General features: G+C 63.3%; 53 protein-coding genes (1 of these 53 cut by a window edge). 26 read left to right on the top strand and 27 right to left on the bottom strand.

The window, feature by feature from the left end; genetic code table 11:
- The 3 genes in view from ACR65N_RS20010 to dnaQ are tightly spaced (each overlapping or abutting the next) and all read left to right on the top strand, a layout consistent with a single transcriptional unit that may run on beyond the window.
- A protein-coding gene (locus ACR65N_RS20010) for a shikimate dehydrogenase (RefSeq protein WP_440458562.1) crosses the window boundary here: on the top strand, positions 1-643 show its 3' portion. 209 nt of this gene lie to the left of the window's left edge; only the last 643 of its 852 coding nucleotides appear in the window; its start codon lies off the left edge, out of view; its stop codon occupies positions 641-643.
- The gene (gene coaE, locus ACR65N_RS20005; RefSeq protein ID WP_440458433.1) at positions 640-1248 is read left to right on the top strand and encodes a dephospho-CoA kinase; all 609 of its coding nucleotides are present in this window, start codon (positions 640-642) and stop codon (positions 1246-1248) included. Before ACR65N_RS20010 ends, coaE begins: the two co-directional genes overlap by 4 nt.
- Positions 1241-1936: a DNA polymerase III subunit epsilon gene (gene dnaQ / locus ACR65N_RS20000; protein WP_440458432.1), complete on the top strand. Its 696-nt coding sequence runs from the start codon at positions 1241-1243 to the stop codon at positions 1934-1936. The genes coaE and dnaQ overlap by 8 nt, the downstream gene beginning before the upstream one ends.
- A gap of 54 nt (positions 1937-1990) precedes the next feature.
- On the opposite strand, the gene secB is transcribed toward dnaQ, so the two are convergent.
- On the bottom strand, positions 1991-2458 hold the full coding sequence (gene secB / locus ACR65N_RS19995) for a protein-export chaperone SecB (protein ID WP_430307813.1): 468 nt from the start codon (positions 2456-2458) through the stop codon (positions 1991-1993).
- A 118-nt stretch (positions 2459-2576) separates the two neighbouring features.
- Complete coding sequence (locus ACR65N_RS19990) at positions 2577-3110, bottom strand: FxsA family protein (protein WP_440458431.1); 534 nt, start codon at positions 3108-3110, stop codon at positions 2577-2579.
- Here ACR65N_RS19990 and ACR65N_RS19985 point away from each other — a divergent pair.
- From ACR65N_RS19985 to ACR65N_RS19920, 14 genes are all read left to right on the top strand, one after another.
- Complete coding sequence (locus ACR65N_RS19985; RefSeq protein ID WP_440458575.1) at positions 3109-3327, top strand: hypothetical protein; 219 nt, start codon at positions 3109-3111, stop codon at positions 3325-3327. The genes ACR65N_RS19990 and ACR65N_RS19985 overlap by 2 nt on opposite strands.
- On the top strand, positions 3230-3928 hold the full coding sequence (locus ACR65N_RS19980; RefSeq protein WP_430307945.1) for a Tim44/TimA family putative adaptor protein: 699 nt from the start codon (positions 3230-3232) through the stop codon (positions 3926-3928). The genes ACR65N_RS19985 and ACR65N_RS19980 overlap by 98 nt, the downstream gene beginning before the upstream one ends.
- A complete protein-coding gene (gene mltA, locus ACR65N_RS19975; protein ID WP_440458430.1) occupies positions 3925-5040 on the top strand; it encodes a murein transglycosylase A in 1116 nt (371 codons plus the stop codon). The genes ACR65N_RS19980 and mltA overlap by 4 nt, the downstream gene beginning before the upstream one ends.
- Positions 5040-5600, top strand: a complete 561-nt coding sequence (locus ACR65N_RS19970) for a Smr/MutS family protein (RefSeq protein ID WP_440458429.1) — start codon at positions 5040-5042, stop codon at positions 5598-5600. Before mltA ends, ACR65N_RS19970 begins: the two co-directional genes overlap by 1 nt.
- Positions 5597-5962, top strand: coding sequence for a helix-turn-helix domain-containing protein (locus ACR65N_RS19965; RefSeq protein WP_430307809.1), 366 nt, complete (start codon positions 5597-5599; stop codon positions 5960-5962). The genes ACR65N_RS19970 and ACR65N_RS19965 overlap by 4 nt, the downstream gene beginning before the upstream one ends.
- A 130-nt stretch (positions 5963-6092) precedes the next feature.
- A complete protein-coding gene (gene gyrB / locus ACR65N_RS19960; protein WP_430307808.1) occupies positions 6093-8525 on the top strand; it encodes a DNA topoisomerase (ATP-hydrolyzing) subunit B in 2433 nt (810 codons plus the stop codon).
- A 254-nt stretch (positions 8526-8779) separates the two neighbouring features.
- Complete coding sequence (locus ACR65N_RS19955) at positions 8780-10060, top strand: polyhydroxyalkanoate depolymerase (protein WP_440458428.1); 1281 nt, start codon at positions 8780-8782, stop codon at positions 10058-10060.
- Between the two features lie 149 nt (positions 10061-10209).
- Positions 10210-10629, top strand: coding sequence for a DUF2852 domain-containing protein (locus ACR65N_RS19950; RefSeq protein ID WP_440458427.1), 420 nt, complete (start codon positions 10210-10212; stop codon positions 10627-10629).
- Between the two features lie 91 nt (positions 10630-10720).
- Complete coding sequence (locus ACR65N_RS19945) at positions 10721-11479, top strand: M48 family metallopeptidase (protein ID WP_440458426.1); 759 nt, start codon at positions 10721-10723, stop codon at positions 11477-11479.
- A 66-nt stretch (positions 11480-11545) separates the two neighbouring features.
- Positions 11546-12208, top strand: coding sequence for a phosphoribosylanthranilate isomerase (locus tag ACR65N_RS19940; protein WP_440458425.1), 663 nt, complete (start codon positions 11546-11548; stop codon positions 12206-12208).
- A 4-nt stretch (positions 12209-12212) separates the two neighbouring features.
- The gene (trpB, locus tag ACR65N_RS19935; RefSeq protein WP_440458424.1) at positions 12213-13433 is read left to right on the top strand and encodes a tryptophan synthase subunit beta; all 1221 of its coding nucleotides are present in this window, start codon (positions 12213-12215) and stop codon (positions 13431-13433) included.
- A 2-nt stretch (positions 13434-13435) separates the two neighbouring features.
- Positions 13436-14275, top strand: coding sequence for a tryptophan synthase subunit alpha (gene trpA, locus ACR65N_RS19930; RefSeq protein WP_440458423.1), 840 nt, complete (start codon positions 13436-13438; stop codon positions 14273-14275).
- 39 nt (positions 14276-14314) lie between these two features.
- Positions 14315-15199, top strand: a complete 885-nt coding sequence (gene accD, locus ACR65N_RS19925) for an acetyl-CoA carboxylase, carboxyltransferase subunit beta (protein ID WP_430307801.1) — start codon at positions 14315-14317, stop codon at positions 15197-15199.
- Positions 15200-15265: 66 nt separating this feature from the next.
- Entirely contained in the window at positions 15266-16609 is a 1344-nt protein-coding gene (locus ACR65N_RS19920; protein ID WP_440458422.1) for a bifunctional folylpolyglutamate synthase/dihydrofolate synthase, read from the top strand.
- Positions 16610-16689: 80 nt separating this feature from the next.
- On the opposite strand, the gene trxA is transcribed toward ACR65N_RS19920, so the two are convergent.
- The 12 genes from trxA to ACR65N_RS19860 all read right to left on the bottom strand — a co-directional run bounded on the left by trxA (position 16690) and on the right by ACR65N_RS19860 (position 34313).
- On the bottom strand, positions 16690-17010 hold the full coding sequence (gene trxA / locus ACR65N_RS19915; RefSeq protein WP_430307799.1) for a thioredoxin: 321 nt from the start codon (positions 17008-17010) through the stop codon (positions 16690-16692).
- A gap of 72 nt (positions 17011-17082) precedes the next feature.
- The gene (gene addA, locus ACR65N_RS19910; protein WP_440458421.1) at positions 17083-20637 is read right to left on the bottom strand and encodes a double-strand break repair helicase AddA; all 3555 of its coding nucleotides are present in this window, start codon (positions 20635-20637) and stop codon (positions 17083-17085) included.
- The gene (gene addB, locus ACR65N_RS19905; RefSeq protein WP_440458420.1) at positions 20630-23836 is read right to left on the bottom strand and encodes a double-strand break repair protein AddB; all 3207 of its coding nucleotides are present in this window, start codon (positions 23834-23836) and stop codon (positions 20630-20632) included. The genes addA and addB overlap by 8 nt, the downstream gene beginning before the upstream one ends.
- A gap of 4 nt (positions 23837-23840) precedes the next feature.
- Positions 23841-24584, bottom strand: a complete 744-nt coding sequence (locus tag ACR65N_RS19900; protein ID WP_430307796.1) for a nucleotidyltransferase family protein — start codon at positions 24582-24584, stop codon at positions 23841-23843.
- 13 nt (positions 24585-24597) lie between these two features.
- Complete coding sequence (gene tsaE, locus ACR65N_RS19895) at positions 24598-26115, bottom strand: tRNA (adenosine(37)-N6)-threonylcarbamoyltransferase complex ATPase subunit type 1 TsaE (RefSeq protein WP_440458419.1); 1518 nt, start codon at positions 26113-26115, stop codon at positions 24598-24600.
- The gene (locus tag ACR65N_RS19890) at positions 26112-28697 is read right to left on the bottom strand and encodes a sensor histidine kinase (protein ID WP_440458418.1); all 2586 of its coding nucleotides are present in this window, start codon (positions 28695-28697) and stop codon (positions 26112-26114) included. The genes tsaE and ACR65N_RS19890 overlap by 4 nt, the downstream gene beginning before the upstream one ends.
- A gap of 195 nt (positions 28698-28892) precedes the next feature.
- Positions 28893-30293, bottom strand: a complete 1401-nt coding sequence (gene ahcY, locus ACR65N_RS19885) for an adenosylhomocysteinase (RefSeq protein ID WP_440458417.1) — start codon at positions 30291-30293, stop codon at positions 28893-28895.
- A gap of 140 nt (positions 30294-30433) precedes the next feature.
- Complete coding sequence (locus ACR65N_RS19880; RefSeq protein ID WP_440458416.1) at positions 30434-30709, bottom strand: HPr family phosphocarrier protein; 276 nt, start codon at positions 30707-30709, stop codon at positions 30434-30436.
- 8 nt (positions 30710-30717) lie between these two features.
- Complete coding sequence (locus tag ACR65N_RS19875) at positions 30718-31119, bottom strand: PTS sugar transporter subunit IIA (protein ID WP_430307792.1); 402 nt, start codon at positions 31117-31119, stop codon at positions 30718-30720.
- Positions 31116-31712: an HPr kinase/phosphorylase gene (locus tag ACR65N_RS19870; protein WP_440458415.1), complete on the bottom strand. Its 597-nt coding sequence runs from the start codon at positions 31710-31712 to the stop codon at positions 31116-31118. The genes ACR65N_RS19875 and ACR65N_RS19870 overlap by 4 nt, the downstream gene beginning before the upstream one ends.
- Positions 31709-33493, bottom strand: coding sequence for a sensor histidine kinase (locus ACR65N_RS19865; RefSeq protein WP_440458414.1), 1785 nt, complete (start codon positions 33491-33493; stop codon positions 31709-31711). Before ACR65N_RS19865 ends, ACR65N_RS19870 begins: the two co-directional genes overlap by 4 nt.
- Before the next feature lie 100 nt (positions 33494-33593).
- The gene (locus ACR65N_RS19860) at positions 33594-34313 is read right to left on the bottom strand and encodes a response regulator transcription factor (RefSeq protein WP_440458413.1); all 720 of its coding nucleotides are present in this window, start codon (positions 34311-34313) and stop codon (positions 33594-33596) included.
- A 324-nt stretch (positions 34314-34637) separates the two neighbouring features.
- Between ACR65N_RS19860 and ACR65N_RS19855 the strand changes: the two genes are divergently transcribed.
- The 3 genes from ACR65N_RS19855 to ACR65N_RS19845 all read left to right on the top strand — a co-directional run bounded on the left by ACR65N_RS19855 (position 34638) and on the right by ACR65N_RS19845 (position 37401).
- The gene (locus ACR65N_RS19855; RefSeq protein ID WP_440458412.1) at positions 34638-36248 is read left to right on the top strand and encodes a phosphoenolpyruvate carboxykinase; all 1611 of its coding nucleotides are present in this window, start codon (positions 34638-34640) and stop codon (positions 36246-36248) included.
- 93 nt (positions 36249-36341) lie between these two features.
- Positions 36342-36776 (top strand): alternative ribosome rescue aminoacyl-tRNA hydrolase ArfB, encoded by a 435-nt coding sequence (gene arfB / locus ACR65N_RS19850; RefSeq protein WP_430307787.1) that lies wholly within the window; start codon positions 36342-36344, stop codon positions 36774-36776.
- Positions 36777-36789: 13 nt separating this feature from the next.
- Complete coding sequence (locus ACR65N_RS19845) at positions 36790-37401, top strand: alpha-ketoglutarate-dependent dioxygenase AlkB (protein WP_440458411.1); 612 nt, start codon at positions 36790-36792, stop codon at positions 37399-37401.
- A 12-nt stretch (positions 37402-37413) separates the two neighbouring features.
- Here the strand turns inward: ACR65N_RS19845 and coaA are convergent, their stop codons facing one another.
- The 7 genes from coaA to hisB are packed head-to-tail and all read right to left on the bottom strand — an operon-like array spanning position 37414 to position 42009.
- Entirely contained in the window at positions 37414-38409 is a 996-nt protein-coding gene (gene coaA / locus ACR65N_RS19840) for a type I pantothenate kinase (protein WP_440458410.1), read from the bottom strand.
- Complete coding sequence (locus ACR65N_RS19835; protein WP_440458409.1) at positions 38406-38729, bottom strand: phosphoribosyl-ATP diphosphatase; 324 nt, start codon at positions 38727-38729, stop codon at positions 38406-38408. Before ACR65N_RS19835 ends, coaA begins: the two co-directional genes overlap by 4 nt.
- Positions 38730-38740: 11 nt before the next feature.
- The gene (gene hisF, locus ACR65N_RS19830) at positions 38741-39517 is read right to left on the bottom strand and encodes an imidazole glycerol phosphate synthase subunit HisF (protein ID WP_440458408.1); all 777 of its coding nucleotides are present in this window, start codon (positions 39515-39517) and stop codon (positions 38741-38743) included.
- Positions 39514-40257, bottom strand: coding sequence for a 1-(5-phosphoribosyl)-5-[(5-phosphoribosylamino)methylideneamino]imidazole-4-carboxamide isomerase (hisA, locus tag ACR65N_RS19825; protein WP_440458407.1), 744 nt, complete (start codon positions 40255-40257; stop codon positions 39514-39516). The genes hisF and hisA overlap by 4 nt, the downstream gene beginning before the upstream one ends.
- A 1-nt stretch (position 40258) precedes the next feature.
- Positions 40259-40909, bottom strand: coding sequence for an imidazole glycerol phosphate synthase subunit HisH (hisH, locus tag ACR65N_RS19820; protein ID WP_440458406.1), 651 nt, complete (start codon positions 40907-40909; stop codon positions 40259-40261).
- Entirely contained in the window at positions 40909-41394 is a 486-nt protein-coding gene (locus ACR65N_RS19815; RefSeq protein WP_440458405.1) for a DUF2628 domain-containing protein, read from the bottom strand. Before ACR65N_RS19815 ends, hisH begins: the two co-directional genes overlap by 1 nt.
- Before the next feature lie 18 nt (positions 41395-41412).
- Entirely contained in the window at positions 41413-42009 is a 597-nt protein-coding gene (gene hisB, locus ACR65N_RS19810; protein ID WP_440458404.1) for an imidazoleglycerol-phosphate dehydratase HisB, read from the bottom strand.
- Positions 42010-42211: 202 nt separating this feature from the next.
- Here hisB and hslV point away from each other — a divergent pair, with 202 nt between their 5' ends.
- The 5 genes from hslV to ACR65N_RS19785 all read left to right on the top strand — a co-directional run bounded on the left by hslV (position 42212) and on the right by ACR65N_RS19785 (position 48963).
- Positions 42212-42736 (top strand): ATP-dependent protease subunit HslV, encoded by a 525-nt coding sequence (hslV, locus tag ACR65N_RS19805; protein ID WP_440458403.1) that lies wholly within the window; start codon positions 42212-42214, stop codon positions 42734-42736.
- Between the two features lie 70 nt (positions 42737-42806).
- Entirely contained in the window at positions 42807-44114 is a 1308-nt protein-coding gene (gene hslU, locus ACR65N_RS19800; protein ID WP_430307777.1) for an ATP-dependent protease ATPase subunit HslU, read from the top strand.
- A 203-nt stretch (positions 44115-44317) separates the two neighbouring features.
- Positions 44318-45253: a DUF1402 family protein gene (locus ACR65N_RS19795; RefSeq protein ID WP_440458402.1), complete on the top strand. Its 936-nt coding sequence runs from the start codon at positions 44318-44320 to the stop codon at positions 45251-45253.
- Positions 45254-45299: 46 nt separating this feature from the next.
- Positions 45300-46697, top strand: coding sequence for a cytochrome P450 (locus ACR65N_RS19790; protein WP_430307775.1), 1398 nt, complete (start codon positions 45300-45302; stop codon positions 46695-46697).
- 94 nt (positions 46698-46791) lie between these two features.
- Positions 46792-48963, top strand: coding sequence for a malate synthase G (locus ACR65N_RS19785; protein WP_440458401.1), 2172 nt, complete (start codon positions 46792-46794; stop codon positions 48961-48963).
- 15 nt (positions 48964-48978) lie between these two features.
- Here the strand turns inward: ACR65N_RS19785 and ACR65N_RS19780 are convergent, their stop codons facing one another.
- Both ACR65N_RS19780 and ACR65N_RS19775 read right to left on the bottom strand, forming a co-directional pair.
- On the bottom strand, positions 48979-49905 hold the full coding sequence (locus ACR65N_RS19780) for a dihydrodipicolinate synthase family protein (protein WP_440458400.1): 927 nt from the start codon (positions 49903-49905) through the stop codon (positions 48979-48981).
- An 81-nt stretch (positions 49906-49986) separates the two neighbouring features.
- Positions 49987-50652, bottom strand: coding sequence for a L,D-transpeptidase (locus tag ACR65N_RS19775; protein ID WP_430307772.1), 666 nt, complete (start codon positions 50650-50652; stop codon positions 49987-49989).
- Between the two features lie 177 nt (positions 50653-50829).
- Between ACR65N_RS19775 and ACR65N_RS19770 the strand changes: the two genes are divergently transcribed.
- A complete protein-coding gene (locus ACR65N_RS19770; RefSeq protein ID WP_440458399.1) occupies positions 50830-51312 on the top strand; it encodes an MmcB family DNA repair protein in 483 nt (160 codons plus the stop codon).
- Between the two features lie 29 nt (positions 51313-51341).
- On the opposite strand, the gene ACR65N_RS19765 is transcribed toward ACR65N_RS19770, so the two are convergent.
- The 4 genes from ACR65N_RS19765 to lhpI form a co-directional block, all read right to left on the bottom strand.
- A complete protein-coding gene (locus ACR65N_RS19765) occupies positions 51342-51920 on the bottom strand; it encodes an ActR/PrrA/RegA family redox response regulator transcription factor (RefSeq protein ID WP_440458398.1) in 579 nt (192 codons plus the stop codon).
- A 66-nt stretch (positions 51921-51986) separates the two neighbouring features.
- Entirely contained in the window at positions 51987-53297 is a 1311-nt protein-coding gene (locus tag ACR65N_RS19760) for an ActS/PrrB/RegB family redox-sensitive histidine kinase (RefSeq protein WP_440458397.1), read from the bottom strand.
- Positions 53298-55775, bottom strand: a complete 2478-nt coding sequence (gene hrpB, locus ACR65N_RS19755) for an ATP-dependent helicase HrpB (RefSeq protein WP_440458396.1) — start codon at positions 55773-55775, stop codon at positions 53298-53300. It lies immediately after the preceding gene.
- A complete protein-coding gene (gene lhpI / locus ACR65N_RS19750; RefSeq protein WP_440458395.1) occupies positions 55775-56725 on the bottom strand; it encodes a bifunctional Delta(1)-pyrroline-2-carboxylate/Delta(1)-piperideine-2-carboxylate reductase in 951 nt (316 codons plus the stop codon). Before lhpI ends, hrpB begins: the two co-directional genes overlap by 1 nt.
- Positions 56726-56914: the final 189 nt, after the last annotated feature.

Genomic DNA, 56914 nt, shown 5'->3' with positions numbered 1-56914 from the left:
TCACAAGGAACACGCCTATCGGCTGGCAGACCAGCCGGATGATCTGGCGCATGAGCTTGGCGCCGCCAATACGCTTTGGTTGGAAGAGGGGCTGTTGAAGGCGACCAACACCGATGGCTTCGGCTTCACTGCCAATCTCGACGAGCGATCGCCCGGCTGGGACAAAGCCACACGCGCCGTCATCCTCGGTGCCGGCGGTGCCAGCCGCGCGATCATCCAGGCGGTGCGCAACAGGGGGATTGCGGAAATCCACGTCGTCAACCGGACCCTGTCCAGAGCCAAGGAGCTCGCCGACCGGTTTGGTGATAGGATCCATGCACATCCCATGGAAGCGCTCGATGAAGTCACGCAAGGCGCTAGCCTGTTCATCAATACGACGTCGCTTGGCATGGACGGCGAAACCGCGATGGACATCGATTTTCGCGGCTTGGCGAGGGATGCAGTGGTGACGGACATTGTCTATGTGCCGCTGGAAACCCCGATCCTGGCGCAGGCCCGTGCTCAGGGATTGAAAACCGTCGACGGTTTAGGGATGCTTCTTCACCAGGCTGCACCGGGTTTTGAAAAATGGTTCTACCAGCGGCCTGCCGTTGACGAAGAGCTCCGGGACCTGGTCATCCGCGACATGGAGCGCCACGGATGATCAAGATCGGCCTCACTGGATCGATCGGCATGGGGAAATCCACGACGGCCGGGCTTTTTGTAGCAGAGGGTATCCCGGTCAACGACGCCGACGCGGTGGTGCACGATCTTTATCGAAGCGACGCGGTTGCCCCGGTCGAGGCGGCGTTCCCGGGAGTGGCATCAACCGGTGTCGTGGATCGTGCCGAACTTGCCAGGCGCCTGTCAGACGATCCTGCAGGTTTCAAGAAGCTCGAAGCCATCGTCCATCCGCTGGTGCGAATGAGAGAAGAGCAGTTTCTTGACCAACAGGCGAGACTGGGCGCGGATATCGTCCTCCTCGATATCCCGCTCCTCTTTGAAGCGGGCGCCGCGCATCGGGTGGATACGGTGGTCGTCGTCACCTGTGATCCACAGGTCCAACGCCAGCGGGTGCTTGCGCGCCCGGGCATGACGGAGGAGAAGTTCGAGATGATCCTGTCGCGTCAGATCCCTGATTCGCAGAAGCGCCGGCAGGCGGATTTCATCATCGATACCGGTCACGGCATCGATGCGGCGACACAGCGGGTTCGGCAGATCCTCAAAGCCGTGCGCGCCGGGACCTTGAGCGAGAAGAACCATGCGTGAAATCATCTTCGATACGGAAACCACAGGTCTCGAAAACAGGCTCGATCGGGTGATCGAAATTGGTGGCGTGGAACTCTTCAATCACTTCCCCACCGGCCGCACGTTTCACGTCTACATCAATCCCGGCGATCGCAAGGTTCATCCGGATGCACTGGCGGTGCACGGCATCACCGACGACTTCCTGAAGGACAAGCCGCCATTCTCCGCCGTCGTTCAGGAACTGCTGGAGTTCTTCGACGGCGCAAAATGGATTGCCCATAACGCGACGTTCGACATGGGCTTCATCAATGCCGAGCTCGATCGGCTCGGCCTGCCGCCGGTGCCGAACGATCAGGTTGTCGATACGCTGTCGCTGGCGCGGCGCAAGCATCCGATGGGCCCGAATTCGCTCGACGCGCTCTGCCGGCGCTACGGCATCGACAACTCCCACCGCACCAAGCACGGCGCACTGCTCGACTCCGAACTCTTGGCGGAAGTCTACATCGAGATGATCGGCGGCCGTCAGGCAGCACTCGGTCTCGTCGGCGCCGAACAGGTCACGACGGTTATCGAAGTCGAAGACGTCGACGTCATCACGCTGCAACGACCGCGGCCGCTTCCGCCGCGGATGACCGAAGCGGAAATCGCGGCGCATGCGGCGCTGGTCAATTCTCTTGGCGAGAAGGCACTCTGGGCTCGCTACCAGTAGAACATAAAAAACCCGGCGTGAGCCGGGTTCTTGTGGTGGGCGATCTTTGGAATATCAGCTGTTCAGCGGCTGAACCTGGGCGCGGGTCTGTTCTTCGGCGACGCGCTGCGCAAACATCTGACCGAAATCGATCGGATCGATCATCAGCGGCGGGAAGCCACCGTTGCGTGTGACGTCGGAGATGATCTGACGGGCGAACGGGAAGAGCAGGCGCGGGCACTCGATGAACAGGACCGGCAGCATGTGCTCCTGCGGGAAGCCGGTGATCTGGAAGACGCCGCCATACACGAGCTCGGCCGCGAACACGACCTTGTCGCCGTCCTTGGCTTCTGCGTTCAGCGACAGCACGACGTCGAAATCCGTGTCGGAGAGCGGGTTGGCATTGACGTTGACGTTGATGTTGATCGACGGAGCCTTGTCGCGAGCCTGAAGCGAACGCGGAGCGCCCGGATTTTCGAAGGACAGGTCCTTCGTGTACTGGGCGAGAATGGTAAGCGACGGAGATTGGGTTTCGGTGTCCATTGGCTGTTCCTCGGCTTCGATCTTTTGCGCCGTCTATCACTTCGATGTGAGGCTTACAACCCTGACGCCCATGACGTTGGGGCAGGTTCGGGTGTGGGTCGGCCCCGTTCCGGGTGCATCATTGATCATCCGCCGGCCGGTCGGACCAGGGAGACGAGGGGCCGGTTTTCCGTTGGTAGTCTGTGCTGTCGAGATCGATGGTCTGCGGGTTGGCAGCGGGAGGCTGGTTCGCGCTCGTCGAAGGGTTCGGGTTGGGCGAAGAGCCAGGATAGCCAGCAGTTGTGCGGCTTGTTCGGACGATCACGCGCTGGCCGATCTGCTGCCAGATCAGCCGGCGCACGCCGGGGATGAACAGCAGCAGGCCGATGATGTCTGTCAGAAAGCCGGGCAGGATCAGCAGGATTGACGCAACGACGATCATCGCGCCGCTGACGATTGCTTTCCCAGGGACGCGGCCCTGTCGGCCTTCCGTGTTGATCTGCCGCAGAACGCTCAGGCCTTGGCTGCGCAGGAGAAGGATGCCGATTACGCTCGACAGGATGACCAGCGCCAGCGTCGACCATAGCCCCAGCCACCGCCCGACGATCACGAAGCCGGCAATTTCCGCCAGAGGCAGACCGAACAGAACTAGCGGGACGAGGAGGAGGCGCATGGTGTCTTTCGATAAGGGTGTTTCGTTGAAAAGCGAACCATCCTTCCGCTATTTGAATGATGGCCGGATCAGACTATATGAGATGGAACCTTTCAATTCCAACGATACCACGGGTGAAAATGGGCGCGAACGACTTCATAACTCTGTTTTTCCTCGTGGCTGCCGTCCTGATATTCCTGCAACTGCGCAGCGTTCTCGGCCGGCGAACAGGAAATGAGAAACCTCCCGTCGATCCGTTCGGTGCTCGCGATGCGTCCCGTGGTCCTGGCGTCGATGATGGGAAGGTCGTGACCCTGCCGCGTCGGGACCAGGTAGACGACGAGCAGCGGTTTTCGGATATCGATGCGGTGGCCAAGCCCGGCACCGAACTGAATGGCGGCCTGCGCGAACTGGTGAAGGCCGATCCCTCCTTCCAACCGAAGGAATTTCTTGCCGGTGCCAAGATGGCCTACGAGATGATCGTCATGGCCTTCGCTGACGGCGACCGCAAGGCGCTCAAGGATCTTCTGTCGAAGGAAGTCTACGATGGCTTCAACGCGGCGATCACCGACCGCGAAGCGCGGGGCGAAACCGTCAAGTCGAGCTTCGTCGGCATCGACAAGGCAGACCTCACCCATGCCGGGGTGAAGGACAATGATGAGCAGATCACCGTTCGCATCGTCAGCCAGTTGATCTCCGCCACCTATGACAAGAGCGGTACGTTGATCGATGGCGATGCCGAAGCGGTGTCCGAAGTCATCGACATCTGGACCTTTGCCCGTGACATTCGCTCGCGCGATCCGAACTGGAAGCTCGTGGCGACCGAATCCGAGCAATGACCGTGTCCGGCGGATTTCAGCTTCGGGAAGTGGACTACTCGGATTTGAGGGGGTGGGGATCGGACGATCCCCGCCCCCTCTTTTCCGTGATGCGCGAGTGTCTGGAGTATCTCGATCAGGGAAAGGCCTACAGGGCTGGGACTCTGGGTCTGACTGCGGACGATCTGCGGCCGTTGCTGGCTGATGCCGCGTCGACCCAGTCAGCCGATCCTGCAGCGGCGCGGCTGTTCTTCGAGCAGCGTTGCATCCCGTTCCGCATTGAACTGGGAGACCAGGGCGCGGGCTTCGTCACCGCTTTCTATGAGCCGGAAGTCGAGGTCTCGGATAAGCTGGAATCCGGCTACCGTTACCCGTTCTACCGTCGCCCGCCCGACCTCGTCGACCTGGATGAAAGCAGCCGGCCGCCGGATCTGGATGCGTCCTACGCCTTTGGGCGGCTGGACGATGGGGCGATCGAAGCCTATCCGGATCGGCAGGCGATCGATCAGGGATGTCTTGAGGGACGCGGCTTGGAGATCGCCTGGGCGAAGTCCAAAGTCGACGTCTTTTTCGCGCATGTGCAAGGCGCGGCACGGCTCCATTACCCCGATGGCAGGTTGGGCAGGATCACCTATGCGGCGAAGGCGGGACACCCGTTCTCGCCGATCGGCAAGCTTCTGATCGACCGGGGAGAGATCGAGCGCGAGCAGATCTCCATGCAGTCGATCCGTCGCTGGCTGGCAGAGAATCCGGCTAAGGTCGATGAAGTGCTGTGGCACAATCGATCCTATATCTTCTTCCGGGAGGCTGAAGTCACGGATCTCGACCGCGGTCCGATCGCGGCGGCCAAGGTGCCGCTGTTGGCGGGGCGGTCGCTCGCGGTGGACAGGTCGATCCATACCTTCGGCTTCCCGTTTTTCATCCATTCGCAGACGCTCAGCCATCTTTCAGACGGGCAGCCATTTTCGAGACTGATGCTGGCGCTCGACACCGGGACCGCGATCGTCGGTCCTGCGCGCGGCGATATCTTCACCGGCAGCGGAGACGAGGCGGGCGACCTTGCAGGCACCGTGCGCAATGACGCAGACTTCTACATCCTGATTCCGATAGCGGCTGCGCAGAGGTTCCGGTGATGAAAAGCGGGCGGAAACTCAATTCGGATGAACGCATCCTCTGGGGCAAGGTGGCGAAGACCACCAAGCCGATGCCCGGTCGGCTGGAGGACCTGCTCAAGTTTGATGAAGAGGATATTGCCGCCAACATGCCAGTGACTGGCGCACCCTCGGCTCAGACGGTCGGCAAGGTTTCCGTCGAAGACAGGGCAGGAGTATCCAAGCAGCAGCCGAAGGGCCAGCACCACGCGCTGGAGCGGCCGGTGAAGCGTAAGCTGGCGCGCGGTCGTCTGCCGCTGGAGGCGCGGATCGACCTCCATGGGCTGATCCAGAGCGAAGCGCATGGTGTGCTGCTCGACTTCCTGCTGCGTGCGCACGACCGGGGTCTGCGGCATGTGCTCGTCATCACCGGCAAGGGAAGTTCTCTCGGCAGTGAGGGTGCCTTGAAGCGCTCGGTTCCACTGTGGTTCTCAAAACCGGAATTCCGCTTCCTGATCTCTTCGTACGAGCCCGCGGCACGCCAGCATGGTGGGGAGGGTGCCCTTTATGTGCGCCTCAGTCGCCGGGGAGACGCCCCGTGACACCGTTCGGCGAGGCGCTGCGGGCCCTTCGCAAGGAAAAGGGCGTTACGCAGCAGGAGATGGCAGCAGCGATAGGCGTTTCCTCGGCCTACCTGTCGGCTCTGGAGCATGGTCGGCGGGGCCGGCCGAGCTTCGATTTCCTGCAGCGGGTCGCGGGATATTTCAACGTCATCTGGGACGAGGCGGATGAGTTGTTCAGTTTGGCGGCCGGATCCAACCCGCGCGTCGTCGTCGACACGAGCGGCCTTTCACCGGAATACACAACGCTTGCCAATTTGCTGGCTCGGCAGATTCGCAACTTGCAGCCCGACGTGGTAGATGAACTGGTGAAGCTGCTGGAAAAAGCCCCAAATCGGGGCTAGAGCCGACGTCGTCCCCTGTTTTTCAGGCTGAGATCCTTTAAAAACGGGGTTGTAACTCCCTATAGTCCTGCCAAAGGACGACGGTGATTCGCCGCTCACCGTCCGCAGCAAGAAACTAGAAAGTTGATTGATGAGCGATACACCCGTCAGCGATAGCGCGAGTGCCGAATACGGAGCCGATTCCATCAAGGTCCTCAAGGGACTTGATGCGGTTCGCAAGCGCCCCGGCATGTACATCGGCGATACCGACGATGGCTCCGGCCTTCATCACATGGTCTACGAAGTCGTGGACAATGCGATCGACGAAGCTTTGGCCGGCCACGCCGACATCGTGACCGTGACCCTGAATGCCGACGGATCTGTGACGGTGACCGATAACGGCCGCGGCATCCCGACCGATATCCACACGGGCGAGGGCGTGTCTGCGGCAGAAGTCATCATGACCCAGCTGCACGCCGGCGGGAAGTTCGACCAGAACTCCTACAAGGTGTCCGGCGGTCTGCATGGCGTCGGCGTCTCCGTTGTCAACGCGCTCTCCGTCAAGCTCAGCCTGAAGATCCGTCGAAGCGGCAAGGTTCACGAGATGAGCTTTACCCACGGCGTGCCGGACGGACCTTTGAAGGTGATCGGCGATTATGAAGGCCGGTCGGGAACGGAAGTCACCTTCCTGCCGAGCACTGATACGTTCACCAAGGTGGATTTTGACTACGGGACGCTGGAGCATCGCCTGCGCGAGCTTGCATTCCTGAACTCCGGTGTGCGCATTCTGCTGACTGACAAGCGCAAGTCCGACATTCGCCAGGAAGAAATGCTGTATGACGGAGGCCTCGAAGCCTTCGTCCGCTACCTGGACCGTTCCAAGAAGCCGTTGGTCAACACGCCGGTCGCCATCCGCGGCGAGAAGGATGGGATCACCGTCGAAGTGGCGATGTGGTGGAACGACAGCTACCACGAGAATGTGCTGTGCTTCACCAACAACATTCCACAGCGCGATGGCGGCACGCATATGGCCGGCTTCCGTGGCGCGTTGACGCGCCAGATCACCTCCTATGCAGACACCTCCGGCATCACCAAGAAGGAAAAGGTGACGCTGCAGGGCGAGGACTGCCGCGAAGGTCTGACGGCGGTACTGTCTGTGAAGGTGCCGGACCCGAAGTTCTCGTCGCAGACGAAGGACAAGCTGGTTTCCTCCGAGGTTCGTCCCGTGGTCGAAAACCTCGTCAACGAGGCTCTCAGCACATGGTTCGAAGAGCACCCGACCGAAGCCAAGATCCTTGTCGGCAAGGTCGTCGAAGCGGCCGTTGCACGCGAAGCCGCCCGCAAGGCCCGCGAACTGACGCGCCGCAAGGGCGCTCTCGACATCGCCTCGCTTCCCGGTAAGCTTGCTGACTGCTCCGAGCGCGATCCGGCAAAGTCCGAACTGTTCCTCGTGGAAGGCGATTCCGCCGGTGGCTCCGCCAAGCAGGGCCGCTCGCGTGAAAACCAGGCGATCCTGCCGCTGCGTGGCAAGATCCTCAACGTCGAGCGTGCCCGCTTCGACAAGATGCTGGGCAGCCAGGAAATCGGTACGCTTATCACCGCGCTTGGTACGTCCATCGGCAAGGACGAGTTCAACCCCGACAAGCTGCGCTATCACAAGATCATCATCATGACGGACGCCGACGTCGACGGCGCCCACATCCGTACGCTGCTGCTGACCTTCTTCTTCCGCCAGATGCCTGAGTTGATCGAGCGCGGCCACCTCTATATTGCCCAGCCGCCGCTCTACAAGGTGACCCGCGGCAAGTCGGTCCAGTATCTGAAGGACGAGAAGGCACTGGAGGACTATCTGATCGGCCAGGGCCTCGACGATGCGACCCTGACGCTCGGCTCCGGCGAAGTGCGGGCCGGTGCAGATCTTCGCGAAATGATCCAGGATGCTCTGCGGATGCGCTCGCTGCTGGATGGCCTCCACTCGCGCTACAGCCGGGCGATCGTCGAGCAGGCTGCGATTGCCGGCGCGCTCAATCCGGAACTGACGGACAACCCGGAGAAGGCGCAGGAAACGGCGACTGAAGTTGCCCGCCGTCTCGATGTGATCGCCGAGGAAACCGAGCGCGGCTGGTCCGGTCATGTGACCAAGGAAGGCGGCCTGCGTTTCGAGCGGATGGTGCGCGGCGTCAAGGAGGCCGCCGCCCTCGACGTGGCACTGATCGGTTCTGCCGACGCCCGCCACATCGACCAGATGACGGCCCGTCTCAACGACATCTACGGCACGCCGCCGCGGCTGACACGAAAGGAAGGGACGACGGAAATTGCCGGTCCACGCGCGCTTCTTGATGCAATCTTCGCCTCTGGTCGCAAGGGCCTGTCGATGCAGCGCTACAAGGGGCTGGGCGAAATGAACGCCGAGCAGCTTTGGGAAACGACGCTGGATCCGAACGTGCGCTCGCTGCTGCAGGTCAAGGTCAACGACGCAACCGATGCGGACGGGCTGTTTGCACGTCTGATGGGTGATGAAGTTGAGCCCCGACGCGAGTTCATCCAGGAAAACGCGCTGAACGTCGCAAATCTCGACATCTGACGCATTCGGTTTCACGTGAATCTTTCCTGTGGACTGATTCACGTGAAACACCTTATGTTAGATTTTCCGCGATCATTGCCGCCGCCCGCTGTCGAAAAGACAGCACCGTCATGGAACCAAGCGCCTGTCGAGTTCTTGCCTTGGTACGTTAGCGCGCAAATGACTTTGTTGCGCCGCACAAGCGACGGGTCTAATCTCCCGGCGCAGTCGCCACCGGCCTCTTACCGGTGGAACCCTGGAAAGCAGGAACTCGCATGTTTTACCAGCTTTATGAGTTGAACCACGCGGCCATGGCACCCTTGCGCGCCTCGACCGAGGCGTTGCGGCTTTTCTACAGCAACCCGATGAATCCTTGGGCGCAGACCTCCTACGGGCGGACGGTTTCGGCAGGGCTGGAAGTCTTCGAGCGGGCTACGCGCCGTTACGCCAAGCCGGAGTTCGGGCTGCCGACGACGGTTGTCGATGGGCGGACCGTAGAGGTTGTCGAGGAGGTGGTCTGGTCTCGTCCTTTCTGCAAGCTGGTCCACTTCAGGCGCGCTCTTCAAGCTGATCAGACGGTAGGGCCGAAAATTCTCATCGTTGCGCCGATGTCCGGTCACTATGCCACCTTGCTCCGCGGCACCGTGGAAGCGCTGATGAAAGGCGCCGATGTTTACATCACGGATTGGCAGGACGCTCGCATCGTGCCGATGACGGATGGCCAGTTCGATCTCGACGATTACATCGATTACGTCATCGACATGCTGCACCACCTTGGCCCCAATACCCACGTGGTGGCGGTCTGCCAGCCGTCGGTTCCGGTGCTTGCCGCCGTGGCCCTAATGGAGGAAGCCGCCGATCCGTGTGCACCGGCATCGATGACCTTGATGGGCGGGCCAATCGACACGCGCATCAACCCGACGGCAGTCAACAAGCTGGCGCAGGATCGGCCGCTGGAATGGTTCCAGGACAACGTCGTGATGACGGTACCGTGGCCGCAGCCGGGCTTCATGCGCCCGGTCTATCCCGGGTTCCTGCAGCTTTCCGGCTTCATGTCGATGAACCTCGACAAGCACGTGGTCGCCCACAACGAGTTCTTCGAGCACCTGGTGAGGAATGACGGGGAACCGGCCGAGAAGCACCGGGAGTTCTATGACGAGTATCTGGCAGTCATGGATCTGACGGCGGAATTCTACCTGCAGACCGTCGATACGGTGTTCATCAAGCACGCGCTGCCGAAGGGCGAGATGACCCATCGTGGCGAAAGGGTCGACACCACGGCGATCCGCAACGTCGCGCTGCTGACCATTGAGGGCGAGAACGACGACATCTCCGGCATCGGCCAGACGAAGGCTGCCCAGACGATCTGCACAAACATTCCTGATGACAAGCGGATGCACTACGTGCAGCCGGACGTCGGCCATTACGGCGTCTTCAATGGCTCGCGCTTCCGCCGCGAGATTGCGCCGCGGATCCTTGCCTTTGCCACCGAGCATTCGATTGCACCGAAGAAGAAGGTGGCACCGCGCGTCATCAAAGGCGGCAAAAGCGGCTGACTGTTGGCCTCTTTGCGAATTCCAGGAGCTTAATCAGCATTTTCGCGGATTGCAGAACAGCCTGTCTTGAAGGCGGATCGGCCGCATCCCACATCGAGTTTCAGCCGCAGGCATGAGGCCTGCGCGTTGAGAACGAGGTAGTGCAACCGATGAACCAGTCTGCATTGATACGCCCGGATTGGACTCCGGCGACCATCGCCCTCATGGTCCTCGGCTTCGTGGTCTTCTGGCCACTGGGTCTTGCCATGCTCGCCTACATCATCTTCGGTGAACGGCTGCGCGACTTCAAGCGCAACGCCAACGACAGAGCGGACGGCTTCTTCAACGGCTTCCGTCGCTCCACCCGCCGATATGGCCCAACCGCCACCGGTAACATGGCCTTCGACGACTGGCGCAGAGCCGAAACCGACCGGATCGAGGAACAGCGCCGCAAGCTCGAAGAGATGCGCGAAGAATTCGACTCGTACCTTCGCGAGCTTCGTCGCGCCAAGGATCAGGAAGAATTCGACCGCTTCATGCGCGAGCGTGGCGGCCGGGGTCCGGAAGCCAATCAGTATCCGGCCGTCTGATCGCAGTTCAGCTTTGAAGACAACGGACCGGCACCTCGCGTGCCGGTCTTTTTCGTGGCTTAAGCTCCGCCGAATCGGCTAGATATCCTCGATGTTCTCCCGTCTCACAAGCACCAGGCGCCCGGCAAAACCGCTGCAGAAAAGCGAGCGGACATTGCAGGTTGGCGAGCGGCTGCTGCCTTTGACGGTTCGCGAGCATGCCCAGGCGACGCGCATCACGCTGCGCATCGAGCCGGGTGGCCGTGCTCTGCGCCTGACAATCCCGCGCGGCCTGAAGATGCGGGAAGTGGATGCTTTCCTCGCCCGCCACGACGAGTGGCTGCGCATGAAGCTCTCGAAGTTTTCGTCCGATGAAGGGGTTCAGCCCGGAGCCTCGATAGACTTGCGCGGCGCCGCCCACCGGATCGTCCATACTGGCTCGCTGCGGGGGCTGACCGAAGCGTCGGTGGAGAACGGTACCCCAGTCATCCGGGTGAGCGGGCTGGAGGATCATCTCGGGCGACGGCTGGAAGCCTTCCTGAAAAAGCAGGCGCGGATCGATCTGGAGGCGCGCGTTTCAGTGCATGCCGCGGCGGTCGGCAAGCCTGTGCGCTCCATCAGCATGAAGGATACCCGCAGCCGCTGGGGCTCCTGTTCCTCCGACGGCAATCTGAGCTTCTCCTGGAGGATCGTCATGGCGCCGCCCGTGGTCATCGACTATCTGGCGGCACACGAGGTGGCGCATCTGAAGGAGATGAACCATGGCCCCCGGTTCTGGGCGCTGTGTCTCTCTCTCTGCCCGCGCATGGAAGAGGCTCGGCGGTGGCTGAAACTCCACGGATCACAGCTTCACGCCATCGACTTTGGCTGAAACCGTCGCAGTGAAACCCCGCAATTTGCCTCGACTTGAGGCGCGATTCGTGCAAGTTCGCCTTTCATGACACCCGATATCAAAATCTGCGGATTGACGACGCCGGAGGCGATCGACCTGGCAGTGGCGCGCGGCGCGACACATGTCGGATTCATCTTCTTCGAGAAGAGCCCACGTCACATCGACCCGCTGACAGCCGGATCGCTTGCCGATCGGGTCCGGGGGCAGGCAAAGATCGTCGCCGTCACGGTGGATGCCGATAACGAGCAGCTGGAAGAGATTATCGCGTTCCTCAAGCCTGACATTCTTCAGTTGCATGGCCGCGAGACGGCGCAGCGCGTCCTCGACGTCAAGGCGATGTTCGGGCTGCCGGTGATGAAGGCCTTCTCCATTCGCACGGCCGAGGATCTTCGGCAGATCGAAAGCTACGATGGGCTGGCCGACCGCATGCTCTTCGATGCCAAGGCGCCAATCGGATCGGATCTTCCGGGCGGCAACGGCGTTGCCTTTGATTGGACGATCATGGCCGCGCTTGACGACGGCGTCGAATACATGCTTTCCGGTGGCCTCACCAAGGACAACGTGGCGCAGGCCCTGTCGATGACACGGGCGCCAGGTATCGATATATCGTCAGGCGTGGAAAGCACGCCGGGGGTCAAGGACAGCGCGAAGATGAACGCCTTCTTCGACGCAGTCGATGAATGGCGCCGCAGCAGAGCACAGGAGTGACACCGTGAACCAGCCTCTGAAGCCGAATTCGTTCCGGGCCGGTCCCGATGAGGAAGGCCGCTTCGGCATCTATGGCGGCCGTTTTGTCGCCGAGACGCTGATGCCGCTGATCCTCGACCTGCAGGCCGAGTGGAACAAGGCGAAGACAGATCCGGAATTCCAGGCGGAGCTGACCTATCTGAACACGCATTATATCGGCCGGCCGAGCCCGATGTATTTTGCCGAGCGGCTGACTGCGGAGCTTGGCGGCGCCAAGATCTACTTCAAGCGCGACGAGCTGAACCATACCGGCAGCCATAAGATCAACAACTGCATCGGCCAGATCCTGCTCGCCAAGCGCATGGGAAAGAAGCGCATCATTGCGGAAACCGGCGCCGGCCAGCACGGCGTCGCCTCGGCAACTGTCGCCGCGCGCTTCGGCCTGCCCTGCGTCGTCTATATGGGCGCGACCGATGTCGAGCGTCAGGCGCCGAACGTCTTCCGCATGAAGCTGCTCGGTGCGGAGGTGAGGCCTGTAACGTCCGGTCACGGGACCCTGAAGGACGCGATGAACGAGGCCCTGCGCGACTGGGTCACGAATGTTGACGACACCTATTACATCATCGGCACGGCGGCCGGTCCGCACCCGTATCCGGAGATGGTCCGCGAATTCCAGTCGGTGATAGGCAAGGAAGCTCGCGAGCAGATGATGGCGGCCGAAGGCCGCCTGCCGGATATGCTGGTTGCAGCGGTTGGCGGCGGCTCCAACGCGATTGGGCTTTTCCATCCCTTCCTGGACGATGAGAGCGTGGCGATCGTCGGCGTCGAAGCCGGCGGCAAGGGCCTCGAAGGCGAGGAACATTGTGCGTCGCTGACGGCTGGTCGGCCAGGCGTCCTGCACGGCAATCGCACCTACCTTCTGCAGGACGGCGACGGGCAGATCAAGGAAGGCCACTCGATCTCGGCTGGCCTCGACTATCCGGGCATCGGCCCCGAACACTCCTGGCTGAAGGATAGCGGCCGGGTCGAATACGTGCCGATCAAGGACGATGAGGCGCTCGCCGCCTTCCAGCTTCTGACCCGCACGGAGGGCATCATCCCGGCGCTCGAGCCCAGCCATGCGCTGGCGGAAGTCATGAAGCGGGCGCCGAAGATGGACAAGGACCAGATCATCCTGATGAACCTCTGTGGCCGTGGCGACAAGGACATCTTCACCGTCGGCAAGATTCTCGGAATGGACCTCTGATCATGACCGCACGCATGGACGCACGTTTCGCCGCCTTGAAGGCAGAGGGCCGTCCGGCTCTCATCACCTACATGATGGGCGGTGATCCGGACTACCAGACCTCGCTCGGCATCATGAAGGCATTGCCGGAAGCCGGTGCCGATGTGATCGAGCTTGGCATGCCATTCTCCGATCCCATGGCCGACGGCCCGGCGATCCAGATGGCAGGGCAGCGCGCGCTTGCCGCTGGCCAGACGCTGATCCGGACGCTCGATATCGCCCGGGAATTCCGTCAGACCGATCAGGACACGCCGATCGTGCTGATGGGCTACTACAATCCGATCTACAACATGGGCGTCGAGAGGTTTCTCGATGCAGCCCTGGAAGCCGGTATCGACGGTCTGATCGTCGTCGACCTGCCGCCGGAGATGGACGACGAACTGTGCATCCCGGCGCTGGCAAAAGGCGTCAACTTCATTCGCCTGGCCACGCCGACGACCGACGAGAAGCGCCTGCCGACGGTTCTGCGCAACACGTCCGGCTTCGTCTATTACGTCTCGATGAACGGCATTACCGGTTCGGCGCTGCCGGATCCCTCGCGGGTCGGTGCTGCCGTCCAGCGCATCAAGTCGCATACGGATCTGCCGGTCTGCGTCGGCTTCGGCGTCAAGACCGCCGACCATGCCAAGGCAATCGGTGCGGCAGCGGATGGCGTTGTCGTCGGGTCGGCCATCGTTGCCCAGGTGGCAGGTAGCCTGAGCGCTGACGGCAAGGCCACCGACCATACGGTCTCTGCAGTTGCGACGCTGGTGCGCGGTCTCGCCTCCGGCGTTCGCTCGGCACGCCTTGTTGCTGCCGAATAAAGTCATCACATTGACGCGCGTCAATCAGGAGTTCTGCCAGTGAACTGGATCACCAACTATGTGCGCCCCCGCATCAATTCCATGCTGGGCCGCCGGGAAGTGCCGGAAAACCTCTGGATCAAGTGCCCGGAAACGGGAGAGATGGTCTTCCACAAGGATCTTGAGGAAAACAAGTGGGTGATCCCCGCCTCTGGCTTCCACATGAAGATGCCGGCGAAGGCGCGGCTCGCCGACCTGTTCGACGGTGGCGTCTTCGAGAGCCTGCCGCAGCCCAAGGTGGCGCAGGATCCGCTGAAGTTCCGCGATTCGAAGAAATACAGCGACCGTCTCAAGGACAGCCGCCTGAAGACGGAACAGGAGGACACGATCCTCGCCGGTCTCGGTAATGTCCAGGGCATCAAGCTGGTCGCCGTGGTGCACGAGTTCAATTTCATCGGTGGCTCGCTCGGCCTGGCGGCTGGCGAGGCGATCGTCAAGGCGGCCGAGCGGGCGCTTGCCGAGCGTTGTGCACTGGTGATCTTCCCGGCATCCGGCGGCGCTCGCATGCAGGAAGGCATCCTGTCGCTGATGCAGCTGCCGCGCACCACCGTTGCCATCGACATGCTGAAGGAAGCCGGTTTCCCCTACATCGTTGTGCTGACCAACCCGACCACCGGCGGCGTCACCGCCTCCTACGCGATGCTTGGTGACGTACATATCGCCGAGCCGGGTGCCGAGATCGGCTTTGCCGGTAAGCGCGTCATCGAGCAGACGCTGCGCGAGAAGCTGCCGGAAGGCTTCCAGACCGCCGAATATCTGCTGGAGCACGGCATGGTCGACATGGTGGTGAAGCGCCATGATCTGGCTCGCACGCTTGCGACGCTCCTGAAGATCATGATGAAGCAGCCTGCTCAATCCAGCCAGCCGCTCGCGCTGTCGGCTTGATCCCCATCATGGCTGAGCCTTGGGATTTGCCTGCCGCAGGATCGGCATTCTGGCCGGGAGACTGGAATGAACGACGTGGTGCATAGCGAGGCGGAACAGGTCATCGACGAGCTGATGCAGCTCCACCCCAAGGGCTATGACATGACCCTGGGGCGGATGCGGCGTCTCCTTGACGTGCTGGGCAATCCGCAACTGCGCCTGCCGCCAATGATCCACGTCGCCGGAACGAACGGCAAGGGCTCGGTTTCTGCCTTCAGCCGTGCGCTGCTGGAGGCGGCAGGGCTCGCCGTCCATGTGCACACATCCCCGCATCTGGTGAACTGGCACGAGCGCTATCGCATCGGCCGGAAGGGCGAACCGGGCCGGCTCGTCGAGGATGCGGTGCTGGCGCAAGCGCTGCGCCGCGTCGCCAAGGCGAATGACGGGCAGGCAATCACGGTTTTCGAGATCCTGACGGCTGCCAGCTTCCTGCTGTTCTCGGAAATCCCTGCCGACGTGGTCATCATCGAGGTCGGCATGGGTGGCCGGCTCGACTGCACCAATGTCGTCGATACTCCCGCGGTCTCGGTGATCATGCCGATTTCCTTCGATCATCAAGCCTATCTCGGAGACAAGGTCGAGTTGATCGCCGCGGAAAAGGCCGGGATCATGAAGCCCGGCTGTCCGGTGGTCATTGGTCACCAGGAATTCGATGCCGCCGAGGAAACCCTGGTGGCGACCGCCGAACGCCTCGGCTGCCCGGTTTCGGTCTATGGACAGGACTATTGGGCGCACGAGGAATTCGGACGACTGGTGTACCAGGATGAGTTCGGGCTTGCCGACCTGCCGCTGCCGCGACTTCCGGGGCGCCACCAGTTCGCCAATGCGGCAGCCGCCATCCGGGCCGTCAAGGCAGCCGGTTTTGTGGTGACCGAAGCGATGATGGAAAAGGCCATGGGCAGCGTCGAATGGCCGGGTCGGCTGCAGAAGCTGACCACCGGCCTGTTGGTGCAGGCCGGCCCAAGCGGTGCTGAGATCTGGGTCGACGGCGGTCATAATCCGGGGGCCGGGGAAGTCATTGCCGAAGCCATGGCGGCTTTCGAGGAGCAGCAGCCTCGGCCGCTTTACCTCGTCACCGGCATGCTGAACACCAAGGATCCCGTCGGCTATTTCCGCGCCTTTGCCGATATCGCCGAAAACGTCTTCACGGTACCGATCCGCGGCAGCGATGCCGGGCTGGATCCCGTGGTGCTGGCAAATGCCGCCTACGACGCAGGCCTGGTGGCAGAACCGCAATCTTCCGTGGAAGAGGCGTTGCGGGAAATCGCGGCGCGGCAACTGCCCGACATGGCGCCGCCGCGGATTCTCATCGGCGGATCGCTTTATCTTGCCGGCAACGTCCTGGCGGACAACGGCACGCCTCCCACCTGATGTGGTGGAAATTTCAGGCCCAAAAAAACCGGCTGTTCGCACAGCCGGTTTTTTAATTGAACTCAGTTGAAGCTGCGAAGTTACGCGGCGCCGGCGATCCAGGCGGAAAGGGCGGTCTTTGGCGCAGCGCCAACCTTGATGTCGGCAACTTCGCCGCCCTTGAACATGGCGAGCGTCGGGATCGAGCGCACGCCGAACTTGGCAGCCAGTTCCGGGTTCTCGTCGATGTTCAGCTTGGCAACCTTGACCTTGCCGGCAAGCTCGGTCGAGATTTCTTCAAGGCTCGGCGCGATCATCTTGCACGGGCCGCACCATTCGGCCCAGAAATCGACGATGACGGGCTCGGCGGAATCCAGGACTTCGGCCTGGAAGTTGGACGTGTCGACTTTCACGGTAGCCATGGGGCTCTCCTTCGATGATGGTGTTGGCATCAATGTGATGCGCTGCAGCGGCAAATTCAATGCCTGCCTATCTCACTTTGTCACGAGTTCTTCAAGCGAGGCGGAGAGTGCCGCATCGGGAATCTCCAAGACGGTCGCGGTCTCCGTATAGACGAGGATGCAGCCGACGGAGTGTCCTGGATAGAGCGGCTTGAGGATCTCCCGATAGATCGCCAACTGCGCGCGGTGGGCCAGCGGCACCTGGTCCACCGTCCTCGGCGCAAACCTGTTGGTCTTGTAGTCGACGATGAGAACGCGCTTGTCCGGCGTCACCGCCAGTCGGTCGATGCGGCCGGACACGGCATGCTGACGCCCGCCAAGCGAGATCGTCCCCATGATCGACACTTCCGCCTGCGCATGGCCAGAAAACAGCGCTTGGAGGTCCGGTCGGCGGAGCACCGCCATGATCGAGGCCGCCAGCGACCGGCGTTCCGCCTCCGGCCAGAAGGCGGCGGTGCGCGACAGGTATCGCTCCGCTGCCGGTTCCTGCTCCTCTGGTGCAAGGCCGGGAAGCACCTGCAGCATGCGGTGTGTCAGCCGGCCCTTTTGCAGGCCGCGGCCTGCCTTCGGCGTCTCGCCGAACAGAGGTGAGATGAATGCGGCATCTCCGTCTTCCTCTTCCACCATGGCGCCGGCGCCGGATGGGCTCAACGGCCGCGGCAGCGGTCGGGAAGGGGGCAGAGGCTGCGACAGTGCCTGCGGAAGCTGCACTGCGGCTTGGTCGCTGTCGCTTCTGTCGTCACCAACAGCGACCGGTCGTCCGGCACTGGCGGGAAGTCGCCACCGGTGACCGCTCCATTCGCCATCCGGCCCTTTGAAGCTCGCCAGTTCGCAACGGTCGGCATCGGCACACAGCGCGCGCGCGATCATCGCCTGCCAGCTTTCGTCATTCTCCAGCTTGCCGCGATAGCCGCAGACGATCAGCCGGTCGGCGGCCCGGGTCATCCCGACATAGAGGAGGCGTCTGTATTCTTCCTCTGCGGACGTCTTCAGCCTGTCCTCGTCGGTCGAAGTAAGTTCGTTGGAAAGCGTCTTTCCCGGCACCCAGGCCGGTACGTCCACCGCGCCGATCTTGAGGAAGCGGAACTTCGGCACATGCGAATGGATGAAGGCTCTCGATCCGCTGTCGACCAGAAACACCACCTGTGCCTCCAGGCCCTTGGAGGCGTGGACGGTCATGATCCGCACTTCGTCGCGGCCGCTGTCCTGCTCTCGCTTGATTTCCGGCGTTTCCAGCTCCAGCGCCGAGATGAAGCTCTGCAGCCCGGGCAGTGCCTTGCCCTCATGGTCGAGCGCCAGGCTGAGGAACTCGTCGAGGATATCGCCGGCCTCGCTTCCGAGTCGGGCGAGAAACCGCTTGCGTCCGCCCTCTGCCCCCAGCACGCGGGCAAAGAAGTCGTGGACGCTGTAGCGGTCGGCCATCTCCGCAAGCCGTACGATCAGGTTGCGGGGGCCGATCAGTTGTTCATCACCGTCATCGGCCAGCGCGCAAAGCCGGCTCCAAGCGCTCGTCGCATCCGGACGAAGGGCGGCGATCCGAAAGATGTCGTCCTCGGTAAGGTCGAAGAGCGGGCTCTTCAGAACCGCCGCCAGCGACAGATCGTCCTGCCGCTGCAACAGGAACTTGGCGAGCGCCATCAGGTCCTGCACGGCGATATGGCTGGTGAGCCTCAGGCGGTCGGCACCCGCAACGGGGATTTCGCCGCGCCGTTTCAGTGCCCGCGTCAGCGCGTTGACGAAGGCGTCGCGCTTGCGCACCAGGACCAGGATATCGCCGGGGCGGATCTTCCGCTCTATCCCCTTTTCGATGACGGTCTCGCGTCCGACCAGTTCGCCGATCCGGTGCGCGATACGGGCAGCGAGGATCGCGGACGGAGCACGATCCGGCGTCGCATCGAAGGGTGCCGTCCAGTCGTCTTCCATGTCCGCAACGTCCGGCACGACAGTATCCCATAGATCGACGGCGCCGGGATGTCCGATGCGGTTTGATCGGTGGATCACCGGCTCGCCGAGCGCGCTGAGGCCGCGGGCGTTGTCTTCCAGCGAGAACACCTGGTCGACGGCACTGAGGATGTCGGCGGTGGAGCGGAAAGACAGCGGCAATCGAACCGGATGGAAACGCTGGCCGCCGAGGCCGACGCGCTTTTGCGTGGCAGCCCGTTCTTCGGCGAACCGCTCCGGTCGGGCCCCCTGGAAGGAGTAGATCGACTGCTTCTCGTCGCCGACGGCGAAGATCGTCCGGCGCGTCTCTCGGGCGCTGCGTCCTGAAAAGAAGTCTTCCGCCAGCGACTGGATGACGCTCCACTGGACCGGACTGGTGTCCTGCGCCTCGTCCACCAGGATATGGTCGATCCCCTGGTCCAGCTTGTAGTGTACCCAGGCGCCGACACCGTCACGGGTCAGCAGATGCTCAGTCCGGGCGATCAGGTCTTCGAAGTCGAGCAGGCTGCGCTGTCGCTTCAGGGCCTCGTAGTCCTTCTCCAGGCGGGTGGCGAGGGTAAGCGCCGCCCTCGTCGCCGAGAACATCCGCATCACGCGAAGCTTTTCGCGGGTGGCGACCACATGCTCCCGGGCGGCAGCAACGGCGTCGCCGAGTTCAGGCGCTTCCGCAAGCATGGCCTTGGCCACCAGCGACGAATCCGCCTTCCGCTTGCCTGCCTGGGTCAGAAACACCTGGTCGAGAAGCTGGGTGCGCAGAAAGACGTCCTCCTGCGCGATCGCCTGTCTCAACGCATAGGCGGCATCACCCGCCTTGGCGCCGCCCTTGCGGTCCGCAAGATCGAGATAGGTCGACAGAAGCCGACCCACGAGTCCCTGCAACGGCCAGTAGGAGGCAGCGACGGACTGCGCGTCGTCTCCCGGCGCGATGCCGAGTGTCCGCCGCAGGACGTCATCCACCCCACTGCTCGCCTCGGCTTCCGCCATGAACCGACGGATGGCGGTGCGGTTGGCGACGATGTCGGAAAGCAGCGCCTCAAGCCCCGTCTCGTCGCCGAGCTCCAGAACTTCGGCGAAGGCATCGGCCAGATCCGCTTCGTCCAGTGCCGCCGTGGCGGAGAGCAGCGACCGGCGGGCCTCCCCCAGCAGAGCTTTGGCCGCCGCATCGTCGAGAACCGAAAAATGTCCGGCGACATTTGCCTCAAGCGGAAACTGGTGAAGCAGCGCCTCGCAAAAGGCGTGGATGGTCTGGATCTTCAGGCCGCCCGGCGTTTCCAGCGCTCGGGCGAACAGCCGCCGCGCATCGGCGAGCTTGAAGGAATCCGGCTCAAGACCTTCGATGCCGGCTATCCGGCTGGCGAGATCGCGGTCCGGCAGCACGGCCCATTCGGCCAGCCGCTGGAACACCCGGTTCGACATTTCCGATGCCGCGGCCTTGGTATAGGTGAGGCAGAGGATCGCCGATGGCCGGCAGCCGGACAGCAGAAGCCGGATAACCCGTTGGGTCAGGACGTGGGTCTTTCCGGAGCCGGCATTCGCCGACACCCAGGCGGAACTCTGCGGATCGGAGGCAAGCGCCTGCTGCTGCGCCGTCCAGTCCAGCCAGTGATGCGGATCATCGCCAAGCGTGTCGAGATCTGTCTCACTCATCGGGCTCGCCTTCCTCGGCATCGGCCCTAGCCCATTCCGCCACGCGCGCGAGGTGATCATACTCTCCGCCGAAATCGCTTTGCATCGCAGGGATGAGCCGCGAGGCAAAGCCGACCTGGCCGTTTCGCAGGCGGGTGAGGAAGGTCGTCAACTGCGTCAAAGCCTCCTCGCCAAGCTGCTGTGAGGATTTGGGCTGGCTTCTCGCCGTAGCCCGGCCGCCTTCGTTGTTGACCTTGTCGCACGTGAAACGCTCGCCGGGCCGAAGCCGCACGTAAAGCAGATCCTCCGGTCGTGTCGATCCCAGGTCGCGGAAGGCACCTGCCTGCAGCGCGGCAGCTTCAAGCGCCAGCTGCGGGTCGAGGAGCGCGCGTGCCTGCGAGACGGAGGGGTTGAGGCCGGTCTTGTAGTCGATGATGTCGGCGCCGCCCGAACCCTTGATGTCGATCCGGTCGGCAATGCCCGTCAGCCGGATGCCGGCTTCAGGGATGTCGAAACCAGCCGGCAGTTCGGTAAAGGTGCGGCGGACGTCCTGCGCGCGACCGGCCTCCCACCGCAGGAAGGCACGGCCGACTTCGACAAAGCGGGGACGCCAGACCTGTTCAATATGCAGCGGCAGGTCGGCGGTCTCGAACTCCTCGTCGATCAGCCGCAGCATCACGGCCCACGCTTCTTCGGTGCCGGCGACGGGAGAGATGCGCGTATAGCGCTCGACGATCCGGTGATAGAGCGTTCCGCGCTCCGCAGCACCTGGATCGCGGTTGAACGGATCCAGCGGATCGAGCCTCAGGATGCGCCGCGCATAGATGGAATAAGGGTCGCGCCGCAGCCGGCCCACCTCGCTGAACGAGTATTTCACCGGCTGCAGTTCGGCTGGCGCCGTCGGGGACGGCCGTCTTGCAAGCGCCTGCCTTTCGTCCTGGCCGGCCTCATCGATCTGGCGCGCCCATTGCCGGTATTGCGCACCCCGTGCCCGCAGATCCCCTGCCAGCGTCTCGCCGCCGAGAGCCAGCAGCCGCTGCAGCCAGCGCGATGCGACCGTCGGTGCACCGCCCTTGCGAAGCGATCGCGTATAGATCAGGTGACGGGTGCCGTTCGCCATCTCGAAGTCATGAGCCAGCTGGCCGATCCGCCGTTCAGGCGGTTCCAGGCCGATATCGGTCTTCATGCTGCGCGACAGGAAAGGGTTGTTCACCGACAGTCCGGGCCACGACCCCTCATTCAAACCGCCGAGGATCAGCGTGTCGACGTGCTGCAGCCGCGCCTCGAGCGTGCCGAAGATGAAGACCCGAGGATGGCTGAGCGCCCGCGGCTTCACAGCCTCGCTGGTCAGCAGGGCAGCGACGATATCGATCCACTGCGGTCCATCGGCCTCCATCTGCCCGTCGGTCTCGATAATCTCGCCGAGCAAGGCTGCGAGACGTTCGCCGGCTTCCCCCGTCCACAGAGGCCGCAGATCGCCGGCCGCATTGGCGGCGACCGCTTCGAGCACCCGTCCGGTGCGCTCGGCCCAGTCCGACAGCGGAAGCCTTGTCGACAGGCGCCGGCCATCGGCGCGCGTGATGCCGAGGGTGGAGGTCAGCGGTTCGGCCGCAGCGGCCATCCTGTCCGCCAGACCATGCGCGTTCCGGGCAGCGTCCTCGTCCAGCGACAGCCGCCACTGCGGCGGATGCCGATCGGCCTGCTGCTCGGCAAGCCGCGTCGCCAGCAATTCGGGCAGGGCGTCGATGTCCGGTTCGCCGGTGCCGCCACGCAGCGCCAGAAGCTCCAGCGCTTCGCCGGCCAGCCTGCGGGTCTCGGCCTCCGAGCCGAAGCAGGCGAGCGGGTGTTTCATCAGGGCGGTGATGGCGGTCGGATTGCCCGGCCGCAACATCGCCTCGAGGCAGAGCGTCAGCAGCGTCCCCTGCGGTGTCGCCGAAAGCGGCGTGCCGGCGGTATCATCCGCGACGATGCCGAAGCGTGCCAGTTCTGCCGTCACCCTGCGCGCGAGCGCGCGATCGGGCGTGATGAGCGCGGCCTGCGACTCGCCGTTTTCTCCCGGCCTCTCGAGGGCAAGGCGCAGCGCGATGGCGATCGCTGCTGCCTCTTCGCGCTCATTGCCGGTCTCCACAAGCGCAACATCGGCGAATGCGGCGCCAATGGTGTCGGCAGCGGTCGTCCCACGCCACTCGTTCCAGCGATCAGTCGCCTCGGCGGGAACCATAGCCTGCGACAGAAGCGCTGCCCGATCCCTCAGATCCTGCGGGACGGATCCCAAGACTTCGACCTCGTCCCGCCGCACCTGCAGCCGCTGAAGCAGGTGATACAGTCCGTATTGCGGATGGCTTCGGCTGGCGGGTTCGCCGATCAACTCGGACGCACCGCGACCAAGCATCGCCCACTGGTCGTCCGGCATGGACAGATCGAGGCCCGGCAGCACGACTGCGCCATTGGGCAGATCGGCAATGGCGGCGATCAGGTTGGCGGCTGCCGGTACCGAGCCCGTCGAACCGGCAACGATGACCGGCCCGTCATGGGAGCGTTCGGCAATGCGTATGGATTCGCCGTTCAGGACCGCTGCCTGGTGGCGGGCCGGGGAGGAGCGTCGCAACTCCTCCAGCCGGCTCGGCCAGAAAACGCTGGCGATCTTCAGGAACTCCGCCGTCAGCTGCCACCAGAGCGAATGGTCGGCCACGTCCAGCCGCTCCAGGTCCGACCAGTCGCGCTCCTCCGTTTCGATGGCGTCGATGAGTTCGGCAAGCGCGCGTGCCAGCCAGATGGCATCGGCAGGGCTGGCGGGTGCGACCAGCGGAGATGTCGAATGGACTGCGGTGATGGCGTCCGGCAGGGCGTTGCGCCAGGCCAGGATCAGCTGTCCCAGTTCCAGCAGGCGGGCCGTGCCGCCGATCGGCATGGCGAGGTCCATCTCCTCCGGTGCCACGAGATCGAAGAAGCCGCTGTCGTCATCCGTCTCGCCCAGAGGCCGGATGATCGGCAGGATCGCCGAGCGGCCGCCGAACAGGTCGAGGAACTCCGAGCGCAGCACGCGCGCCGCGCGCCGCGTCGGCACATAGATCGTCACTTTGGAGAGTGACAGGGGGTCCTGCGGATCATGCCTGAAAGACGGAAGAAGCGTGCCGTCACAGAGTGCTTCGGCAACCGTGCGCAGGAAGGCGGCCGCCGGGGGAATGGTCAGAACGCGTTTGGATCGCCTGCTGTCCATGCCGTTATGCCGGCCGGGGCGGCTGCAGCGGGCGGCTGGATAGAAACGCCTCCGCCTCGTGCAGCCCCTCGGGCGAGCCGACGGTAATCCAGTGACCGGAAAGGCCGATGCCGTAAAGGCGCTGCCGCTCGATCGCCTTGTCGAAATAGAGGTTGAGGTTGAAGGCATCGTCCGGAGCGTCGGCAAAGAACTCTGTCGTCGTGACGAAGGCGCCGGCATAGACGACGGATGGAGCATCGCCACCACGATGGCGGGTCAGGCGGCCTGCGGGAGAGATATCGAAGTCTTTCGTGCCGTTGTGGCCGATCGACTGCTCCAGCCCGACGCACAGCATCGCCATATCCATCGCGCCTTCGTCGAAGAAGTCGATGAGACGTCGCAGGTTGGAGGGCTGGCCCGCAGGCTCGCCGACCCAGAAGAGATCGGCATTCATTACCAGCACAGGTCCCGGGGGCAGCAGCTTCAGGCCTCTCGCCAGACCTCCACCGTTGTTCATCAGCCGGTCGCGTTCGTCGGAAATCAGGATTTCGAGATCGGTGCGCGCCGACAGGTAGGCATCCATCTGCTCGGCATGATGATGAACGTTGACGGCAACGGTCCGGATGCCGGCTTCCGCGATGAGATCCAGCACGTAGTCCATCATTGGCCGGCCGCCGACCGGCACCAGCGGCTTCGGCATCCGGTCGGTGATCGGTCGAAGACGCGTGCCGAGCCCCGCGGCCAGCACCATGGCGTTCTGGATGGTCATGCGCGATGCCTGCCTATGATTCGCTGAAGTCTATTCCAGCCTCTGCCATCCATTCGCGCAAGGGTGCAAGCGCCGGATGCGCAAGAGCGGTGGCAAGGTAGGTCATGGTACGCGGCATGTGCTTCAGATAGCCAGGTTTTCCATCGCGTTGCTTGAGGCGTACCCATAGCCCGGCAAGCTTGCAGTTGCGTTGTGCGGACATGATGGCGAACGCCGTCCGGAAGGCGTCTTCGTCGAAGCCCGTCTGCTGCGCGTGGCGAAGCGTGAGATAGCGGTTCAGCAGATCCTCGCCCAGGGCCGGCGGAATGGTCACCCGGGCGTCCTGCACCAGAGACGCGACGTCATAGGCGGTCGGCCCGATCATCGCATCCTGGAAATCGATCAGGCCGACCCGGGAGAGGTCCTGATCCGCCTGGCGCCAGATGAGATTGGGGGAATGGTAATCGCGCAGCAGCAGGTGGCGCTCGCTGGAACGCAGCCTGTCGATCAGGCCGTCCCAGATCTCCGAATACCGCTGCCGCTCAAGGTCGGTGGCTGACCTCCCGCCGCGTTTCCAGGGGAGGTACCAGTCGAGGATCAGTCGTGTCTCGATCTTCATCGCCACCGGATCGAAATCGGGGACGGTGTGGAGATGCTCGGCGGTTACCGGAATTTCCCGGACCACCGGCGCACCGTGCAGATGCGCCAGGCATTCGACTGCCGCCTGATAGCGCTCCGCGATCGGCTGTCCCCGCTCATCGAGCACGCCGGCTTCGCCCAGGTGCTCAAGCACCAGAAGCCCGTTCTCGTAATCGGCAGCCAGCACGCCGGGCGCGCGAAGTCCGCAATCTTGCAGATACCGCGCGATGGCGACGAACGGCAGCACCTCTTCGGCCAGATGCGCCACCTTGGGGTAGGGCTTGCCGTCCAGCACCGGCGGTCCCTCCGGATGGCGGGGCCAGTCCATCAGCACGAACTGCGTGCCGTCGGAACGCATCAGGGTCTCATAGGCACGCAGAGATGCGTCGCCTGTGAGGTAGCGGCGGCGGTCGGCTCCATGGCCGTTCTCGGTCAGGAACCGACGAATGGTGAGGCTCCGGCCGATCCGCTCAAGAGCCGCTTCGGGTCCGGCAATCTCTGCACGTCGTCCCTCTCCGTCATGCACGAGCTGAAGCCGGATCCGGTTGCCGGGCAGTGCCGCGTCCGCCAGCTCCGGCCATTCGACAAGACAGATTCCGTCGGCCAGAGCCTCGTCGAAGCCGAGTTCCTCCAGTTCGGAAGGGTCACCCAAGCGGTAGAGATCGAAATGCGCGACCGGAATGCGCAGCTCGTAGGACTGGACGAGGGTGAAGGTAGGGCTCGGGACCTCAAGGTCGCGATCGTCCGCCATTGCCCGCAGGAATGCCCGCGCAAGCGTCGATTTACCGGCACCCAGGTCGCCCGAAAGCGCCAGGCAGTCGCCCGGCTTCAGCGCCAGAGCGAGGTCCTCGCCGAGCTGAATCGTCGCCGCCTCGTCGGCAAGCGTCAGGACGATTGGGTCGGGCACCATCATTCGGCGGCGACGGACCGGGCGGTGACTGCGCTCGGAATGCGACAGACGACGGTCGTACCCTCGCCCGGTCGGCTGTCGATCTTAACGTCGCCCTTGTGCAGGTGAACGAAGCTTTCGACGATGGACAGGCCGAGGCCGGCGCCGCTGCGTTTGCCGCCCTTGCCGCTGGAGAAGCGGTCGAACACCGTCTTCAGCACGTCTTCGGCGATACCCGGCCCCTGGTCGGTCACCGAGAAGAAGAAGTTCACGCCGTTGCGCCAGCTGCTGAGGGTGACCGTGGAGCCTTCCGGTGCAAAATTGGCGGCATTGGTGATCAGCTTGATGAGGATCTGCTTCAGGCGCTGTTGATCCGCGACGATGGTCCCCATGCCCCGTGCAGCGACGATTTCCAACATCACCGCATTTTCCTGCAGCCGGTCGGCGATCTGCATGGCGACGTCGTCGAGCAGGTCGTCGATGTCCATTTCGGCGTAGTTGAGTTCCATGATGCCGGCATCGACGGTCGCCAGATCCAGGATGTCGTTGACGATCGTCAAAAGAACGGAGGACGAGGTCGAGATGTGGTCGACATATTCGGTTTGACGCTCATTGAGCGGCCCGATGCCCGGTGTCTTCAGAAGGTCGGTGAAGCCGATGATGTTGGTCAGCGGTGAGCGCAGCTCATAGGAGACGTGCTGGACGAAATCGTTCTTCAGCTCGTCGGCCTTGCGCAGCGCCTCGTTCTTTTCCTTCAAGGCGCGTTCTGCACGCGCGCTGTCGGTCATGTTGACGAATGTCAGCATGGTCTGCGCGTTGGGAAGCGGAATGACGGCGTAATCCAGCACGATGCCGGAAAACAGCTCGAACGTGCCCTGCAGCGACGGCCGCTCGTCATCGAAATTGGTCAGCATCTGGCCGAACAGCCGCCAGCCGTCTGCCTTGTCGTATTCCATCATGCAGGCGGCTTCGATCGCCTTGATGTGCATGCCGGGCTTGGTCTGGTCTTCGGTCAGGCCCCAAAGTGCCCGGAAGGCAGGGTTGGAGAGCCGGATCCGCCCGTCGGGACCGAACACGGCAACGCCTTCCGCCAGATGGTCGATGGTTTCGCCCTGGACCTTGACCAGTGTGTTGTAGCGGGTCTCGAGGTCGACCTGCTCGGTCAGGTTCTCGAACACCCAGGTGACGCCACCCTGCGGGTGAGCGGTCGCGATGACCTGCAGCGTCTGGGCGTTCGGCAGATGCCAGCGGTTGGTCTGCGTATCGAGCGACCGGTAGACCGACAGCACCGACTCCTTCCAGTTGCGCCAGTTCAGCTGCTCGGGCAGCTTGTTCTGGCTGCGCAGCCTGTCGAGAAGTTCGTTGTGGTCGGGCCGACTTTCCAGGAATCCGAGGTCGAGATCCCAGAGCCGCACGAAAGCCTGGTTGTAGAACTGCAGCCGCTGCTCGCGGTCGAAAATCGCCACGGGCGTCGCCAAATGGTCGAGCGTCTCGGCATGGCTCTTCAGCGTCCGGTCGAGCTCGGCGCGAATGGTTTCGGCTTCCGAAACGTCTATCGCCATGCCGGCGGAACCGGTCTTGCCGATGACGTCGACCACCTCGAAGACGGATCGATTGCCGCGCACGACGGTGGATACGCGATCATGGAACGGCGCGTTGATGGTCGCAGTCGCACGGATCTTTTCCCGCGCGATGGTGCCGAGGAATTCACGAGCCTCGTTGACGGCGTGTGCCGCATTGCTCGCCTCGACAGCCTCCCCGTAGGCATGGTTGACCCAGGCGAGCTTTCCGTCGAGATCGCGCTGCCAGACCGGCTGCTCCAGCGCGTCGAGAAGCGACTGGAACATCCCGATCGAGGTGACCAGCCGTTCCCGCTCAATCTTCAGCTCCGCCAGTTCGGCGCGCAGGTTGTTGAGGGCGATGAAGCGGATGAATGCCTTGCCGCCCGACACCCGTCCCTGAACCTCGAGGATTTCGTCGCGATTGGTTTCGACGACCATGTCGAAGCTGCGGGCCTGACCGCGCAGGCCTTCGATAGCGTGTTCCAGTTCGGTCGCCGAATGCGGCCGCATCCAGCGGCCGAAGGCGAGGAAATCCCGGTCTTCGGAAGGCGCTCCGGTTTCCGGCGGCAGCTGGCCAAGAAATTCAGGCCGCGAAGGCCCGGCTTCCCAGATGACGATCCTGCGGTTCTTGTCGGCAATCAGCGCCTCATACTTGGAGATCCGCTGCTGCGCGTCAGACAGCGCGCCACGCATCTCCTGGCTCTCGGCTTCCAGATTGCCGCGCTGCCGGACGAGCCACACCGTCGACAGCAGTGCAGCTGCGATTGCGCCAACCGTGACCGATGAAAAGATAACCTCGAACGAACTGAACATCCGCGCCGCAGGAAGCGTCCGCTCCTGCGCTTGCGCCAGCGCGATGCCGGCAACGCCGGACAGGGCCGTGCCAGCCAGCGCGGCTCGCGCACTGTAGAACAGCCGGCCCAGGCCTAAGATCCGCTTCTTTGCCACGCGCCCCGCCGTCCGTTGTGAAATTGATGACGGTGCCTCGTCGCAACCGTCGCCCCTGCAGCGCCCCGACAGGGGAGCCGTGTGTTTTACCGCCATTCCGGTCTGTCCCCGTCCATGTGCCGCATCGCCGACAAGACATTCCAGTTCGCCAAGGCCGCCGCCGACCTCATGCGAATCAAGTCTTGAAACAATAACTGCTTCGCAAATCGCGGCAAAGGCCGGCGCGCAAAAAAGAAGCCGCGGACTTGTCAAGTCCGCGGCTTCTATATCTTGTGGATTAGTCGGCTCAGATTAGTACCGGTAGTGTTCCGACTTGAACGGACCCTGCTGGGACACGCCGATATAGGCGGCCTGCTCGGTCGACAGCTCGGTCAGCTTGACGCCGAGCTTGGCCAGATGCAGGCGGGCGACCTTCTCGTCGAGGTGCTTCGGCAGGATGTAGACGCCCGGCTTGTAGTCGTTGGGCTTGGTGAACAGCTCGATCTGGCCGAGCACCTGGTTAGTGAACGACGCCGACATCACGAAGGACGGATGACCGGTGGCGTTACCGAGGTTCAGCAGGCGACCTTCCGAAAGCAGGATCATGCGGTTGCCCTTGGGGAACTCGATCATGTCGACCTGCGGCTTGACGTTGGTCCACTTGAGGTTCTTGAGGGCAGCGACCTGGATCTCGTTGTCGAAGTGGCCGATGTTGCCGACGATCGCCATGTCCTTCATCTCGCGCATGTGCTCGATGCGGATGACGTCCTTGTTGCCGGTCGTCGTGATGAAGATGTCGGCGCTCGATACCACGTCTTCGAGCTGGACCACTTCGAAGCCGTCCATGGCGGCCTGCAGCGCGCAAATCGGATCGACTTCCGTAACCTTGACGCGTGCGCCAGCACCCTGCAGTGAAGCGGCGGAACCCTTGCCGACGTCGCCATAGCCGCAGACGACGGCGACCTTGCCGGCCATCATCACGTCAGTGCCGCGGCGGATGCCGTCGACCAGCGATTCCTTGCAGCCGTACTTGTTGTCGAACTTCGACTTGGTGACCGAGTCGTTGACGTTGATCGCCGGGAAGGGCAGGAGGCCCTTCTTGGCCAGTTCGTAGAGGCGATGAACGCCGGTGGTGGTTTCTTCGGTGACGCCCTTGAGGGCATCGCGCTGCTTGGTGAACCAGCCGGGAGAAGCCTGCAGGCGCTTCTTGATCTGCGCGATGAGGATTTCTTCCTCTTCCGAGGTCGGGTTGGAAAGGACGTCCTCACCGGCTTCGGCGCGGGCGCCGAGCAGGATGTACATGGTGGCGTCGCCGCCATCGTCGAGGATCATGTTGGACAGGCCGCCGTCAGTCCACTGGAAGATCTTGTCGGTATATTCCCAGTATTCCGTCAGCGATTCGCCCTTCACGGCGAATACCGGAATGCCGGCAGCGGCAATCGCGGCAGCGGCGTGATCCTGGGTCGAGAAGATGTTGCAGGAGGCCCAGCGTACGTCGGCGCCGAGTTCCTTCAGCGTTTCGATCAGCACGCCCGTCTGGATCGTCATGTGCAGCGAGCCGGAAATGCGGGCGCCCTTCAGCGGCTTGCTGTCGCCGAATTCCTCGCGGCAGGACATCAGCCCCGGCATTTCGGTTTCAGCGATATTCAGCTCCTTGCGACCGAAATCGGCAAGCGCGATATCCGCGACGATGTAGTCTTTGTCGATGCTCATGGTTGTTCTCCAATCCGCAGGTCAAGCGCCTTCGGCGCACAGCTTTTGACAGCCGTCACGACAGGCGACAGCGCTGCCAGCCGTTTAGCAGGCTTACCGGCAACTGGCAATAAGGATATAAAGAAGTCTTTATATGATCGTTACATCTCTTCGCCGAAGCGATCGGCGACAAGCTGCGCGAGAGCCTCGAGAGCCGCTTCAGCCTGAGTGCCGGAGGCACTGACCTCGATCGTGCAGCCGGGACTTGCGGCAAGCATCATGAGGCCCATGATCGACGTGCCGCCGACGGTCATGCCGTCCTTGGAGACATTGATGTCGGCGTCGAACGTGTCGACCATCTGTACGAATTTGGCCGATGCTCGGGCGTGCAGGCCGCGCTTGTTGACGATGAGAAGTTCGCGGGAAAGGGCTGCCATGGAAGGTTTCATTTGCCGCTCAGGACACGGCTGGCGACGTTGATGTATTTGCGGCCGGCCTCGGCGGCTTCGACCAGTGCTTTCTGCATGTCGTTCTCGGCCCTGATGCCGGCAAGCTTGATCAGCATCGGCAGATTGACGCCGGCGATCACCTCGATCTTGCCGCTGTTCATCACGGAGATGGAGAGGTTGGAGGGGGTGCCGCCGAACATGTCGGTCAGGATCACCACGCCGTGCCCGTCATCTGCCCGTTCCACGGCATTGACGATATCCTGGCGCCTCTGATCCATGTCGTCTTCCGGACCGATGCAGACGGTTTCGATATTCTTCTGAGGCCCCACCACATGCTCCAGCGCATGGCGGAACTCGTCAGCCAGCTTGCCATGAGTGACAAGCACAAGTCCGATCATAGTGAAATCACCCCCCAGTACATCGATACGCTCGGCCCCATTTCGCACTGCAACAGGCCTGATGGCGGTGGGAAGCCATCTTGTCCATGTAGACCTGAAGTGCAAGTTAAAAATGGTCGCGAGGATGTCATGAAAATGGCCGCTCCTGATGAAATTCCGGTCGCAGCGCCGTGATCATTGCCAGTGGTTCGCGCGCCCGGCCATGCAGCCGGATCAGGGGGCAGAGACACCCCGTCGACGACGCTGAAGCGTTCGTCTTCCGGCGGCAGACGCTCTGCATCACCGTCGCCGATCACTTCTATGGCAAGGTCGAGACGAGCCTTGTCTATGCTGGCGACTGTCGCGATGCCGCTCCCGCGAATCTCGATCAGTTCCCGAATGGAAGCGGGACATTCGGCAATGACCATCGAACCGTGCCGGCGGACGAAGACCTGGTCGTCGGCAACGAGTGCGGCGAAGGCGCCGCGTGCGCGTGCCGCCGCAAGGCAGGCAAAGGCAAGGGAAGATTTGCCGCTTCCGGAGGCTCCGGTAAACAGCAGGCCGCGGGTTCCGGCAACGATCACTGTGGCGTGGAGGTTGGCGCCCGGCGTCATGCCGTTTCCCCGGTCGGCAGCGACAGCGTGAACCGTGCGCCGCTGACGTCGCCCTTAGCATCCGTCAGATTTTCGGCCTTCAGCGATCCGCCATGTGCCTCGGCGATCTGTCGGCTGATCGACAGACCGAGCCCGGAATTCTGGCCGAAGCTCTCGCCGTCAGGCCTGTCGGTGTAGAAGCGTTCGAAAATCCGGTCGATGTCTTCGGCGCGGATGCCCGGTCCGTTGTCGTCGACCTGGATGACGCAGTTGCCGCGGCTCTTGTAGAGACGGATGGCGATGCGCCCGCCCTTTTCCGGCACGAAGGAGCGGGCGTTCTCGATGAGGTTGGTGATAATCTGGCCGAGCCGCAGGTCATGACCGTGGACGAGGTAGTTCGACTTGGTCCCGGCCTTGTGCTCGACGCTGAGATCGATCTCCACCGGCTTGCGGCCGGTCCGGATCTGCCGCGAGATGTCGATGAGGTTGCCGACGAGGATCTCCATGTTGACCGGTGCAGCATCGGAGCGGGCGAGTTCCGCATCGAGACGCGAGGCATCGGAAATATCGGTGATCAGGCGGTCGAGGCGTCGCACGTCGTGAAGAATGATGTTGGTCAGCCGCTGCTTGGAATCCTCGCTCTTGGCGACAGGAAGTGTTTCCACGGCGCTGCGGAGCGAGGTCAGCGGGTTCTTCAGCTCGTGGCTGACATCGGCGGCAAAGCTTTCGATCGCGTCGATCCGGTCGTAAAGCGCGTTGGTCATGTCGCGCAACGCGATCGACAGGTTGCCGATCTCGTCCTGCCTGGCGGAGAAGTCGGGGATCTCCTCGCGCTGCTTCACGCCGCGTCGAACGCGGATGGCCGCTGCCGACAGGCGACGCAGCGGATTGGCGATCGTGGAAGAGAGCAGCAGCGACAAGAGAATGTTGACGAGCGTCGCGACACCGAACACGCGCATGATCGCGAGCCGCTCCGCATGCACGATATTGTCGATGTCGCCGGCCTGGGTCGACAGCAACAGAACGCCGAGCACGGCACGGAAACGCTGCACCGGCACAGCGACCGAGACAATCAGTTCGCCCTTGTCGGTGACGCGGACCACGGCGCCGCGCACGCCGGTCAGCGCGTTCATCACCTCCGGATAGATAGAACCGTCGCCGCCGGGCGCTTCCTTGTAGGCCGGCAGGTTGCCGGGCTGCAGCATCCGGTTGATGAGGCTGGCGAACCAGTCATTCCAGGTACCGGATTCGCCTTCAACCGGCGGCAGGTCGTAGCGCAGCACCTGTCCGCGCGAATAGAGGTGGCGCGAATCAAGCAGCAGGTTGGCATCGGCATCGAACAGTCGGGCGCGGGTGCGGGTCGGCGAAATCAGCCGGCGCAGGACCGGCGCCACCCGTTCCGAATCGATCGGGAAATCGAGATCCTCGTCGTTCGGCACCGGCGTGATGCTTTGCCCGGCCTGCAGTTCCAGCAGCTTTTCCGGATCGATGGTGATCGAGTTCGTGTCGACCGATGCCGAGGCGGAGATCGCCCCGGCAATGATCTCGCCCTGCGTCAGCAGGCTTTCCACCCGCGCGTCGATCAGTCCTTCGCGGAACTGGTTGAGGTAGAGAATGCCCGCGACCAGCACCACCGTCGCTGCGATGTTGAAGAACAGGATGCGGCGGGTAAGGCTGGAGAAGACCGCGTTGCCGAAGATGCGGCGGATCAGCGTGAACGGATGCGACCATAGCCGGCGGCTGACGCGGCGAGGTTCTTCCTGCGCGCCAACCCTGTGTGACTGGATCGTCTGATCGGACAAGCCTCTCCCTTTCACCCGCAACGCCGGCCGTCACTGCGGTCAGAGCACGACGCGCCAATCCGGCGCGCGCAGGGTTGCGGCGAGCATTTGAGCTATAGCGTCACGCCGCTTCGCGGAAACGGTAGCCTACGCCGTAGAGCGTTTCGATCATATCGAAATCGCCGTCAACCATTTTGAACTTCTTACGCAGCCGCTTGATGTGGCTGTCGATGGTCCGGTCATCGACATAGACCTGCTCGTCATAGGCGGCGTCCATCAATGCATCGCGGCTCTTAACGACGCCGGGGCGCTGGGCCAGCGAGTGGAGGATAAGGAACTCGGTCACGGTCAGCGTTACCGGCTCGCCCTTCCAGGTGCAGGTGTGGCGTTCCTGGTCCATCGCCAACTGCCCGCGTTCGAGCGTCCGCGCCTGCTGGTCGGCGGACGGCTTGACACCGGGCCCCGGAAGGACGTCGTTCTTGTTCGACCGCCGCAGGATCGCCTTGACCCGCTCCACCAGCAGTCGCTGGGAAAACGGCTTGGTGATGAAATCGTCGGCGCCCATCTTCAGCCCGAACAATTCGTCGATCTCCTCGTCCTTCGACGTCAGGAAGATCACCGGGATGTCCGACTTCTGCCGGAGCCGTCTCAGCAACTCCATTCCATCCATGCGCGGCATCTTGATATCGAAGATCGCCATTTGCGGCGGTCGGGCCAAGAGACCATCCAGGGCAGAAGCACCATCCGTATAGGTTTCGACCCGATAGCCTTCCGCTTCCAGTGCGATAGACACCGAAGTGAGGATATTGCGATCGTCGTCAACCAACGCGATTGTCTGCATTCTATCTGTCTCCGCCATTCTGCACGCAGCTCCTGGATTGTGGCCCAGCCGGGCGGCTGCCCGGGTTTGCGTGTCTTGAGGATAAAGGTGGAACAAATTGTGGCAAAGATAAAGGGGGCGCCGTTCAACCCCGTTCACTTGCGCGAGCAGCGCCGCGTGTCGGGCACAAATCTACGCCTCTCAAACCGATTTAAACCCTGCGAAAATTGTTTAAATCGATTAAATATCTGATTTTATTGAGGTAATCCGGATTACCGCTTGTTCTTTCCGTGCGCAGTCGATAGCCTAAAGTCACCAACAACGTCGGCTGAAGGATAGCGCGATATGGAGCAGTACGGAAATTACAATCCGTCCAACGGCTTGGCAGCCATCGGCCTGGTTGATGCAGCACGGGCCGATTACAACCTGGGTGAGAGCGAACTCTATGAGTCGGCGTTGCGCAACGGGGAAGCGGAGCTGACCATCGATGGCGCGTTGCGCGCGGTCACCGGCCAGCATACCGGGCGCTCGCCGAAGGACAAGTTCGTCGTGCGCGACGAGGTGACGGACCCCAAGGTCTGGTGGGACAACAACAAGCCGATGTCTCCGGAGCACTTCCAGCTTCTGCGTCAGGACATGCTGGCGCATGCCGCCGGCAAGCAGCTTTATGTTCAGGATCTGATCGGCGGGGCCGATCGTGATTACGCGCTGCCGACCCGCGTCGTTACCGAACTTGCCTGGCATGCCCTGTTCATCCGCAACCTGCTGATCCGCCCGGACCGTTCGACGCTTGGCGAATTCCAGCAGAAGCTGACGATCATCAACCTGCCGAGCTTCCGCGCCGATCCGGCCCGGCACGGCTGCCGTTCCGAAACCGTCATCGCCTGCGATCTTGCCAATGGCCTGGTGCTGATCGGCGGCACATCCTATGCCGGCGAGAACAAGAAGTCGGTGTTCACCGTCCTCAACTACCTGCTGCCTGAAAAGGGCGTCATGCCCATGCACTGCTCGGCCAATGTCGGCTCGGAAGGCGATGCGGCGGTGTTCTTCGGCCTTTCCGGCACCGGCAAGACGACCCTGTCGGCCGACCCGAACCGTACGCTGATCGGCGATGACGAGCATGGCTGGGGCGAAAACGGCATCTTCAATTTCGAAGGCGGCTGCTATGCCAAGGCCATTCGCCTGTCGGCTGAGGCCGAGCCGGAAATCTATGCCGCCACCCGCCGGTTCGGCACGGTTCTCGAGAATGTCGTTCTCGACGGAAACCGCGTGCCGGACTTTGATGACGCGTCGCTGACGGAAAATACCCGCAGCGCCTATCCGCTGCACTTCATCCCGAACGCCTCGGCGACGGGCCTTGCGCCGCATCCGAAGACGATCATCATGCTGACGGCCGACGCTTTCGGCGTCATGCCGCCGATCGCCCGGCTGACGCCCGAGCAGGCCATGTACCACTTCCTGTCCGGCTACACCGCCAAGGTGGCAGGCACGGAAAAGGGTGTGACGGAGCCGGAAGCGACGTTTTCGACCTGCTTCGGTGCGCCCTTCATGCCGCGTCACCCGACGGAATACGGCAACCTGCTGCGCGACCTCATCGCCCGCCACGGCGTCGATTGCTGGCTGGTCAATACCGGCTGGACGGGCGGCGCCTACGGCACCGGTCGACGCATGCCGATCAAGGCGACCCGCGCGCTTCTGACGGCCGCTCTGACCGGCGAACTCAATAAGGCTGAATTCCGCACCGACGCGAACTTCGGCTTCGCCGTTCCGGTGGCGGTGCCGGAGGTCGATACCTCGATCCTCGATCCGCGCTCCACCTGGAGCGATGCCGCAGCCTATGGCGCGCAGGCCGCCAAGCTGGTCGGCATGTTCATCAGCAACTTCACCAAGTTCGAAAGCCATGTCGACAGCAAGGTGCTGGACGCGGCACCGGGCCTGCTGGCTGCTGCCGAATAAGGATTCACGTGGAGCACCGACAGCCGCCGGTCCTCTGGGCCGGCGGTTTTCTTTTGTGCCTGTTTGTGGAATAGAAGGCGCCGGAGACAGACAATGGCCAGCGATCCTCTCGTCATCAACAGTCGAATAACCATTGCGGGCTGGGAACTGACCGAGCAATTCGTGCTGGCGGGTGGGCCCGGTGGGCAGAACGTCAACAAGGTCTCCACCGCCGTCCAGTTGTTCTTCGATTTGATGAATTCGCCCTCGGTGCCGGATCGCGTCAAGCAGAACGCGGCCGGGCTTGCTGGTCGGCGCCTCACCAAGGACGGCGTGCTGATCATCGAGGCGAACCGCTTTCGCAGCCAGGACCGCAATCGTGAAGATGCCCGCGACCGGCTGAAGGAACTGTTGCTGGAGGCGGCAAAGCCGCCACCACCGCCGCGCAAGAAGACGAAGCCGACCAAGGGCTCGATCGAGCGCCGGCTGAAGGAAAAGTCGGGCCGGTCGGAAGTCAAGAAGATGCGCGGCCGCCCCGCCGGCGACTGATCGAAGGCAGACGATGGCGACACTCCTCGGCGGCATTCGCCATATCCCGGACCAGCTGGACCGCCCGGCCCAGGAACAGCTTGTCGAGCAGATCCGTGCCGTTGTCGCGGAGGCGCCACTTTATGTGCCGGAGCTGCCGGGAACGGGCAAGCCGATGTCGGTGCGGATGACCAATTGCGGCTCGCTTGGCTGGGTAACCGACAGGCAGCATGGCTACCGCTATCAGCCTTACCACCCTGTAACCGGCAAGCCGTGGCCGGCGATACCGCCCGAACTCGTCGAACTCTGGGAGCGGTTCGCCGCCTATCCCAAGCCGCCGGAAGCCTGTCTCGTCAACTTCTACGCAGACGAGGCACGCATGAGCCTGCATCAGGACCGCGACGAACTGGACCTTGAGGCACCGGTGCTCTCCATCTCTCTCGGCAACACCTGCCTGTTCCGCGTCGGCGGCCTGAAGCGCAACGATCCGACCGGATCCTTCAGGCTGTCGAGCGGCGACATCGTCGTCATCGGCGGGGAGGGACGTCTGGCGTTTCACGGCGTCGATCGGATCTATCCGGCCACATCGACGCTGCTGAAGAATGGTGGCCGCATCAATCTGACGCTAAGGCGGGTCAATCCCTGACCGTGATGGGTGTCAGAGTTTGCGCAGCGCCACCGTCTCGATGAAATGGTTGCTGCCCTTGCGCAGGATGAGGTCGGCGCGCGGCCGCGTCGGCAGGATATTCTGGCGCAGGTTCTTGAGGTTGATGTTCTGCCAGAGCCCCTCGGCGATCGCCAAGGCCGCCGGCTCGTCGATCGAAGCGTAGCGGTTGAAGAACGAGCTCGGATCGCGAAATGCGGTCTGCCTGAGGCGCATGAAGCGCTCTACGTACCAGTTGTGGATCTGTGCCTCGTCGGCATCGATGTAGATCGAGAAGTCGAAGAAGTCGGAGACCATCGGCACGATCGTGCCGTCGATCGGCAGCGTCCGCGACTGCAGCACGTTGATGCCTTCAAAGATCAGAATATCCGGCCGGTCGATGATCGAGAACTCGTCTGGCAACACGTCGTAGGTCAGGTGTGAGTAGCGCGGTGCCTTGACGTTCGGTTTGCCGGCCTTGATCGCCGACAGGAAGCGCAGCAGCGACCCGATGTCGTAGCTTTCCGGAAAGCCCTTGCGCTCCATGAGATTTTCCCGCCGCAGATGGGCGTTGGGAAACAGGAAGCCGTCGGTGGTCACCAGATCGACCTTCGGGCTTGAAGGCCAGCGAGCCAGCAATTCCTTCAGGATACGCGCGGTGGTCGACTTTCCCACCGCAACCGAGCCGGCAATGCCGATGACAAACGGCGTCTTCACCTCGCCCGACAGGCTGAGGAACCTGTTGCGCTGCTGGAACAGCAGCTGCGACGCCTCGACATGCGCCGACAGCAGTCGCGAGAGGGAAAGGTAGATCCGCCGTACCTCATCGAGATCGATCGGATCGTCGAGTGAACGCAGCCGCGAAACCTCGTCGGCCGTGAGCGTCATCGGTGTGTCGGCGCGAAACTTCGACCACTCCTCGGAGGTGAAGAGGAAGAATGGCGAATAATTGCTGACCGGGGAGGGCGCGGGAGGAATGTCGGGTTCGACGCTCTGGCTGGCGATTGTCATGAGCTTTGTCGGCCTGCCTTTTCCGCAAGCCCCGATTGGGCCGTCCGGCGTTGAAGTTCGTCCAGCACATTCTGCAGCGGAACGCCGGCGATCTTCAATACGACCAACAGGTGATAGAGGAGATCGGCGCTTTCTGCCGTCAGTTCGTCGCGATCGGCGCGGATGGCGGCAATCACCGTTTCAACGGCCTCTTCGCCCAGTTTCTTTGCCGCCTTCTCCTGGCCGCCATGAACGAGCTTTGCGGTCCATGATTCCGAAGGCGCGGCTAGCGCACGGTCGGCAACGATCGTCTCGAGGTCCGTCAGGGTGAATGCGCTCATCGATCGGTCCTTCAGTCGAGCCGCATGGCAATGCCGTGCTCGGCCATATAGCGCTTGGCTTGGCCAATCGAATAGGTGCCGAAGTGGAAAATGGAGGCAGCCAGAACCGCCGTCGCGTGGCCTTCGCTGACGCCGGCCACCAGGTCGTCGAGCGTTCCAACGCCGCCCGAGGCGATGACCGGCACACGGACCGCGTCGGCAATCGTTCGCGTCAGCGAGAGATCGTAGCCGCTCTTCGTGCCGTCGCGATCCATGGAGGTGACGAGCAATTCGCCCGCGCCGCGCTCGACCATGCGCACGGCGAAATCCACCGCATCGATGCCGGTCGGCTGGCGACCGCCATGGGTGAAGATCTCCCAGCGCGGCGTCTTGTTCTCACCCGAGACGCGCTTGGCGTCGATCGAGACGACGATGCACTGGTTGCCGAACTTGTCGGCCGCCTCGGCCACGAAATCCGGGTTCTTCACGGCGGCGGAATTGATCGACACCTTGTCGGCGCCGGCCAGCAGAAGCCTGCGGATGTCGGCGGTTGCCCGCACGCCGCCGCCGACGGTGAGTGGCATGAAGCAATGTTCGGCCGTCTGCGCCACCACCTCGAAGATCGTGTCGCGATTGTCCGACGAGGCGGTGATGTCGAGGAAGCACAGCTCATCGGCACCGGCCGCATCATAGGCCTTGGCGGCCTCCACCGGATCGCCGGCATCGATCAGGTCGACGAAGTTGACGCCCTTGACGACGCGGCCGTCCTTCACGTCGAGGCAGGGGATGACGCGGGCCTTAAGGGTCATGCGTTCGCTCCCTTGGCGGATCGGATCAACGCCAAAGCCTCGGCCGGATCGATCCGGCCGTCATAGAGCGCGCGGCCGGAGATCGCCCCTTCCAGGCGCGCGGCATCCGGTTCAAGCATTCGCCGGATGTCGTCCATGGAGGCAAGTCCCCCCGAGGCGATGACCGGAATGGAAACGCTGTCGGCGAGCTCCAGGGTCGAGGCCCAGTTGATGCCGGCCAAGATGCCGTCGCGGTCGATGTCTGTGTAGATGATGGCGGCAACGCCTGCGCCTTCGAATTTCCTTGCCAGTTCGATGATGCCGAGTTCGGAGGCTTCAGCCCAGCCCTCGACTGCCACCTTGCCACCCTTGGCGTCGATGCCGACGGCGATCTGCCCAGGAAACTTCCTGCAGGCTTCCATGACGAGAGCCGGATCGCGCACGGCAACGGTGCCGAGGATGACGCGCGCAAGGCCCCGAGACAGCCATGCATCGATATGCTCGAGCGTCCGGATACCGCCGCCGAGCTGCACCGGGTTCCTGGTCGCCTTGAGGATTGCGTCGATGGCAAAGCCGTTGCGGCTTTCGCCGGCGAAGGCGCCGTCGAGATCCACCACATGCAGCCACTCGAAGCCCTGGTCCTCGAAGGCCTTGGCCTGCGCCGCGGGATCGGGATTGTAGACCGTAGCCTGGTCCATATCGCCGAGCTTCAGACGAACGCACTGACCGTCTTTGAGGTCGATCGCGGGAAAGAGGATCATGTCAGGGCTTCCAGCGCAGGAAGTTGGAGATGAGGGCGAGGCCGAGCGTCTGGCTCTTTTCCGGGTGGAACTGCGCGCCGGCGGTATTGCCACGCGCCACGAAAGCCGTCATCGGCCCGCCGTAATCCGTCGTCGCCAGCACGTCGTCGGCCTGTTCGGCGGCGAGGTGATAGGAATGCACGAAATAGGCGTGCAGCCCGTCCGGTCCCGTGGGGATGCCGTCGAACAGCGGGTGGGCGCGGTTCAGCGTCAGCGTATTCCAGCCGATCTGCGGGATCTTCAGGGTCGGATCGGACGGCGTCATCTCCTTCACGTCGCCGGGGATCCAGCCAAAGCCTTTAGTGATCTCCTTCTCCAGCCCGCGCGATGCCATCAACTGCATGCCGACGCAGATGCCGAAGAACGGACGCCCCTTGTTCTCGACGACGTCCAGCAGCGCATCCTCCATGCCGGCGACCGCGGCAAGCCCGCGGCGGCAGTCGGCGTAGGCACCGACACCTGGCAGCACGACGCGATCGGCGGCAGCCACCACGTCGGGGCTGTCCGTCAGGTCGATCTGCGCATCCAGCCCCGCCTCGCGCGCGGCCCGCTCGAAGGCTTTTGTGGCCGAGCGAAGATTGCCTGATCCGTAGTCGATGATTGCAACGCGCATCAGCGCCCTCCAGCGATGTCGAACAACCCGAGCGCCGGGCCGCCGCGAGCAGGCGCGCCCGCGGGTGCGGAAAATTTCGACCAATCCGTCGTCGGCACGGTCGCGGGAGCAACGTCGCCGGCGGCACTCGAGAAATAGAAGGCTTCGGCCGTCGACAGATCCGGTGCGCTGACGACGTCTGACAGCATCCAGCCGTGGCGGATCAGCGTCGAGATGTAGATGTGACGACCCTCAAGGCCGATCAAGAGGCCGATCGCCAGTTGCGCCAGGGTGCCGGCCCAGAACAGGCCCGACAGATTGGTCAGCCAGCCGGCGCCGACCTGGGCAATGAGGGTAGCGACGCCGATCAACCAGCAGCGATGGAAGAGCAGCCACAGACCCGGGAAGACGAACGCCAGCCATGCGAAACGATCGGCGACGAAACGGGTCGTCCGGTGATCGCGATCCGGTCCGCCCGGCGGCGTCAGAATGAGATAGCTGATCAAAAGGTCTCCTGACTGGCGTCAGACCAATGTGCCTTTGGTGGAAGGGACACGTCCCGCCTGGCGCGGATCGATCTCCGTCGCCGTGCGCAGGACCCGCGCTACGGCCTTGAAGCAGGTCTCGGCGATGTGATGGTTGTTGGCGCCGTAATGGTTCTGCACATGCAGCGTAATGCCGGCGTTCTGGGCCAGCGCCTGGAAGAATTCCCGCACCAGTTCGGTGTCGAAGGTGCCGACCTTGGGCGCGCTGAACACGACGTTCCAGACCAGGAAAGGCCGCCCGGAAAGGTCGACGGCAGCCTTGGTCATGGTTTCGTCCATGGCAAGATCGAGTGACGCGTAGCGGGTGATGCCGCGCCGGTCGCCCAGCGCCTTGGCGATCGCCTGGCCGATGGCAATCCCGGTATCCTCGACCGAATGATGATCGTCGATGTGCAGGTCGCCCTGGCAGTCGATCTCCATGTCGATCAGCGAATGCCGGGACAGTTGCTCGAGCATGTGGTCGAAGAAGCCGATGCCGGTCGAGATCTTCGAGGTTCCGGTCCCGTCGAGATCGACGGTGACGGAGATCGACGTCTCGTTCGTCTTGCGCGAGATGGAGGCGCGGCGTTCGGTCATCTTACCCACCGGGTTTACGGGTTCTTCCTGTCAATCAGCGCTGCTTATCAGCCACGTTACGATGGTGCAAACGATTCCGGCCGCGGCGAGGTTCGGTTTTCGTGGCCGTTTGCAATCGGGAAAGCACCACTTACATGAGGCGCAACAGCCGGAATGAGCCGGCGTCTAGAGGGCCCGTCCCGCGGGCCACAGGATGTGAAGCATGACGACAATCATTACCGTACGGAAAGGCGGCAAGGTCATCATGGCCGGAGACGGCCAGGTAAGCCTGGGTCAGACCGTGATGAAGGGCAATGCGCGCAAGGTGCGCCGCATCGGCAAGGGCGAGGTGATCGCGGGCTTCGCTGGTGCGACGGCAGATGCCTTCACGCTGCTCGACCGCCTTGAAAAGAAACTCGAACAGTATCCGGGCCAGCTGATGCGCGCTGCCGTCGAGCTCGCCAAGGACTGGCGGACCGACAAGTACCTGCGCAATCTGGAGGCCATGATGCTGGTCGCCGACAAGAGCATTACCCTTGCGGTCACCGGCAACGGCGATGTTCTTGAGCCCGAGCATGGCACGATCGCCATCGGCTCCGGCGGAAACTATGCCTATGCGGCCGCCCGTGCCTTGATGGATACCGACAAGTCGGCCGAAGACATCGCCCGCCAGGCACTCGATATCGCCGCTGAGATCTGCGTCTACACGAACCACAATCTCGTCGTCGAGACGCTGGATTCAGAGTAACCTTACGAACGGAATAGGGCCCTGTGGCCGGGCTTTCAGCCGGCCGGGCAGGGACGCCTGAAAGGAAGTCATGACAACGTTTTCCCCCCGCGAGATCGTGTCCGAGCTGGACCGGCACATCATCGGCCAGAATGACGCGAAACGCGCTGTGGCGATCGCCCTGCGCAACCGCTGGCGCCGCCAGCAGCTCGACGACAGCCTGCGCGACGAGGTGATGCCGAAGAACATCCTGATGATCGGCCCGACCGGCGTCGGCAAGACGGAAATCTCCCGCCGGCTGGCCAAGCTTGCCGGTGCGCCATTCATCAAGGTCGAGGCGACCAAGTTCACCGAAGTCGGCTATGTCGGCCGCGACGTCGAACAGATCATCCGCGATCTGGTCGAGATCGGCATCGGCCTGGTGCGCGACAAGAAGCGCGCAGAGGTTCAAGCGAAGGCGCACCAGAGCGCCGAGGAAAGGGTGCTGGATGCGCTTGTCGGCTCGACCGCATCGCCGGCCACGCGCGAAACATTCCGCAAGAAGCTGCGCAACGGCGAGATGGACGACAAGGAGATCGACATCGAGGTTGCCGACAGCGGCTCCGGCATGCCCGGCTTCGAGATCCCCGGAATGCCGGGCGCCAACATCGGCGTCCTGAACCTGTCGGAGATGTTCGGCAAGGCCATGGGCGGCCGGACCAAGAAGGTGAAGACGACCGTCTCCAAGTCCTACGGCGAACTGATCCGCGACGAGAGCGACAAGCTGATCGACAACGAGGTTATCCAGCGCGAAGCCGTGCGTTCCGTCGAGAACGACGGCATCGTCTTCCTCGACGAGATCGACAAGATCGCCGCGCGAGACGGCGGGATGGGGGCAGGTGTTTCCCGCGAAGGCGTGCAGCGTGACCTGCTGCCGCTTGTCGAAGGCACGACGGTCTCGACCAAGTACGGCCCGGTGAAGACGGATCATATCCTGTTCATCGCATCCGGTGCGTTCCATGTGTCGAAGCCGTCGGATCTGCTGCCCGAACTGCAGGGCCGCTTGCCGATCCGCGTCGAGCTGAAGCCGCTGTCGAAGGAGGACTTCCGCAGGATCCTCACAGAGACCGAGGCCAGCCTCATCCGCCAGTACAAGGCGCTGATGGAAACCGAGCAGCTGACACTCGATTTTACCGAGGATGCGATCGATGCGCTGGCCGATGTCGCGGTGCACCTGAACTCGTCGGTCGAGAATATCGGCGCGCGGCGGCTGCAGACAGTGATGGAACGGGTGCTCGACGAGATCTCGTTCCATGCACCGGACCGGCCGGGGTCAGCGGTCACCATCGATTCGGAATACGTGCGCAAGCATGTGGGGGATATTGCTGCCGACACCGATCTGTCGCGCTATATCCTCTGAGTTGCGGTCCGATCGTGGCGGCAGAGCAACTGCCGCCACCCACGGAGCAGCGTGTGACGGGAAAGTGAAAGGCGCGGACTCGACTCCGCGCCATCTCTCTCAGTAATGGAGCCCGACAACGTGCGCGCGATACCGTGCGGTGATTCGCCGGCGCATCGCGTAGGCCTGAACGGGCTCAACTAATCTTTCCTGGGATGCGGGATTTGCGACGGTTCATTCTGGCAGTGCTGATGATTGTTGCCTGGAGCGCGCCGGCGGCGCTCGCCGGTGGCCTGTCCGTCGTCCCGCCGGGCAACCGCAATGCCGAGCAGCCAAAGGTACCGGGCGCTTCGGTTCGCCGTACGAAGGCTGGCCGCACCACCTTCGACGACAAATACGAGAAAATCCGCGATCTCCTGGCCAGCGACAAGACGCTGATCGGCAAGATCAAGCAGACGGCACGCCAGTACGATATCGACCCCATCCACATGATCGGGGCCATCGTTGGCGAACACACATACAATGTCGATGCCTACGACCGACTGCAGTCCTACTACGTCAAGGCCGCGGCCTATGCCGGGGATAACTTCCGCTTCGGCTACAAGAACGAGAACATCGGCGACTTCGTCGCACGTCCGGAGTTCTCGAAGTGCTCGGGCTTCAACGACAGCTACCGGCTGTGGACGTGCCGCGAAGGGGTGTGGGACCGCGTCTTCCGCGGCAATACCGTGGGTGGCGTTGGCTACCCTGACAACCGGTTCAGCGCCGTGTTCTTCCAGCCTTTCTTCGCCGGCCAGACGTTTGGTCTCGGTCAGATCAATCCGCTGACGGCTCTCATGCAATCGGACATGGTGGCGCGCCGATCCGGCTACCCCAAGCTTGATCCCTCCGATGCGTCGGACGTCTATAAGGCGATCATGGATCCCGACAAGTCGCTAGCCTATATCGCGGCGGTGATCCGCCGGTCGATCGACGACTATGCGGAGATTGCCGGAATGGACATCTCGCGCAACCCCGGCATCACCGCCACGCTTTACAACATCGGCAATTCGGCGCAGCGGGCGTCGGCGCTGGCCTCGAGCGGTCGCTCCTGGCCGGAAGAGAACTATTACGGCTGGCTGATCAACGATAAGTTGAACGAATTGAAATCGCTGCTCTGAAGACCGATATGCGGTGCTTGTGATCCGTTCCCAAGGAGAACAGGCCATGGACATGCGACCTGAACCGTTCGAGCCGCCGGCACCCATTCCGCGGACGCACATCCCGAGCCGTCTCGAGATCATCCGAACGGTTCTGCGCAATCCGTTGGAGCTTTGGGGCGAGCCTTCCTACACGCTGCCGTGGATCGAGACGAAGTTCTTCTCCGAACGCACGATCATCATCAATCACCCCGGTCTCATCCGCCATGTCCTGGTCGACAACGCGTCAAACTACAAGATGGCGGAGGTTCGCCAGCTGATCCTGCGGCCGATCCTGCGGGATGGACTGCTGACCGCCGAAGGGCCGGTGTGGAAGCGCTCGCGCAAGGCGATGGCGCCGGTCTTCACGCCGCGGCACGCCAAGGGTTTCGCCGGCAAGATGCTGGAGAAGGCGACCGAATACACCGAGAAATATGCAGACATCGGCCCGCATGGGCGGGTGGAGGACATCTCCGTCGACATGACCGAGATCGCCTTCGCCATCCTGTCGGAAACCCTGTTCTCCGGCGACGTGGTCACCACGAGCGACAACTTTTCCGACGATGTGGATGCACTGCTGCACCGGATGGGCAGGGTCGACCCGATGGACATGCTGCGGGCGCCGTCCTGGGTGCCGCGCTTGCGACGGATCGGCGGTTCCAAGGTGATGAGCCAGTTCCGCGGCGTCGTGCGCCAGACCATCGAGAAACGCCGGGCGAGGATGAAGGACGATCGGGCCGGCACGCCGGAAGATTTCCTCACCCTGCTGCTGGAGCTCGAAGGGCCGGACGGGCTCACCCTCGATGAAATTGAGGACAACATCCTCACCTTCATCGGTGCCGGCCACGAGACGACGGCGAGGGCGCTCGCCTGGACGCTCTACTGCGTTGCGAATTCCCCGCACATCAGAGACGCGATGGAGCGCGAGATCGATGCAGTGCTGGGCTCCGGTGCCGAACCGGTCGATTGGCTTGAGCGGATGCCGTTCGTTCGAGCGGCTTTCGAGGAGGGCATGCGGCTCTACCCGCCGGCGCCATCCATCAACCGCGAAGCGATCGGCGACGACAGCTGGACGAGCCCCGAGGGAAAGACGGTACGGATTGCTGCCGGGACAACCGCCCTGGTGATGCCGTGGACGCTGCATCGGCACCAGCTGTACTGGGAGAAACCGAGGGCCTTCATGCCGGAGCGATTTTTGCCTGAAAACCGCGGCAAGATCGATCGCTTCCAGTACCTGCCATTCGGCGCCGGACCGCGCATCTGTATCGGCGCCACCTTTGCTATGCAGGAAGCGGTGATTGCGCTTGGGGTTCTGATGTCCCGCTACCGCTTCGATGCTCTGCCTGGCAGCAAGCCTTGGCCGGTGCAGCGGCTGACGACCCAGCCGCGAGACGGTCTGCCGATGCGCGTGACGCCGCGCCATTGAAACGGCCGGCTCTCTCCCTTCATCATCGATGCTGCATTGACTAAGGCCTCGCAGCGCGCAAAAACCGCTGTCTGACAAGACAGGGAGAAACCGGATGAGCCGCATCGAACGAAATGGCTTGGCGATCGACGAGGCGCTGCACAGCTTTCTGGTGGACGAGGCGCTGCCCGGCAGCGGCATAGAGCCGGATCATTTTTTTGCGCAGTTTTCCTCCCTCCTTCACGATCTGGCGCCCAAGAACCGCGCGCTCCTCGCCGTCCGCGACCAGATGCAGGGACAGCTGGACGACTGGTATCGGAAGAACGGCGCCCCAAGCGACATGGCTGAATACGAGGCCTTCCTGCGCGGGATCGGCTATCTGCTTCCCGAAGGGCCGGATTTCCAGGTAGCAACGGAAAACGTCGATCCGGAGATTTCCGAGCTGGCCGGACCGCAGCTGGTGGTGCCGGTGATGAACGCCCGCTATGCGCTGAATGCGGCAAACGCGCGCTGGGGCTCGCTCTACGATGCACTCTACGGAACCGACGCCATCGCCGAGAGCGACGGAGCGGAAAAGGGCAGCGGCTACAATCCCGTCCGTGGGGCCAGGGTCATCGCCTGGGTGCGCGGCTTTCTCGACGAATCGGCGCCTCTGGCCGAGGCGGGCTGGCAGGCGGCGACGAAGCTTGCCGTCGTGGATGGCGCACTTGTCGTGTTCATCGGCGAAAAGCCGACGGCGCTTGCCGACCCGGCACAGTTTGCCGGCTACCGCGGCGAGGCCGACGCGCCGACCCATGTTCTGCTTCGCCGCAACGGCCTGCACGTCGAGATCCGCATCGATGGCTCGACCGCGATCGGCAGCAGCGACCCGGCGGATATCTCGGACGTTTGGCTTGAATCGGCGATCACCACGATCATGGACTGCGAGGATTCTGTCGCGGCAGTGGATGCCGAGGACAAGGTCGTGGTTTACCGCAACTGGCTCGGCCTGATGCGCGGCGACCTTCAGGAGGAGGTTGCCAAGGGCGGCAAGACCTTCACCCGTACCCTCAATCCGGACATGGCCTATACGGCGCCGGACGGTTCGCCGCTTGAAGTGCACGCCCGCTCGCTGATGCTGGTGCGCAACGTCGGGCATCTGATGACCAATCCGGCCATCCTCGATCGCGACGGCCGCGAGGCGCCGGAAGGCATCATGGACGCCATGATCACGGCGCTGATCGCGCTGCGCGATATCGGCCCGGACGGGCGCCGCCAGAATTCGCGTCTCGGGTCCATGTACGTGGTGAAGCCGAAGATGCACGGCCCCGAGGAGGTCGCCTTCGCCTGCGAGATCTTCTCCCGCGTCGAGGAAGCGCTTGGCCTGCCTGCCAATGCCATCAAGATGGGCATTATGGACGAGGAACGACGCACCACCATCAATCTCAAGGAGTGCATCCGGGCTGCTCGCGAGCGCGTCGTCTTCATCAACACGGGCTTCCTCGATCGAACCGGCGACGAGATCCACACGTCGATGGAAGCCGGTCCGATGATCCGCAAGGGCGACATGAAGCAGGCGCCCTGGATTTCTGCCTACGAGAACTGGAACGTTGATATCGGTCTTGCCTGCGGCCTCAGCGGCCATGCCCAGATCGGCAAGGGCATGTGGGCAATGCCCGATCTGATGGCGGCCATGCTGGAGCAGAAGATTGCCCATCCCAAGGCCGGCGCCAACACCGCCTGGGTGCCGTCGCCGACCGCTGCCACGCTGCATGCCACGCATTATCACAAGGTCAACGTTGCCGAGGTTCAGGACAGCCTGAAGAGCCGCGGCCGGGCAAAGCTGTCGGACATCCTGTCGGTGCCCGTTGCGTCACGGCCGAACTGGACGGCCGACGAGGTGCAGCGCGAGCTCGACAACAATGCCCAGGGCATTCTCGGCTATGTCGTGCGCTGGATCGACCAGGGCGTCGGCTGCTCGAAGGTGCCGGACATCAACAATATCGGCTTGATGGAGGATCGGGCAACATTGCGGATTTCCGCCCAGCACATGGCCAACTGGCTCCACCATGGCCTCGTCACCGAAGCTCAGGTGGTGGATACCATGAAGCGGATGGCCGCGATCGTCGACGGCCAGAATGCCGGCGATCCGCTTTATCAACCGATGGCCGGGCGCTTCGACCAGTCGGTCGCCTTCCAGGCTGCACTCGATCTGGTGTTGAAGGGGCGCGAACAGCCGAATGGCTATACCGAGCCGGTCCTGCATCGTCGGCGGATCGAGGCAAAGGCGAAAACCGCCGCTGCTTAAGCGGCGGTCGTCGCGTCAGAATGCCGCGCGCTTGTCCTTCAGCGCCAGCCGCGCCAGCAGGTAGTCCACCTCGGCTCGGGCGGTTGCTGTCAAGGCACTCGCCGGCTTTCGCTGCGCGTCGCAGGCGATCACGCCGCGGCGCATCAACACGTGTTTGCGCACTGCAAGCCCGACGCCCAACTGCTGCTCGTAACGGATCAGCGGCAGATGTGCATCGAACAGGTCGTGCGCCTCGTCGCGCCGACCCGCCGCATGCAGACCCACCAGTTCGACCAGCATGTCTGGAAAGCCATAGCCGGTCATCGCACCATCGGCGCCGCGTTCCGGCTCGAAGTCGAGGAACATGCCGCCATTGCCGCAAAGGATCGACACCGGGCGCAGCTCACCCTTGGCCTGCATGGCACGCAGCTTCGAAATCTTTTCAAGCCCCGGCCAATCTTCGTGCTTCAGCATCAGGCAGGACGGGTGGTCGTTGATGATCCGGGCAATCACGCCGGCCGACATCACGACCGAGAGCGTCAGCGGATAGTCCTGCAGCACGAACGGGACATCACTGCCCACCGCTTCGACGGCCTGGGCAAAATAGCCGATGATCTGTTCGTCGGTGCGCAGGGCAGGCGTTGGCGCGATCATCACGCCGGCAGCGCCCATGTCCATGGCATCGCGTGCCAGCGAGCGCATGGCAGCAAAGCCGGGCGCGGAGACGCCGACGATGACCGGTACGGTCGCCCGCTCGACGACCTGGCGGATGATCGCCCGCGATTCGGAGGGCTCGAGCTTGGGGGCCTCGCCCATGATGCCGAGGATGGTGATGCCGGTGCAGCCACTCTCCTGGTAGAAGTCGGTCAGCCTGTCGATCGACGGGTGATCGAGGCTGCCGTTCTCCTGGAACGGCGTGGTGGCGATGGCGTAGACGCCCTTGCTCTCGGTTGCGAATGTCATGTCTGCCTCCTGCTGTCTTCGTCGAGCGCATACGAAAACGGCGCGTCAAGCGCGCCGTTTCGATTGCTCAAGTGATCGATCCTATTGGATGACGACGACCTTTGTCGACCGGCCCGGGCGCACCCGGCTGTAGAGGTCGATGACGTCCTGGTTCATCAGGCGGATGCAGCCTGAGGATGCCGCGGTGCCGATCGAAGCCCATTCCGGCGTGCCGTGCAGGCGGAAGAGCGTATCCTGGCCCTTCTCGTTGAACAGGTACATGGCGCGGGCGCCGAGAGGATTGCTGACACCGGGGCCCATGCCTTCCTCGACGTAGCGCGCGACGTCCGGACGGCGTGCTGCCATCTCCTTCGGCGGGTGCCAGGTCGGCCATTCCTGCTTCCAGGCCACATAGGCTTCGCCGGCCCAGGCAAAGCCCTGCTTGCCGACGCCGATGCCGTAGCGCACTGCCTTGCCGTTCGGCAGGATGTAATAGAGGAAGCGCTCGCGCGTGTTGACGATGACCGTGCCCGGCCGTTCCTTGGTGTCGAAGTCGACGATCTGACGGTGGAACTTCTTGTCCACCCGGTTGATCGGGATCGCCGGCAGGGCATAGCCGGAGTCGGTGACGGCACCGTAGGAATCGCTGAAGATGGCGTTCGTCTCGGTCCGGACGAAGGCGATCTTCGGCTCAGGCGTCGTGGAGCAGCCGGCCAGGGCGAACATCGCCATCAGGCCGGACGCGATCATGCTGTTGCGGATGCGCATGGATTTCTCTTGGGACAGGGGTGAAAGCAGGGATGGGTCGACCCATCTCTCTTGAAAGGGTTATTTTCGATTAGGTGACCCTTGGCAAGGCATGCCGTGCCGCCAATCCTTCGCGCCCGCACAATTGAAAACGCCATTGCCTTTTTGCAACATTCCCGAGCTTGAAGAAGACTTTCCATGACCCTGCTCAACATGAACTCGAACAACCCGTTGATCGACGGACGCCAATCGGCGAGGGCGATGATGGTGCGTCGCGGCGTCCAGATCCTGTTCAACGACCTGCGCCACGCGTTGCTGCCGGAGCTGACGCTCGCCAATGGCCGGCGGGCCGATCTCGTCAGCGTCACGGCGAAGGGCGAGATCTGGATCGTCGAGATCAAGACATCGATCGAGGATTTCCGGGTAGACCGCAAATGGCCGGATTACCGGACCTATTGCGACCGGCTGTTTTTCGCTACCCACAAGGACGTGCCGCTGGAGATCTTTCCGCAGGACTGCGGGCTGCTTCTGGCTGATGGTTATGGTGCGCATGTCGTGCGTGAGGCGCCGGAAAACCGGCTTGCACCGCCGGCCCGCAAGGCCATGACGCTGTCCTTCGCCCGTGTCGCGGCACAGCGGCTGCTGGCCGCCGAATGGGCGACCGGCAAGACGTTCGAGTAAGGCTGATGGCTGCGAGGCCGGTCGTCTTCCTATCTCGGCGCGCGCTTGGCGAGTATCCGCTGCAGCGTCCGGCGGTGCATGTTGAGGCGGCGGGCGGTTTCCGAAACGTTGCGTTCGCACATCTCGTAGACGCGCTGGATATGCTCCCATCGGACCCGGTCCGCCGACATCGGGTTCTCCGGCACATCCGCCTTCTCGCCTGGCCTCTGCGTCAGCGCCGCGTAGACGTCGTCGGCATCCGCCGGCTTCGACAGGTAGTCGACGGCGCCCAGTTTCACCGCGGTGACGGCGGTGGCGATGTTGCCGTAGCCGGTCAGCACGATGACCCGGGTGTCTTCGCGTCCCTTGCGGATCGCCTCGATGACGTCGAGACCGTTGCCGTCGCCCAGCCGCAGGTCGACCACGGCATATTTCGGAGGACGGGCCTTCGACTTGGCGATGCCTTCCGCCACCGATTCGGCGATCTCGACGGCAAAGCCCCGGCTTTCCATGGCCCGCGCCAGCCGCCGGAGGAACGGCAGGTCGTCATCGACGATCAGCAGCGACGGATCAGGACCGACAAGCGCCTGGTCTTCGCCGGATGCGTTCGGCTCGATCTTCTCTGTCACAATCAACTATCTCCACCAATGCCGTTCGCGTGATCGTGGCACGACCCGCTCCGGGCGGATCTGCCGCTAGTCCCTCAGTTCCATCAGGGCACGCGGCCAGACGACCCGCACCCGGGCTCCGGTCTGCCCGTTGTCGAAACTCAGGCTGGCGCCGGATCGCTCCAGAAGGGTCTTGGCGATAAACAGCCCAAGCCCCAGCCCGCCGGCATTCTCGCTCTCACGGCTCCTCGTCGATATATAGGGTTCTCCGATATGGGATAAAACATCCGGTGCAAAGCCGTCGCCGTCGTCCTCGACAGTGATCGCCACGCGGTCGGCATCGTGTTCGACAGTCAGCCGGACCTGCGTCCGGGCGAAATCGACCGCGTTCTCGACGAGGTTTCCGAGGCCGTAGAGGATTGCCGCATTACGGCTTCCGACCGGCTCAGCAGCCTTTTCGCCCTGTTCCACCAGGAGAATGTCGATGCCGAACTGCCGGTGCGGCGCGGTCACTTCTTCGATCATCGAGGACAGCGGCAGGCGGCGCATATGGGCTTCGTTGTCCGCCGACAGCGACGTCAGCCGCCTCAATATGTCGCGGCATCGTTCGCTCTGGCTGCGCAACAGCGCGACGTCTTCCCGGAACCGCTCGTCACCGCCGAGCTCGCGCTCCATCTCCTTGGCGACGACGCTGATCGTCGCAAGCGGCGTGCCCAGTTCATGCGCTGCAGCTGCCGCCAGTCCATCCAGCTGTGACAGGTGTTTCTCGCGCTCGAGCACCAGTTCGGTCGCCGCCAGCGCATCGGCAAGCAGCGTTGCCTCCATCGAGACGCGATACGCATAGAAGGCGGCAAACATCATCATCGAGACGATGGCGCACCAGATGCCGAGCTGCATGATCGGGTAGATGATCGGGATCTGGTCCGCATGCCAGGGAACCGGATAGGAGGAGAGGGTGAGGCTCGTCGTGCAGGCGATCGAGAAGGCCAGCAGGCACAGCGAGTGGCGAAGCGGCAGCGAGGCGAAGGAAATGATCACCGGCACGCAAAGCAGCGGCGCAAACGGATTGGCAAGCCCGCCGGTGATGAACAGCAGGCCGCTCATCTGCAACAGGTCGAAGGCGAGCAGGCTGAGCGCCGCCGCCGGTTGCAACCGGTGGGTCGGCGGAAACTTCAGCGACAGGCCGAGATTGACGAGCGCCAGGGCGAGGATCAGGAATCCCGTCTCGGCCAGCGGCAACTCAAAACGCAGCACCAGCGCGACGACCAGGACGGTGATCGTCTGGCCGGCAACCGCCAGCCAGCGCAGCCGCACCAGGGTCTGCAGGCGCATGCTGCGGCTGAACCGGCCGAACTGCGCATGCCGGATCGGAGCGGTCTCGGCGGTCGTGTCCTTCATCTAGGTACCTCGCGGCTTTGCCCGATGCGTGGGCAGCGCATTGGCCGGATCCTCCGGCCACGGATGTTTGGGGTAGCGGCCGCGCATGTCGGCTCGCACGTCTTTCCACGACCCCACCCAGAAACCGGGTAGGTCACGCGTGGTCTGGATCGGCCGGTGCGCCGGCGAGGTCAGCTCCAGCAGCAGCGGCAGCCGTCCGCCGGCGACGGCCGGATGCGTCTTCAACCCGAACAGTTCCTGCACCCGGATCTGAATGGTCGGTTCCTCGCCATCGTAGAGGATAGGGTGCCGTTGGCCGGTCGGCGCTTCGAAATGGGTCGGCGCCAAGCGATGGATGTCCTGCCGCAGCTGATGCGGAACGAGCGACGCGAGTCCGTCGCTGAGACTGCCGGCGTCGATCATGTCGAAGCTGGTGCGGCCGGATTGAAATGGGATGAACCAGACGTCGAGCTGATCGATCAGAGCCGCGTCGGACATGTCCGGCCACGGCTCTCCGATCGTCCGCTGCAGAAAGCCGATGCGCTCGCGCAGCTGCCTTGCCTCGCGTGAAAAGGGCAGGGCGGAAACGCCGAGCTGGCGTACCCCGTCCGCCAGTCCCTCGGCTGCCGCTGCACCCGTCGGGCGCGGGAGCGGCGTCTCCTCGAGGATCAGCGCACCGAGTCGCACGACGCGGCGGGCGCGCACCTGCCGGCTCTGGCGGTCGAAATAGCTCTCCGCTCCATCGGTCATTGCATGCGCAAGTTCGGCCTCCACGGATGCCCGGTCGGTCTCGGCGGCGGCGAGGATACGCGCCTGCGCCGCGCGACCGGTCAGATCGGCGATCACCAGCATGCGCGCGCCCGAAAGCCGTTCCGTCTCGTGCAATTCGGCGCCCCGTCCGTTGGCCATCACGAAACGCCCGCGAGCGCCCCGTTGAAGCGCAACGCGATCTGGATAGGCGTGCAGCAACAGGTCGGCGCAGCCGAGCTGCCCCGAATCGGAAGCGCCTTTCGGCAGTGATTGCGCCAGCCGCGCCGCCAGTTTGCGTGCCTTCTCCGCCCGCTCCCCGCGCGCCTGGTGAAAGCCGCGCAGCCGCTGGTCGAGGTCGATATCCGTACCACCGAGCCCCTGTTCGGTCATCATTACCGCCAGTTCGCAGGCGGTACGCGCTTCGCCGCGAAGCGCGCCGGCAAGCGCCATCGCGGCAAGCCGCGGCGGAAGCGCCAGATCGCGCATCAACCGTCCGTTGCCGGTCAGCCGGTCGTCATCGTCGAGCGCCCCCATCATTCGCAGCAGCGCGCGGGCTTCGGTCAGTGCCGGTCCGGGCGGCGGATCGAGAAAGGCAAGGTCGGCAGGATCGTGCACCCCCCAGTGGGCGAGGTCGAGCGCCAGGCTGGAAAGATCGGTGGCGAGGATCTGCGGCGGGGTGAACGGCGCAAGCGCGGCTGTCTGTCCGGCATGCCACAGTCGGATGGCGATGCCCGGCTCGGTTCGCCCGGCGCGTCCGGCCCGCTGGTCGGCCGAGGCCCGCGACACGCGCACCGTCTCCAGCCGCGTGATCCCGGTTGACGGCTCGAATACCGGCAGCCGCTGCAGTCCGCTATCGATGACGATCCGCACGCCGTCGATGGTGATCGACGTTTCGGCGATCGAGGTCGCCAGCACCACCTTGCGGGTACCTTTAGGCGCCGGCCGGATCGCCAGATCCTGGTCGGCCTGCGACAGTGTTCCGTAAAGAGGCGCGATGGCTGTGTCTGGCGGCAGCCGCCCCTGCAGGCGCTCGACGGTGCGCAGGATCTCGGCCTGTCCCGGCAGGAAGGCGAGGATCGATCCGTCCTCCGCCGCATGCGCCTTGAGGATCGCAGCCGTCACGGCATCCTCGATCCGATCGCCGGCGGTGCGCTCGCTGTAGCGGATGTCGATCGGATGGCTGCGTCCGGCGCTCTCGATTACCGGCGCATCCCCCAGAAGCGCGGCCACCCGCTCGACATCCAGGGTTGCCGACATCACCAGCAGGCGCAGGTCCTCGCGCAGCGCGCCCTGGGCATCGAGGGCCAGTGCCAGTCCGAAATCGGCGTCGAGCGAGCGTTCGTGAAACTCGTCGAACAGCACCGCGGAGACGCCGGCAAGCTCGGGATCCTCAAGGATCATCCGGGCAAAAACCCCCTCGGTCACCACCTCGATTCGCGTCGCCTTGGAAATCCTGTTGTCGAGCCGCATCCGGTAACCGACCGTCTCGCCGACCGCCTCATTCGCCAGCGACGCCATCCGCGCCGCCGCTGCCCGGGCTGCCAGCCGCCGCGGCTCAAGGAGAATGATCCGCCCGCTGCACCAGGATTGCTCAAGAAGATAGAGCGGTACCAGGGTCGTCTTGCCGGCGCCGGGCGGCGCCGACAGCACTGCGCGGTTGCCGCTGACAAGCGCTGCGCCGAGCGCCGGCAGCACCGCCCGGATGGGCAGGTCGGGAAGCTCCTGCAAGCTTGGAGATGCGGCGCTCATCAGGTTGCGTGGCCGTTGACGGTCTCGAAGGCGAGAATGGCGCCGGCAAGATCCTCCAGCGCCGCTCCCACCGATTTGAACAGCGTGATCTCCTGCAGGCTCGAGCGGCCGGGGTGGCGGCCGGCCACCAGATCGGAGAGGTCGGCGAGGATATCGTCCGGCTTCAGAACGCCGGACGTGAGCGGCTGAACGATGTCGCCACCTTCCGTGCGAGCCCCCGCATGCGTATCGACGAAGACGCTGGCGCGGCGCACGGCCTCGTCGTCGCTCTCGCGCATGCTTGGCTTGAAGGCGCCAACCAGATCGACATGGGCGCCGGGTTTCAGCCATTCGCCCTTGATCAGCGGCTCGCTGGACAGCGTTGCGCAGGAGATGATGTCGGCGGCTTCGGCCGCCGCCTTCAGATCCGTCACTTGTGTCGCGTTGAAGCCTGCCGCCTGCGCTTCGGCGGCGATTGCCTTTGCCTTATCGGGATCGCGGCCCCAGATGAAGAACCGCTCGAGCGGGCGGGTGATCGCATGCGCTTCGATCAGATTGAGCGACAGCCGACCTGTGCCGACCATCAGCATCGTGTGCGCATCGGCGCGCGCAAGCTTGTCGGCGGCAAGCGCCGACGTGGCGGCGGTTCGCCGCGCCGTCAGCTCGCCGCCGTCGATCAGTGCCAGCATTTCGCCGGTCTTTGCCGAGGACAGGAGATACTGGCCGAAGATGGTCGGCAACTGGCGCTGGTGATTGTCCGGAAAGAGGTTGAGAAGTTTCACCCCGGTATAGGCACCCGGCACCCAGGCCGGCATCAGCAGCAAGGTGGCGGCCGCCTCGCCGGGCACCTCCATCGTATGGTGATGACGCACGGGCGTCACGCAGGAGCCGCGGAACATCGCGTCGAGAGCGGCGATGAGGGCAGGGAAGGCAAGCGCTTTTCGGGTTTCTTCGGCAGACAGCAGCAGCATCGGGAACTCCTGGACAACAGAGGCTGGACCATAGCGGCTGGAGCCGCGGGGAAGAAAGCCCGGCGAGAAAAATGACAGTTTTTTAAAATCGACTGTTGACCTGACGATCGGCTGGATCTATAACCCCGATCACTGACGAGGGCGGCGGCGCCGCAAGCGACGAAGTCTTTCGTTCTGGAGAAAACCTGA

Source organism: Rhizobium sp. SAFR-030, assembly GCF_059415005.1.
This window is presented reverse-complemented; position numbering and strand designations above follow the sequence as displayed.

Excerpts from the sequence above, each read along its gene's own strand:
- trpA (WP_440458423.1), top strand. The coding sequence starts at position 13,436 with ATGACCGCACGCATGGACGCACGTTTCGCCGCCTTGAAGGCAGAGGGC.
- ACR65N_RS19860 (WP_440458413.1), bottom strand. The coding sequence starts at position 34,313 with ATGCAGACAATCGCGTTGGTTGACGACGATCGCAATATCCTCACTTCG.
- hrpB (WP_440458396.1), bottom strand. The coding sequence starts at position 55,775 with ATGAGCGCCGCATCTCCAAGCTTGCAGGAGCTTCCCGACCTGCCCATC.
- hisB (WP_440458404.1), bottom strand. The coding sequence starts at position 42,009 with ATGACCGAACGCCGCGCCTCCATCTCGCGCAAGACGAACGAGACGTCG.
- ACR65N_RS19955 (WP_440458428.1), top strand. The coding sequence starts at position 8,780 with ATGTTTTACCAGCTTTATGAGTTGAACCACGCGGCCATGGCACCCTTG.
- ACR65N_RS19875 (WP_430307792.1), bottom strand. The coding sequence starts at position 31,119 with ATGATCGGACTTGTGCTTGTCACTCATGGCAAGCTGGCTGACGAGTTC.
- ACR65N_RS19760 (WP_440458397.1), bottom strand. The coding sequence starts at position 53,297 with ATGAAGGACACGACCGCCGAGACCGCTCCGATCCGGCATGCGCAGTTC.
- mltA (WP_440458430.1), top strand. The coding sequence starts at position 3,925 with ATGACCGTGTCCGGCGGATTTCAGCTTCGGGAAGTGGACTACTCGGAT.
- addA (WP_440458421.1), bottom strand. The coding sequence starts at position 20,637 with ATGAGTGAGACAGATCTCGACACGCTTGGCGATGATCCGCATCACTGG.
- ACR65N_RS19990 (WP_440458431.1), bottom strand. The coding sequence starts at position 3,110 with ATGCGCCTCCTCCTCGTCCCGCTAGTTCTGTTCGGTCTGCCTCTGGCG.
- ACR65N_RS19780 (WP_440458400.1), bottom strand. The coding sequence starts at position 49,905 with ATGACATTCGCAACCGAGAGCAAGGGCGTCTACGCCATCGCCACCACG.
- arfB (WP_430307787.1), top strand. The coding sequence starts at position 36,342 with ATGGCCAGCGATCCTCTCGTCATCAACAGTCGAATAACCATTGCGGGC.
- hslV (WP_440458403.1), top strand. The coding sequence starts at position 42,212 with ATGACGACAATCATTACCGTACGGAAAGGCGGCAAGGTCATCATGGCC.
- ACR65N_RS19855 (WP_440458412.1), top strand. The coding sequence starts at position 34,638 with ATGGAGCAGTACGGAAATTACAATCCGTCCAACGGCTTGGCAGCCATC.
- hisH (WP_440458406.1), bottom strand. The coding sequence starts at position 40,909 with ATGCGCGTTGCAATCATCGACTACGGATCAGGCAATCTTCGCTCGGCC.
- hisF (WP_440458408.1), bottom strand. The coding sequence starts at position 39,517 with ATGACCCTTAAGGCCCGCGTCATCCCCTGCCTCGACGTGAAGGACGGC.
- ACR65N_RS19775 (WP_430307772.1), bottom strand. The coding sequence starts at position 50,652 with ATGCGCATCCGCAACAGCATGATCGCGTCCGGCCTGATGGCGATGTTC.
- trxA (WP_430307799.1), bottom strand. The coding sequence starts at position 17,010 with ATGGCTACCGTGAAAGTCGACACGTCCAACTTCCAGGCCGAAGTCCTG.
- secB (WP_430307813.1), bottom strand. The coding sequence starts at position 2,458 with ATGGACACCGAAACCCAATCTCCGTCGCTTACCATTCTCGCCCAGTAC.
- ACR65N_RS19920 (WP_440458422.1), top strand. The coding sequence starts at position 15,266 with ATGAACGACGTGGTGCATAGCGAGGCGGAACAGGTCATCGACGAGCTG.
- ACR65N_RS19890 (WP_440458418.1), bottom strand. The coding sequence starts at position 28,697 with ATGGCGGTAAAACACACGGCTCCCCTGTCGGGGCGCTGCAGGGGCGAC.
- ACR65N_RS19880 (WP_440458416.1), bottom strand. The coding sequence starts at position 30,709 with ATGGCAGCCCTTTCCCGCGAACTTCTCATCGTCAACAAGCGCGGCCTG.
- ahcY (WP_440458417.1), bottom strand. The coding sequence starts at position 30,293 with ATGAGCATCGACAAAGACTACATCGTCGCGGATATCGCGCTTGCCGAT.
- gyrB (WP_430307808.1), top strand. The coding sequence starts at position 6,093 with ATGAGCGATACACCCGTCAGCGATAGCGCGAGTGCCGAATACGGAGCC.
- ACR65N_RS19950 (WP_440458427.1), top strand. The coding sequence starts at position 10,210 with ATGAACCAGTCTGCATTGATACGCCCGGATTGGACTCCGGCGACCATC.
- ACR65N_RS19940 (WP_440458425.1), top strand. The coding sequence starts at position 11,546 with ATGACACCCGATATCAAAATCTGCGGATTGACGACGCCGGAGGCGATC.
- ACR65N_RS19980 (WP_430307945.1), top strand. The coding sequence starts at position 3,230 with ATGGGCGCGAACGACTTCATAACTCTGTTTTTCCTCGTGGCTGCCGTC.
- tsaE (WP_440458419.1), bottom strand. The coding sequence starts at position 26,115 with ATGATGGTGCCCGACCCAATCGTCCTGACGCTTGCCGACGAGGCGGCG.
- coaA (WP_440458410.1), bottom strand. The coding sequence starts at position 38,409 with ATGACAATCGCCAGCCAGAGCGTCGAACCCGACATTCCTCCCGCGCCC.
- hisA (WP_440458407.1), bottom strand. The coding sequence starts at position 40,257 with ATGATCCTCTTTCCCGCGATCGACCTCAAAGACGGTCAGTGCGTTCGT.
- ACR65N_RS19945 (WP_440458426.1), top strand. The coding sequence starts at position 10,721 with ATGTTCTCCCGTCTCACAAGCACCAGGCGCCCGGCAAAACCGCTGCAG.
- ACR65N_RS19900 (WP_430307796.1), bottom strand. The coding sequence starts at position 24,584 with ATGACCATCCAGAACGCCATGGTGCTGGCCGCGGGGCTCGGCACGCGT.
- ACR65N_RS19870 (WP_440458415.1), bottom strand. The coding sequence starts at position 31,712 with ATGACGCCGGGCGCCAACCTCCACGCCACAGTGATCGTTGCCGGAACC.
- ACR65N_RS19785 (WP_440458401.1), top strand. The coding sequence starts at position 46,792 with ATGAGCCGCATCGAACGAAATGGCTTGGCGATCGACGAGGCGCTGCAC.
- lhpI (WP_440458395.1), bottom strand. The coding sequence starts at position 56,725 with ATGCTGCTGCTGTCTGCCGAAGAAACCCGAAAAGCGCTTGCCTTCCCT.
- ACR65N_RS19985 (WP_440458575.1), top strand. The coding sequence starts at position 3,109 with ATGGTGTCTTTCGATAAGGGTGTTTCGTTGAAAAGCGAACCATCCTTC.
- dnaQ (WP_440458432.1), top strand. The coding sequence starts at position 1,241 with ATGCGTGAAATCATCTTCGATACGGAAACCACAGGTCTCGAAAACAGG.
- ACR65N_RS19970 (WP_440458429.1), top strand. The coding sequence starts at position 5,040 with ATGAAAAGCGGGCGGAAACTCAATTCGGATGAACGCATCCTCTGGGGC.
- ACR65N_RS19835 (WP_440458409.1), bottom strand. The coding sequence starts at position 38,729 with ATGAGCGCATTCACCCTGACGGACCTCGAGACGATCGTTGCCGACCGT.
- hslU (WP_430307777.1), top strand. The coding sequence starts at position 42,807 with ATGACAACGTTTTCCCCCCGCGAGATCGTGTCCGAGCTGGACCGGCAC.
- ACR65N_RS19790 (WP_430307775.1), top strand. The coding sequence starts at position 45,300 with ATGGACATGCGACCTGAACCGTTCGAGCCGCCGGCACCCATTCCGCGG.
- addB (WP_440458420.1), bottom strand. The coding sequence starts at position 23,836 with ATGGACAGCAGGCGATCCAAACGCGTTCTGACCATTCCCCCGGCGGCC.
- coaE (WP_440458433.1), top strand. The coding sequence starts at position 640 with ATGATCAAGATCGGCCTCACTGGATCGATCGGCATGGGGAAATCCACG.
- ACR65N_RS19770 (WP_440458399.1), top strand. The coding sequence starts at position 50,830 with ATGACCCTGCTCAACATGAACTCGAACAACCCGTTGATCGACGGACGC.
- ACR65N_RS19845 (WP_440458411.1), top strand. The coding sequence starts at position 36,790 with ATGGCGACACTCCTCGGCGGCATTCGCCATATCCCGGACCAGCTGGAC.